Genomic DNA, 57,671 nt, shown 5'->3' on the forward strand with positions numbered 1-57,671 from the left:
CAGTGCCGCTTCGCTTTTTCTCAGCGGCGCGGGGTGTGCATATTACGCTATCCCGCTTCAGAGTCAAGCGTTTATTTACGCTTTTCTCCGCTGACCCGGCGGCGTGTAATCCGTTGTTCCGTGTCAGTGGAGGCGCATTATAGGGAGTTATTTCAGGCTGACAAGGGGAAATTCAAAATAATCCTCCGAGTGCGCATTTTTTCATCAAAACCAATTAAACCGCCAGTTTTTCGAGCGTTTTGAAGCCATAACGTTGCAGCACGGGCAATAATTGTTCGGCTTCTGTCGTCATCGCCATACAGAATGCGACATTCTCATCGGTTGATTTCGCGTCGGGCGCTTCATGTTCTAATAACCAGGCCGTGCGACGCGCAATCGCGGCCCCCGAATCCACCAGTCGCGTCCCCTCGGGCAGGACCTGTAAAAGTTCTTCCTGTAATAGAGGGAAATGGGTGCAGCCCAGCACCACCGTGTCGGGTGGTTCCGACATCCGCAGCCACGGACGTAGAATGCGGCGCAACTCCTCCAGAGAGACCGTTTCGCCGTGCAGCTTCGCTTCCGCCAGTTCTACCAGCTCGGCAGACCCCAACATCGCAATCTGACATTCGTTAGCAAACCGCGCAATCAACTCATGGGTATACGACCGCTTCACCGTCGCACGTGTAGCGAGCAGTCCCACAACGCCATTCGCCGTGAGTCGCGCCGCCGGTTTAATAGCAGGAACGACGCCTACAACCGGGAAGGCAAATTTCGCACGTAATGCAGGAAGCGACACAGTGCTTGCGGTATTACACGCGATGACCGCAAGAGAGAGTGGATAGCGCTGCTGGACCGCAGTCACAATCTCAACAACACGCTCGACGATAAATTCCTCGCTCTTCTCACCATAAGGAAAGGCGACATTATCAAAAGCGTATATATAGTGGAGATCCGGCAGCAGACTGCGGATCTCATTGTAGACCGACAACCCACCGACGCCGGAATCAAACACCAGCACGGTGGGACGTGGATCAGAAGGTGTAGCTGCCAGACAAGGTGTATTCCCGCCCTGCAGTTGCGTAGCCATAAACTGTCTCGTAATCTTTATCGAACAGGTTGGCGATTTTACCACGAACAGTCAGCTGTGAGGTGATTGGATATGCCACTGTCAGATCCCACAGGCTCACTCCCCCCATTTTTACCGGCTGATTGGTGACGAAGTCCGTGTCATAACGCGTTCCCAGATAATGATAGGTCAGGCCCCAGTCAAAATCGTAAACCTGCCAGTCAAGCTGGTACTTCACCTGCTGTTTAGAACGACGCGCCAGTGGTTTATCGGTAATCGCATTTCGTGCATCAACGTAATCGTAGCTCAGGGTGTGCGCCAGCGGCCCGGTATCAAAGTTTGCTGTCGCTTCGACACCTTTAATACGTACTTTGCCTTCGTTAAAGTATTTCTCGGTATGTGGGTCGTAATCGATCATGTTATCGATATCGTTGCGATATCCTGACAAACGCCAGTTCACATCCGCCGTCAGCCCTTCAAACGCCCCTTCCCACTGCTTACTCTCTTCAGGATCCAGATTCGAATTGCCGTAATAGCCATGCAACTGCCCGAGATTTGGTGCTTTGTAGGAAGTACCGTAGGAGGCAATAAAGCGATAACCTTCAATAAACTCCCATCCGGCGCTGGTTTGCCATGTACCATGGCGACCAAACTCGGAGTTATCATCACTGCGCGCCGCACCTTCAAAGGTAAAGTCACCCAGTTGCTGCAACCCGGTGAGATAGAGGCCAGTGTTACGCTGGTCGTAACCGTCCGTGACATACGCGGTGCCAGGCTCCGTAGTTTGCTTTTGCCAGTCGACGCCCGCGCCCACATTACCGTGGCCAACCACCATACTGTTCGACCACTGAACATTATATTGCTTCATCTCATCCAGTGTGGCCGAGGAGTCATAGCGGCCATAATCCGGATCATAGTTGTAGTCTTTACTGTGGCTATAGCTGGAAACCAGCTGTGACTGGATAATTTCACCATTGAAGCGCAGTCCGGCATCCCAGCTTTGGCTATAGAGTTTTCGGGTATCGACCAGTGGTGAGTTCGGAGAATAGTACGAATCGTAATTCGTGCGGTTATCATAACCGTAGCCACGAACAAACCCGCTCCAGGTGTCAGAGAAGTTGTGTTCCAGCGCGCCATATAGCGTCTTACTTAAGAAGCCGTCTTTGTCGGGTTGAGCCTGAGAGCCAGTACTACCGTAAGCCACGACATCAAAGCCTTTGGTATAGGCATAATCGCCCATCAACGTGACACGCGTATTTTCACCTAACTGTTGTTGGGTTGAGACATCGTAATTCTGGTAGCCATTGCTTCCCACGCCAGCGGTCAGTTCCGTCCCCGGCTTTTCGCGCGTCGTAATGATATTCACCACGCCGCCGATCGCATCAGAACCATAAATAGCCGAACGCGGCCCACGAATGTACTCAATACGTTGTACCAACGATACCGGGAACTGGCTAAGATCGGCTGCGCCGCTAACCCCTGCCAGGTTCAGACGCACACCGTCAATCAGCACCAGAACATGGCTGGCGTTGGTGCCGCGAATAGAAATAGACGAATTTTGTCCCATACCACCGTATTGGGCGATATCCACGCCTGGCAAGCGACGAAGCACATCATTCACGGAGGTAGATTGCCAGCGGTCGATATCCTGACGCGTAACAACGGTGATAGGAGCAAGTACTGCGCTACGAGGCTGCTGAAAACGGTTGGCAGTGACGACGAGAGTATCTGGGCTAGCATCCTGTGCCCAACCAGAAAATGCCGTGACGGAAAGCGCCGTCCACAGCAACGATTTTTTAATCATTGTAAAGCATCCACAATATAAGAAGGATGCCGCAGGTCCCACCGATAGTACGCGATGATGAAAACCAGATGCGACGTTAGCCGGCAGGTCTTCGGGCTTGGAGGCGACTTAAAGAGACGATGACTTCCCACGGCAAGCCGCAGTGTCTGCACCAGGTGCGCTCATCTCCTACCTTCCTTACCGCTGCGCGTCAGCTCCAGATTCACACTGGATTCCCTTTTAACTCACAGGACCGGAAAACGGATGCTACAGTTTGTTACAACCCACTGTCCAGACTGTGTATCACAATATCGGAAATCATCAATGACTGGACATCTGTTGAGCAATCCCTACAATCCCCGCGTACTTTTATTTTTCAGGACGCATCATGACCCCCGAACATCTTCCGACAGAACAGTACGACGCGCAGTTAGCTGAAAAAGTGGTGCGTCTGCAGAGCTTAATGACACCGTTTTATGCACAGGCTCCGGAAGTGTTTCGCTCACCGGTCAGTCACTACCGTATGCGTGCCGAATTCCGGCTGTGGCATGACGGTGATGACCTGTACCACATCATGTTCGATCAACAGACGAAAAGCCGTATTCGCGTCGACAGCTTCCCGGCGGCCAGCGAGCTTATCAATACGCTGATGACGGCAATGATTGAAAGGGTACGCAACAACCGTGTCCTGCGCCACAAACTGTTCCAGATTGATTACCTCACCACCCTGAGCGATCAAGCGGTCGTCTCGATGCTGTACCATAAAAAGCTGGATGACGAATGGCGTCATGAAGCCGAAGCGCTACGGGACGCGCTGCGTGCGCAAAACCTGAACGTGCATCTGATTGGCCGGGCCACCAAAACCAAAATCGAGCTGGACCAGGACTATATTGACGAACGCTTGCCAGTCGCGGGGAAAGAGATCATCTATCGCCAGGTTGAGAACAGCTTCACCCAACCCAATGCCGCGATGAATATTCAGATGCTGGAATGGGCGATTGATGTCACCAAAGATTCCCAAGGCGACCTGCTTGAGCTGTACTGCGGTAATGGCAACTTCTCATTAGCGCTGGCGCAAAATTTCAACCGCGTGCTGGCGACTGAAATCGCCAAACCATCCGTGGCGGCTGCCCAGTACAACATTGCGGCTAACCATATTGATAACGTACAAATTATCCGCATGGCGGCAGAAGAGTTTACTCAGGCGATGAATGGGGTTCGCGAGTTCAACCGTTTGCAGGGGATCGATCTGAAGAGCTACCAGTGTGAAACCATTTTCGTTGACCCGCCGCGTAGCGGTCTGGACAGCGAAACGGAGAAAATGGTACAGGCGTATCCGCGGATTCTGTACATCTCCTGCAACCCGGAAACGCTGTGTAAGAATCTGGAAACGTTAAACCAGACGCACAATGTTTCACGTCTGGCTCTGTTCGATCAGTTCCCGTATACGCACCATATGGAGTGTGGCGTGTTACTGACCGCGAAGTAAGTGATGTCCTGGCCGGGCTTGCCCGGCCTACAAATATTATTCCGCAATTTCCTGCTTACGATTACGCACTTTAACGCCGATCCAGAACACCAGAATCACCGACAGTACCGCCGGGAAGAAGTTAGAACCAATATCCGGATATTCAGCGCGTACCACGGTGCTGTACAACAGAACACCGAGAATAAAACAGGCGGCGGCCAGGCCTGGTAGCCCCACAGGCATGGTGCGGTTCTGATAGCGTTGATGCAGACAATAAACCGTCAGCACCAGCGAAATAATCGGGAATACTGAGAATGGCACAATGGAGCTAAACAGCGCCGCAAATGTGCCATTGATCGATAAGCCAGCAACCAGCGCCAGCAGCAGCGTACCTTTATCTTGACCTGACTGTTTCATTGCTCGTCCTTCTCGTTACTCGGAGTGGTGCGTCATCTTCTCTTGTTCACGGCGGTACCAATAAAATGCGCCTTTCGCGATCATGCGTAGTTGCAATACCAGCCGCTCTTCCAGCTGTCGACGCTGTTCAGCGCCAACATCCAGTGCTTCTGCCCCGGCGCTGAACACAATCGTTACCATGGCTTCGGCCTGCGCTTCAGTAAACGCACGGGGCATATGGTTTTCGAGTTCCAGATAGTCCGCAAGTTCCGCAATGAAGTGCTGAATTTCACGTGCGACCGCTGCACGAAACGCTGCGGAGGTTCCCGAACGCTCGCGCAATAATAAACGGAAGGCGTTGGGATTGTTGCCGATGAATTCCATAAATGTTGAGACCGAGGTACGGATCACACTCCCGCCTTTGGCGATACGCTGACGCGCCTGCCGCATCAACTGACGCAGCATCAGACCACTTTCGTCCACCATCGTCAGCCCGAGCTCATCCACATCGCGGAAATGGCGATAAAACGAGGTTGGCGCAATGCCCGCTTCACGAGCAACTTCTCGTAAACTGAGACTGGCAAAACTACGCTCAGCACTGAGTTGACTAAATGCAGCCTCTACCAGCGAACGCCGGGTTTTCTCTTTTTGTTGCGCTCTAACGCCCATCACGATGTCTGAATCCTTCCACATACCTTGCTGGCACTATACCAGAGATTAGGCGGTTGGCATGGCTTTGTTAATGATTGTTTACGCGCAGTTTGTGCTTCGACTTCGCAAAAAAGCACAACGATAATTGGGTTATCCCGACAACGATGTTACTATTCTGTTGCTTTTATGTATAAGAACAGGTAAGCCTGACCATGTCACATTCCTACGATTACGATGCAATAGTAATAGGTTCCGGTCCCGGCGGCGAAGGCGCTGCAATGGGTCTGGTTAAACAGGGAGCGCGCGTCGCGGTGATTGAGCGCTATCATAACGTCGGCGGAGGCTGTACCCACTGGGGCACCATCCCGTCGAAAGCACTCCGCCACGCCGTCAGCCGTATTATTGAATTCAATCAGAACCCACTTTACAGCGACCATTCCCGACTTCTCCGTTCTTCCTTCGCCGATATTCTCAACCATGCTGATAACGTGATTAATCAGCAAACGCGCATGCGGCAAGGTTTTTACGAGCGTAATCACTGCGAGATTTTGCAGGGAAATGCCCGTTTTGTTGACGAACACACTATCGCCCTGGAATGCCACGACGGCACGGTGGAAACGCTGACCGCGGATAAGTTCGTGATCGCCTGCGGTTCACGCCCTTATCGCCCTGTTGACGTCGACTTTTCGCATCCCCGCATTTATGACAGCGACTCCATCCTGAGTCTGCACCACGAACCTCGCCACGTTCTGATTTATGGCGCAGGGGTTATTGGCTGTGAATATGCGTCGATCTTCCGTGGAATGGACGTCAAAGTTGATTTAATCAACACCCGCGATCGTCTGCTGGCGTTCCTTGATCAAGAGATGTCCGACTCGCTCTCTTACCACTTCTGGAACAGCGGTGTGGTTATTCGCCACAACGAAGAGTACGAGAAGATTGAAGGTTGCGATGACGGCGTCATCATGCACCTGAAATCCGGTAAAAAACTGAAGGCTGACTGTCTGCTGTACGCCAATGGCCGCACCGGTAATACCGATTCGCTGGCGCTGGAAAATATTGGTCTGAAAACCGACAGCCGTGGGCAGCTCAAAGTGAATAGCATGTACCAGACGGCACTGCCGCACGTGTATGCCGTAGGGGATGTGATCGGCTATCCGAGTCTGGCATCGGCGGCCTACGATCAGGGACGCATTGCCGCCCAGGCACTGGTGAAAGGCGAAGCCACCGCGCATCTGATCGAAGATATCCCAACCGGGATTTATACCATTCCTGAAATCAGCTCCGTTGGTAAAACCGAACAGCAGCTTACGGCGATGAAAGTCCCATACGAAGTTGGCCGCGCCCAGTTTAAACATCTGGCACGTGCGCAAATCGTGGGCATGAGTGTCGGCACGTTGAAGATTCTGTTCCATCGCGAAACCAAAGAGATTCTGGGGATCCACTGCTTTGGGGAACGCGCGGCCGAAATTATTCACATCGGTCAGGCGATAATGGAGCAAAAAGGTGGTGGTAACACCATCGAGTACTTCGTTAACACCACCTTTAACTACCCAACCATGGCGGAAGCCTATCGGGTAGCGGCGCTAAATGGCTTAAACCGCCTGTTTTAACGCACTGTCGAAATGGCCATCCATTGATCCACGGATGGCCTCTGCCAGCTGTTCATAACGGCTGCGCAGCGGCGAACCTGGGCGATACACCAGGCCAATCGTGCGGCGCGGTTCTGGCTTAATGCATGGCAGATAGACAACACCATCACGCTTGCGCTCCGACGGAACAGCCAGCGCAGGCAGTAACGTAATACCGCTACCTGCCGCCACCATATTGCGCAGCGTTTCCAGACTGGTTGCCCGGAAATGGGTATCTTCATCAGCACCAGCTTCAAAGCAGAAGCCCATGGCCTGATCGCGCAGGCAGTGGCCGTCTTCCAGCATCAGCAGTTTTTCACCCGCCAGATCGGACATCGGTACACAGTCACGGTTTGCCCATGGATGATCTTCATAGATCGCCAGCATCATAGGCTCATCAAATAACGGTACTTCGATGAATGCCTCACTCTCTTTCACCAACGCCAGAATCACGCAGTCGAGCTTACCGCTATCCAGTTGCGCCAACAGCTGATGCGTCTGCGCCTCATGCAGATACATTTCCAGTTTTGGGAAGGTCTGGTGCAACATAGGAATAATATGCGGCAGCAGGTATGGCCCCACCGTTGGGATCAAACCAATATGCAGCGGGCCAGACATCGTCTCGCCTTGTTGGCTTGCCATCTCCTTGAGCACTTTGACCTCGCGCAGCACGGTGCGCGCCTGATCCACCAGCAGCAGACCTGCCTGAGTGAACAGCACCTTGCGACTCGTACGCTCCAGCAACATGACGCCCAGCTCATCTTCCAGCTTACGGATCTGCCCGCTCAGCGTTGGCTGGCTCACGTGGCAGGAGTCTGCCGCCCGTCGGAAGTGACGATGTTCGGCAAGCGCCACCAGGTATTCAAGATCACGAATATTCATTATTCATCCTCCATCGCCACGATAGTTCGTAGCGATAGGTAGCATAGCAACGAACGATTATCCCTATCAAGCTTTCTGTTTAATAATGCACCACAGAAACGGAACGGTACCCCTTTAACCCTTGAAGCTACTGTCCGTTTAGAGAGTTTCTCTCATACTCGAAATAACTAAAGCCAACGTGAACTTTTGCGGACCTTGCGTCCGCATTTTTTTTGCATAAAAAAGCCCGGCGAGATGCCAGGCTCTGATCACTGTTTGCCTGATGGCGCTATGCTTATCAGGCCTACAAAGACAAAAGTTACGCCAGACGCGCCTTCGCGTAATCAATCGCCTGTGCGACCTGCTGTGGCGACACGCCGCCTTTCGCCGCACGTTTGTCCAGACACGATTGGAGAGAAAGGATCGGGTAAACGTCATCGCCAATGACCGGACTGAACTTCTGTAAGTCGGTCAGCGACAACGATTCCAGCGGTTTGCCCTGACGAATCGCCTCAACCACCGTTTCGCCCACAATGTGGTGCGCTTCGCGGAACGGCACGCCTTTCGCTACCAGATAGTCCGCCAGTTCAGTAGCGTTGGCATAACCCTGCTGCGCCGCTTCCTGACAACGCGGACGTTTCACCTGAATGCCATCCAGCACCAGCGCGGCCATATGCAGACAATCCAGCCAGGTGTCGAGCGCATCGAACAGCCCTTCTTTGTCTTCCTGCATATCTTTGTTATACGCCAGCGGCAGGCCTTTTAAGGTCATCATCATCCCGGTCAACGCCCCCTGCACGCGACCGCATTTACCACGGATTAATTCCAGCGCATCCGGATTTTTCTTCTGCGGCATCAGGGATGAACCAGAGGTCACTCGATCGGACAGCTCGACAAAGCCTGCTTCACCGGTATTAAAGAAAATCAGGTCTTCAGCAAAACGCGACAGGTGCACCATGCCGATAGAAGCGTCGGAGAGTAACTCCAGCACGTGGTCACGATCGGAAACGCTGTCCAGACTGTTGCGCGTTGCCGAAGCAAAGCCCAGCCAGCCGGCCAGTTGTTCGCGATCGATTTCATATGCCGTACCCGCCAGCGCGCCGCAGCCCAGAGGACTGACGTCCAGACGCTTAAGCGCATCCTGCAGACGGCTCTCATCACGCGCCAGCATTTCGACATAGGCCAGGCACCAGTGAGCAAACGTCACCGGCTGCGCACGTTGCAGGTGGGTGTAACCCGGCATAACGGCGTCCTGGTTATTCTCCGCCGTCACCACCAGCGCACTTTGCAACTGACGGTTGGCAGAGAGTAATTCAATAACCATGTCTTTACACCACAGTTTAAGGTCGGTCGCGACCTGATCATTACGGCTACGCCCGGTATGCAGTTTTTTACCAAGCTGGCCGACTTTATCAATCAGCTTACCTTCCACCCAACTGTGAATATCTTCGGCATCGCTTTGCAGGATCTGTTGCGGGTTGGCACGCACCTCTTCCAGCAGCGTGTTCAGCGCCTCTTCCAGTTGCAGCTGTTCATCAGCAGTCAGTACGCCGACCGTTACCAACGCTTTGGACCAGGCCACAGAGCCGACAATATCCTGTTCTGCCAGGCGGTAGTCAAAACGCAACGAGTCGTTGAACTGTTTGAACCGCTGATCTGCTGCCTGTGTAAAACGCCCACCCCAAAGTGCCATAACATGCTTCCTTAAATTCTTTTAATTTCAATGCCGGATGGCGCTACGCTTATCCGGCCTACAGGTTCTGTTCACGTAGGCCCGATAAGGCGTAGCCGCCATCGGGCATACAAATACTTAAGCCAGAATACGGGTACCGATCGGCGTGCCGTTAAACAACGCCGGGAGTTGCTCTGCATGACGCCAGGAGGCGATATCCACCGGGCGGCCCAGCGTGCGCGCGGCATCCAGCGCCGCATTGACCTTCACGATCATGCCATCGGTAATAATCCCCTGGTCGATCAACTGCTCCGCTTTCGCGGCGGTCATTTCGGCAATACGCTGACCTTTACCATCCAGAATACCGCTCACGTCTGAGAGCAGGATCAGATCCGCACCCAACGTTGCCGCCAGCGCTGTTGCCGCCTGATCGGCGTTAACGTTCATCAGCAGTCCATCTTCAGTGACGCCAATGGAGCTGACTACCGGCAGAAAACCGCTTGCCAGCAGCGTGTTAATTAGCTTAGGCGAACCCGGTTGCGCGAGTCCAACATGACCCAGCTCTTTATCGAGCGGCGTCACTTTTACGCTGTCGCCATCGCCAAGATACAGGCCCACAGAGGCGATTTGATGTTTTTTCGCCCAGGCCAGTAAGGTTTTATTCGCCGTACCCGCCAGGGCGCCAGTGATAATATCTATCTGATCGGCAGGAGTGACGCGCAGGCCGTTTTTCTTTTTGACCGGCAGATTCAACTGCTTCATTAGCTCATCAACCACGCAGCCGCCACCGTGCACAATAATCAGCGGACGCTGATGCGACTCACGATAATTCACCAGTGCGGTAAACAGTCGCTCCAGCGCCTCTTCGCTATCCAGTAAAACGCCGCCCAGCTTGATAATTAATGGATTCATTGTTGCACCCTTAAATAAGAGACTGCGTTTCAGCAAAGCCGAAACGGATATTTGCGCACTGCATCGCCTGTGCCGCCGCGCCTTTTAATAAGTTATCTTCGGTCGCCACCACGATCAGATGCTCTCCCTGCACGGCAAACCCGATGTCACAAAACGGTAAGCCCACCACATTCTTCAGAGCCGGAACGCCTTTGTCGTACAGACGTACCAGTGGTTTATCGCCATAGGCTTGTTGCAGTGTCTGGGCCACCTGCGCATGGGTTACGCCCGCTTTCAGACGGCAGGTGATCGTTTCCAGAATTCCGCGCGGGAAGTTCCCCAGATGCGGAGTGAAAATCACTTCCGCGCCGAGGTGAGTTGCGATTTCCGGCTGATGACGATGGGTAAACACGCCATAGGGCTGCAGGCTCACTTCGCAAAAGCTGTTCGAGATAGCCGCTTTACGGCCTGCCCCGCTGACGCCGCTGGTCGCATTAATCACCGGCCACTGGCTGAGATCCAGCAGTCCGCCGTCAATCAGTGGTTTCAGCGACAACTGCGCCGCCGTCGGATAACAACCCGGTACGGCAACCAGATTCGCTTCTTTCAGTTGCTCTGCGCTCCACTCCGCCAGACCGTACACCGCCTGCTCCAGCAATTCGGGGTGCTGATGGGTAAAGCCATAATATTTTTCATAGAACGCGCTATCGTTAACACGAAACGCGCCTGAAAGATCAAACACCACACATCCGGCCTGCAGAAACTGCGGGGCCAGGTCATGACTGACCTCATGCGCTGTGGCGAGGAACACAATGTCCACCCCTGCGCTAAACTCGCTGATATCCGACATTGGCTGCAACGGTAAATCGACAATGCCTTTCAACTGCGGATGCAAATCGGAGATGAGTTTTCCTGCATCATTGCTTTGCGCTGAGACGGTCAAAGCGGTTATGTTCATATCAGGATGGCGATTTACATAGGTCACAAGCTCTGCGCCGGCATAGCCGCTGGCGCCCACAATCAGCGTATTCAACATCGGGGCAGCTCACCTTCTTAGATTCTGTTGCCAGGTATAAGCCTTTATCACCTCACCTTACACTTGGTGGGTTTTATTACGCTCAACGTTAATGTATTTTTATTCATAAATACTGCATGAATATTGATACTATCATGACCCAAGGTGTGTCAACAATGAAAAACAATTTACCGCCATTTATCGAGATTTACCGCGCTCTGATTGCCACGCCATCGATTAGCGCCACCGAAGAAGCACTGGATCAAAGCAATGCAGGTTTAATCACTCTGCTGGCGGGCTGGTTCAAAGATTTAGGCTTCAATGTAGAGGTTCAGCCGGTCCCCGATACGCGTAATAAATTCAATATGCTGGCGAGCATTGGACAAGGGGCTGGCGGTCTGTTGTTAGCGGGTCATACCGATACCGTGCCGTTTGACGACGGACGCTGGACGCGCGATCCGTTCACCCTGACAGAGCATGACAATAAGCTCTACGGCCTGGGTACGGCAGATATGAAAGGCTTCTTCGCGTTTATCCTCGACGCGCTGCGCGACGTCGACGTAGCGAAGCTGAAAAAGCCCCTCTACATTTTGGCCACTGCCGACGAAGAGACCAGCATGGCGGGGGCGCGCTACTTTTCTGAAACCACCGCTCTGCGCCCGGACTGTGCGATCATTGGCGAACCCACCTCCCTGCAGCCGGTGCGTGCGCACAAAGGGCATATCTCTAATGCAATTCGCATTTTGGGGCAGTCGGGTCACTCAAGCGATCCAGCGCGTGGCGTCAATGCGATTGAACTCATGCATGATGCTATCGGCCATATCATGACTCTGCGCGATGACCTGAAAGAACGCTATCACCATGACGCTTTTACCGTTCCGTACCCGACGTTAAATTTGGGTCATATCCACGGTGGCGACGCCGCCAACCGAATCTGCGCCTGCTGCGAGCTGCATATGGATATTCGCCCGCTGCCCGGCATGACGCTCAACGATCTTAATGGCTTACTTAACGATGCGCTGGCCCCTGTCAGCGAGCGTTGGCCGGGTCGCCTGACGGTGTCGGAACTGCATCCGCCTATTCCTGGCTATGAGTGTCCGCCAGACCATCAGTTGGTTGAAGTCGTCGAAAAACTGCTGGGAGCGCAAACGGAAGTGGTGAACTACTGCACTGAAGCGCCGTTTATCCAGACGCTTTGCCCGACGCTGGTGTTGGGCCCAGGCTCCATTAATCAGGCACATCAGCCAGATGAATACCTGGAAACACGTTTTATTAAGCCAACTCGCGAATTGATCACCCAGGTTGTGCATCATTTCTGCTGGCATTAATCGTTTATAACCTTGCTCATCCTTCGCGGTGAGCAAGGTCATTTATTAACATTTTCATAAGCACAGCTTATTTGATTCGATGTGAATTAAATAACGTAAATTCCCGCCATTTTTTCGTTTGCTGAACCGATTTCGCAGCAATTGACGTCACGAGTTTTACGTGGCTTTATAAAAGACGGCAAAAAAATTAAGTCCGAAAAATTTCACGTTGCAGCAGTGTTGACGGCGGCGCGAAAGATACAGGACATTTACAAAAGAGATGGGGTGTCTGGGTAAATATGAACGAACAATATTCCGCGTTGCGTAGTAATGTCAGTATGCTCGGCAAAGTGCTGGGAGAGACCATTAAGGATGCGCTGGGAGAGCACATTCTTGATCGCGTAGAAACAATCCGTAAGCTGTCCAAATCATCCCGCGCTGGCAATGAAGTCAATCGCCAGGAGCTACTTACGACGCTGCAAAACCTGTCTAACGACGAACTGCTGCCGGTTGCCCGTGCGTTTAGCCAGTTCCTGAACCTGGCCAACACCGCCGAGCAATACCACAGCATTTCGCCCAAAGGCGAAGCAGCCAGCAACCCGGAAGTGATTGCTCGCACTCTGCGTAAATTGAAAGACCAGCCCAATCTCGATGAAGCCACCATCAAAAAAGCCGTGGAGTCACTCTCCCTGGAGCTGGTTCTGACTGCCCACCCGACAGAAATCACCCGTCGTACGTTGATCCATAAAATGGGTGAAGTAAACGCCTGTCTCAAACAGCTTGATAACAAAGATCTCGTCGATTATGAACGCCATCAACTGATGCGCCGTCTGCGCCAGTTGATTGCCCAGTCCTGGCATACGGATGAGATCCGCAAGATACGCCCAAGCCCGGTTGATGAAGCCAAATGGGGCTTCGCCGTGGTCGAAAACAGCCTGTGGGAAGGCGTGCCGAACTATCTGCGCGAACTGAACGAACAGTTAGAAGAGAATCTGGGTTATAAGCTGCCCGTTGATTTTGTTCCGGTTCGCTTTACCTCCTGGATGGGCGGCGACCGTGACGGCAACCCGAACGTGACGGCGGATATCACCCGTCACGTGCTATTGCTCAGCCGTTGGAAAGCCACCGACCTGTTCCTGAAAGACATTCAGTTTCTGATCTCTGAACTGTCGATGGTTGATGCCACGCCGGAACTGCTGGCGCTGGTCGGCGAAGAAGGCGCAGCAGAACCATACCGTTATCTGATGAAAACCCTGCGTTCACGTCTGATGGCAACTCAAGCCTGGCTGGAAGCCCGCCTGAAAGGCGAGAAATTACCGAAACCTGCCGGCCTTCTCACCCAAAACGAACAGCTCTGGGATCCGCTGTACGCGTGTTACCAGTCTCTGCAAGCCTGTGGCATGGGCATCATCGCCAATGGCGAACTGCTCGACACCTTGCGCCGCGTGAAATGTTTCGGCGTGCCGCTGGTACGTATTGATATTCGTCAGGAAAGCACCCGCCACACTGAAGCGCTGGGCGAACTGACCCGGTATCTGGGCATTGGCGACTACGAAAATTGGTCAGAAGCGGATAAACAGGCTTTCTTGATCCGCGAACTGAACTCCAAGCGTCCGCTTCTGCCACGTAACTGGGAACCAAGCAATGACACCCGCGAAGTGCTCGACACCTGCCGCGTCATTGCCGAAGCTCCGTATGGCTCCATTGCCGCCTATGTTATCTCGATGGCGAAAACGCCGTCCGATGTATTGGCCGTACATCTGCTGCTGAAAGAAGCCGGGATCGGTTTTGCTATGCCGGTGGCGCCGCTGTTTGAAACACTGGACGACCTCAACAATGCTGATGACGTCATGTCCCAGCTCTTGAATATTGACTGGTACCGCGGCTTTATTCAGGGCAAACAGATGGTCATGATTGGCTACTCTGACTCCGCAAAAGACGCGGGGGTGATGGCGGCCTCCTGGGCGCAATATCAGGCTCAGGACGCGCTGATCAAAACGTGTGAAAAAGCCGGCATCGAGCTGACGCTGTTCCATGGCCGCGGTGGTTCCATTGGCCGCGGCGGCGCGCCTGCGCATGCCGCACTGCTTTCTCAACCGCCTGGCAGCCTGAAAGGTGGCCTGCGCGTGACGGAACAAGGTGAGATGATCCGCTTTAAGTATGGCCTGCCGGAAGTGACCATCAGCAGCCTGTCGCTATATACCGCAGCCATCCTTGAGGCCAACCTGTTACCGCCGCCAGAGCCGAAGGATAACTGGCGCCATATCATGGATGAGCTTTCTGATATCTCGTGTGAGCTCTACCGTGGATATGTACGTGAAAACAAAGACTTCGTCCCTTACTTCCGCTCCGCAACCCCAGAGCAGGAACTGGGTAAATTGCCGCTCGGCTCACGTCCGGCAAAACGCCGCCCGACTGGTGGGGTAGAGTCTCTGCGCGCCATTCCATGGATCTTTGCCTGGACGCAGAACCGCCTGATGCTCCCGGCATGGCTGGGGGCAGGCACCGCGCTGCAAAAAGTGGTGGAAGACGGTAAGCAAAGCGAACTCGAAGCAATGTGCCGCGACTGGCCATTCTTCTCCACACGCCTTGGCATGCTGGAAATGGTTTTCGCTAAAGCAGACCTGTGGCTGGCTGAATACTACGATCAACGTCTGGTCAAAAAAGAGTTGTGGCCGCTCGGCGAAGAACTGCGTCAGCGCCTGGAAGCAGATATCGACGTCGTGCTGGCGATTGCCAATGACTCACATTTGATGGCCGACCTGCCGTGGATTGCCGAGTCCATCCAGTTAAGGAATGTTTATACCGATCCGCTGAACGTTTTACAGGCAGAGCTGTTACACCGCTCGCGCCTGGCGGAAGAGCAAGGCAATGCGCCAGATCCACGCGTTGAACAAGCGCTGATGGTAACCATCGCAGGTGTTGCTGCCGGTATGCGCAATACAGGCTAACGTCCCCCTCCCGTCGCCTTCGTGCTATTGCGCGAAGGCGACATCAAAAATCGCTGTTATAACAGCTTCATTTTCAATATATTCCCGCCTGAATTTATTCATTTAATGAATGGATCATCAACAAAACGCGTTTTTTAACATCGCGACGCTTCAGTTCCTCTTAATATTTACCCGCTACTCTTGGCGACACGATTAAAGACAGGCTCACACTATGCAATCCTTACAACCCCAGTCTAAACCTGCATTTAGCTGGAAAGCCCTGGGTTGGGCGCTCCTCTATTTTTGGTTTTTTTCCTCATTACTGCAGGCCGTTATCTACTTTAGCGGCTACAGCGGATCTACCGGTTTACGCGACTCCTTGCTATTCAGTTCGCTGTGGTTGATTCCGGTATTTTTATTTCCAAACCGTATCCGTATTATTGCTGCCGTTATTGGTGTCATGCTATGGGCTGCCTCGTTGGCCGCTCTGAGCTATTACGTCATCTACGGGCAAGAGTTCTCGCAAAGCGTTCTGTACGTAATGTTCGAAACCAATGCGAACGAAGCCAGCGAATATCTGAGCCAATATTTCAGTCTGAAGATTGTGTTAATCGCGCTGGCGTATACGGCAATGGCGATTCTGCTGTGGACGCGTCTGCGCCCTGTTCATATTCCATCGCCCTGGCGCTATCTGGTGTCGTTTGCGCTGTTATATGGCTTGATTCTGCACCCAATGGCGGTTAACACGTTCATCAAACATAAACCGTTTGAAAAAACGTTGGATGGTCTCGCTTCGCGTATGGAGCCCGCCGCGCCATGGCAATTTATTTCCGGGTATTATCAGTATCGCCAGCAGTTAACCGCACTGAATAGCCTGCTGAATGAAAACAATGCCCTGCCTCCGCTGGCCAACTTTAAAGACCATTCCGGTGACGCGCCACGCACATTAGTGCTGGTGATTGGTGAGTCAACGCAGCGTGGTCGTATGAGCCTGTATGGTTACCCGCGTGAAACCACACCGGAACTGGATGCGCTGCATAAAACCGATCCTAACTTCACCGTTTTCAATAATGTCGTGACCTCACGTCCGTATACCATTGAAATCCTGCAGCAGGCGCTGACCTTTGCCAACGAGAAGAACCCGGATCTGTATCTGACCCAGCCATCCCTGATGAACATGATGAAACAGGCGGGTTATAAAACCTTCTGGATCACCAATCAGCAGACAATGACTGCCCGCAACACCATGCTGACGGTATTCTCTAAGCAGACAGATAAGCAGTTCTATATGAACCAGCAGCGTACGCAAAGCGCACGCGAGTATGACAGCAATGTGCTGGCGCCATTTAAAGAAGTCCTGGCCGACCCGGCGCCGAAAAAATTCATCATCGTTCACCTGCTGGGTACCCATATTAAGTATAAATTCCGTTATCCGGATGGTCAGGGCAAGTTCGACAACAATATCGACAATGTTCCCCCTGGCCTGGGTAATGATGAGCTGGAAGCCTACAACGATTACGACAGCGCGAATGTCTACAATGACCACATCATTGCCAGCCTGATCAAAGACTACAAAGCGACCGATCCGAACGGTTTCCTGTTGTACTTCTCCGATCACGGTGAAGAGGTGTACGACACGCCGCCGCATAAAACGCAGGGCCGTAATGAAGACAATCCGACACGCCATATGTATACGGTGCCGTTCTTATTGTGGACCTCGGAAAAATGGCAGGCCGCGCACCCTCGGGATTTCTCACAGGATGTGAATCGTAAATACAGCAGCTCAGAGCTAATCCATACCTGGTCTGATTTAGCGGGCTTCACTTACGATGGCTTCGATCCAACGCGTTCCATTACCAGCCCACAGTTTAAAGAGACGACTCGCTGGATTGGCAATCCATACAAGAAGAATGCCCTGATTGATTACGATACCTTGCCTTACGGCGATCAAATCGGTAATCAATAATCCTACACAGGCCACTCTTTAAGAGTGGCCTTTTTTTATGATGGCGGTTACTGTTCTCCCTGTCTGCTGCCTGCAAGGGATTAACATGTATCACGACATCAGCCATCTTCTCGCCCGCCTGATTAACGGCCCTACACCGCTGCGCCAGATTTACTTTGCCAGCACCTGTAGCTCAATGCCGGAACTGGCATATCAGGTTGATTTTCCCCGGCTGGAGATTGTGCTGGAAGGTGAGTTCACCGATCAGGGTATTGCCGGCACAGCAGCGACGTTACTACCTGGCGATGTCCTGTTCGTTCCGGCCGGCGGCTGGAACTTTCCGCAATGGCTCACACCGGTCACCACGCTCAGCATTCTGTTCAGCAAGCAGCAGTTGGGTTTCAACGTCGTTCAGTGGGACGGCAAGCAATATCAAAACCTCGCCAGGCAGCATGTCGCACGGCGTGGACCGCGTATTGGCTCTTTCCTGCTGCAAACGCTTAATGAAATACAGATGCAGCCGCAGGAGCAGCAAACGGCCAGGCTAATCGTCGCGAGCTTGCTGAGCCACTGTCGCGATCTGCTCGGCAGCCAAATACAGACCGCGTCGCGCAGTCAGGCGCTGTTCGAAGCCATTCGCGACTATATTGACGAACGCTACGCTTCACCGCTGACCCGGGAATCGGTGGCGCAAGCGTTCTACATCTCGCCCAATTACCTCTCCCACCTGTTTCAAAAAACGGGCGCAATCGGTTTTAACGAATACCTGAACCACACGCGACTTGAACACGCGAAGACGCTACTGAAGGGTTACGAGCTGAAGATCAAAGACGTGGCGCACACCTGTGGGTTTGTTGACAGCAACTACTTCTGCCGCCTGTTTCGCAAGAATACCGAGCGTTCCCCCTCAGAATATCGTCGGCAATATCACAGCCAGTTGACGGAGAAAGCGATCCATCAGCAATAAAGAAGACAAAAATAACATTAACTGGATTTTTGTAATATAAGAAATGAACTCATAACCCACATCACCTTAATAAACCCCACCTGCAACTGACATGTGAAGTAAGTCTCACTTTTGTCGATACATTACATTTATCCAGCTTTTGGCAGATTTGTCAGATAGCGCCATGCGGCGAAACACTCTTATCCTGTGCACAACAACGCATTCCGGCAACGGGCTGCTCACGCAAAATTAAGAGGATGTTTTGTATGGAACTTTACCTTGATACCGCCAACGTCGCGGAAGTCGAACGTCTGGCCCGTATCTTCCCTATCGCGGGGGTCACCACTAACCCAAGCATTGTGGCGGCAAGCAAAGAATCCATCTGGGATGTGCTGCCGCGCCTGCAAAACGCCATTGGCGAAGAGGGCATTCTTTTTGCCCAAACCATGAGCCGCGACGCGCAGGGGATGGTGGAAGAAGCCAAACGTCTGAGCAATGCCGTACCGGGTATCGTAGTGAAAATCCCCGTTACTGCTGAAGGTCTGGCCGCCATCAGGTTACTGAAAAAAGAGGGTATCACCACCCTGGGAACCGCCGTGTACAGTGCTTCGCAAGGTCTACTGGCCGCGCTGGCTGGCGCAAAATATATCGCGCCATATGTTAACCGCATTGACGCTCAGGGCGGCGACGGGATCCGCACAGTACAGGAACTGCAAACGCTACTGGAGCTACATGCGCCAAACAGCATGGTACTGGCGGCCAGCTTTAAAACCCCGCGTCAGGCGCTCGATTGCTTACTGGCAGGATGTGAAGCAATTACCCTGCCCTTAGACGTAGCGCAACAAATGCTCAATACCCCTGCGGTAGAGTCAGCAATAGAGAAGTTTGAGCAGGACTGGAACAACGCATTTGGTCACATCAACCTGTGAGGGAAATAAAGTATGGATCGCATTATTCAATCACCTGGTAAGTACATCCAGGGTGCCGATGTTATTACCCGTCTTGGCAGCTACCTCAAACCACTGGCAGCACGCTGGCTGGTTGTTGGGGACAAGTTTGTCTTAGGCTTCGCACAGTCCGCACTGGAAAAAAGCTTCCAGGATGCCGGACTGGCACTGGAGATCGCGCCTTTTGGCGGCGAATGTTCGCAAAACGAAATCGACCGTTTGCGCGGCGTGGCGGAAAAAGCGCAGTGTGGCGCAGTACTCGGTATTGGCGGCGGGAAAACGCTGGATACCGCCAAAGCGCTGGCGCACTTTATGGGCGTGCCTGTCGCCATTGCGCCAACCATCGCCTCTACCGATGCACCGTGCAGCGCCCTGTCCGTCATTTACACCGATGCGGGTGAATTCGATCGCTATCTGCTACTGCCGAACAACCCGGACAGGGTCATTGTTGATACTAAAATTGTTGCGGGAGCACCGGCACGTCTGTTAGCCGCAGGCATCGGCGATGCGTTGGCGACCTGGTTCGAAGCGCGTGCCTGTTCACGCAGCGGCGCAACCACCATGGCGGGCGGTCAGTGCACCCAGGCGGCGCTGGCACTGGCTGAGCTGTGCTTTAATACGTTGATAGAAGAAGGTGAAAAAGCGATGCTGGCAGCCGAGCAGCACGTGGTTACGCCTGCGCTGGAGCGCGTTATTGAAGCCAATACCTATCTTAGCGGCGTCGGTTTTGAAAGCGGTGGTCTGGCAGCGGCTCACGCCATTCATAACGGCCTGACGGCGATCCCGGATGCGCATCATTACTACCACGGCGAAAAAGTGGCGTTTGGTACGCTGACGCAATTGGTGCTGGAAAACGCGCCGGTCGATGAGATCGAAACCGTGGCGGCGCTGTGTCATTCCGTTGGACTACCGATTACTCTGGCGCAACTGGACATCAAACAGGATATCCCGGCGAAAATGCGCATTGTGGCAGAAGCTGCCTGTGCTGAAGGCGAAACCATCCACAACATGCCTAGCGGCGCAACCCCGGACCAGGTGTATGCCGCGCTGCTGGTCGCTGACCAGTATGGGCAACGTTATCTGCAAGAGTGGGAATAACCTGCCAATAAAAAATCCCCGCAATCGCGGGGATTTTTTATTCATACCATGCCGGATACGCGCAAGCGCCATCCGGCGTTTTTGATTACAGCAGATCGAAACGATCCAGGTTCATCACTTTCACCCATGCCGCCACAAAGTCCTTCACGAACTTCTCATGCGCATCGCTGCAGGCATAAACTTCAGCCACTGCACGCAGTACAGAGTTAGAACCAAACACCAGATCGGCACGAGTTGCGGTGTATTTTACTTCGCCGCTCAGACGGTCACGACCTTCAAACAGCTCTTGTGACTCATCAACCGCTTTCCATTCGTAACGCATATCCAGCAAATTGACGAAGAAGTCAGTGCTGAGTACGCCAGGACGATCGGTAAAGACGCCGTGCTGACTACCATCGAAGTTGGTGCCCAGTACGCGCATACCACCCACCAGCACGGTCATTTCCGGTGCGGTTAGCGTCAGCTGCTGCGCTTTATCAATCAACAAAGACTCAGTGGTTGATACGTCAGGGCGAGAACGATAGTTACGGAAGCCGTCCGCAATTGGCTTGAGCAGTTCAAACATCTCAATATCCGTTTGATCCTGACGCGCATCTACGCGGCCCGGCGCAAAAGGAACATTGATGCTGACACCCGCAGCGCTTGCAGCCTGCTCCACGCCTACGACGCCAGCCAGCACGATAATATCGGCCAACGACGCGGTATGGGCTGATTTATAGATGCCCTCTAACACGGGCAGTACGCGTGCTGCAGTAGCATTCACATCCCAACCACGCTGTGGGTCGAGCGCCAGACGAGCGCCATTCGCGCCGCCACGTTTATCCCCACCGCGGAAGGTTGATGCCGAAGCCCACGCTACCGATACCAGTTCGCCCACGGACAACCCGGAAGCCGCAATGGTCGCCTTCAGGTTAAGAATATCTTCTTCGCTTGGGTTGAAGAACGCATGCGGCAACGGATCCTGCCAAATCAGATCTTCTTTTGGCACTTCCGGTCCGATGTAACGCGCTTTCGGCCCCATATCGCGGTGCGTCAGTTTAAACCACGCACGGGCAAAGGCTTCGTTGAACGCCTGCGGATCGTTAAGGAAACGACGAGAGATCTTCTCGAACTCAGGATCGAAACGTAGCGTCAGGTCGGTGACCAGCATCGTCGGCTTGCGTTTTTTCTCAGGATCAAACGGATCGGGGATAATCTCCGGCGCATCCACCGCTTCGAACTGGATAGCACCAGCCGGACTGCGAGTCTGCACCCACTCATATTTGAACAGGTTCTCGAAGAAATAGTTGCTCCACTGGGTCGGCGTTTGCGTCCAGACCACTTCCAGGCCGGAAGTAATCGCGTCTGCACCCGCGCCACTACCATAGCTGCTGGCCCAGCCTAAGCCTTGCGCTTCAATCGGCGCGGATTCAGGATCGGCCCCAACGTGGGAAGCAGGTGCTGCGCCGTGGGTTTTACCTAACGTATGACCGCCGCCAATCAGCGCCACGGTTTCTTCGTCGTTCATTCCCATGTTACCGAAGGTCGCGCGAATCGCCGCGGCCGCAGAAAGCGGTTCGCCGCTATGATCCGGCCCTTCCGGGTTCACATAGATAAGACCCATTTCGGTTGCGCCCAGCGGCGCTTTTGCCAGTTCTTCCGGGTGACGGTGGGTCAGCCAGGCTTTTTCATCACCCCAGTTTACGTCGAGATCCGGTTCCCAGACATCTTCACGACCCGCGCCAAAACCGAAGGTACGGAAGCCGGAGTTTTCCAGCGCCACGTTGCCCGCGAGGATAAACAGGTCGGCCCAGGAGATTTTCTGGCCATATTTCTGCTTGATTGGCCACAGCAGACGACGCGCTTTATCCAGGCTGACGTTGTCCGGCCAGGAGTTCAGTGGTGCAAAACGCTGTTGTCCGCGACCCGCGCCACCGCGTCCATCGATGGAACGATAGGTCCCTGCCCCGTGCCATGCCATACGGATAAACAAACCGGCATAAGAGCCCCAGTCAGCAGGCCACCACGGTTGAGATTCGGACAGAAGGGCTCTGAGATCCCCTTTCAGGGCAGAATAGTCAAGTTTGCTAAATTCTTTGCGGTAGTCGAAGTCCTCACCCAGCGGGTTCGAACGATTGGAATGTTGGTTCAAAAGATCAACGCGGAGTTGATTAGGCCACCAGTCGCGGTTACTTCTTCCTGCTCCCGCGCTGTGATCCGGCCCGCCCTGATGGAAAGGACACTTACCGGCAGTTGATGCGTTCTGGCTATCGTCGGACATGCTCATCTATATGCTCCCTTTACAGTGTTATGACTACGATATACACCACCAAAGATTAGATATAGTCGAAATAACCCACAGATTCGATAGCCAGATCCTTTTATATTTTTAGTTACAGAGATGTAGATCAAAATGATCAATAAAAAACCCTCCGCAGAGGGCTGACGTACTGATTATGCCGGTCTTACTCCCAGCGTGTGACAAATTGCGTAGCTCATTTCGGCGCGATTGAGAGTATAGAAATGGAAATCTTTCACCCCTTCGCGGCTGAGAATTTTCACCATATCCATGGCAATGTTTGCGCCCACCAGCTTGCGGGTTTCCGCATCGTCATCCAGGCCAGCAAACATAGTCGACATCCATGCCGGAATGCGGACGTTGGTCATGTCGGCAAATTTTTTCGCCTGTTTAAAGTTAGATACCGGCAGGATGCCCGGAATAATTTCCACATCGATACCCGCAGAAACGCAGCGATCGCGGAAACGCAGATAGCTTTCTACATCGAAGAAAAATTGGGTGATCGCGCGGTTCGCACCGGCATCAACCTTACGCTTCAGGTTCAGCAGATCGGCCTGAGCGCTCTTCGCTTCCGGGTGCACTTCCGGGTAAGCCGCAACGGAGATATCAAAGTCCGCAACGTCTTTCAGCAGAGTCACCAGGTCAGAGGCATACATATCCGGTTTACCGCTTCCTGGCGGCAGGTCACCGCGCAGGGCAACAATATGACGAATACCGTTATTCCAGTAGTCCTGAGCAATAGTGCGCAGCTCATCGCGGGTCGCATCAATACAGGTCAGGTGCGGTGCCGCTTCAAGCCCGGTGCGCTCCTTAATCCCTTTAATAATGCTATGCGTGCGGTCGCGCTCACCAGAGTTTGCACCGTAAGTGACTGAAACAAACTTCGGCTTCAGGCTGCTCAGGCGATCGATAGAGTTCCACAGGGTTTGCTCCATTTCACTGGTGCGCGGCGGGAAAAATTCGAAAGAAACGTTAATCTGCCCCTGTACTTCGGCCAGACTCTGATTCAGCGCTTCCCGCTGGTTGGCGTGAAAAAAGCTCATACCTTACCTCATCAATCTTTTGTCGTTATATGTTGTGTTGTGAACTGCTATACGTTTAGACGTCTAGATGTAAAAATGACGGAAAAGCACGCTGGCGTCAACACAAAAATCATCGTTAAAGGTGAGGAATACTCAGTCAACGTGAAAATAATTCACATCAACCTGAAAGGCCGAGGGATTGGTTCACAACCGTCTGCAACCACTGCAACGTTGCTTCGCTCTCAGGCAGCATTACCAGTCCCACGTGGATACGCAATTCGGAATCGGTAAGCGGCAGAAATATCACGCCCTGACGCTGGATAGCGGAAAAGGAGGCCGGGAGTAAACTCAGACCGTCGCCATGCGCGATCCGCGCCAGCAGCACGTCATGTTCCAGCGGCTCTTCAATACAGGCTGGAGAGTAACCGGCGCGGCGAAAAATATGTCGGGTGTAATCAAAAAAGGCAGGATTCCGTTCGCGTTTAAACCAGAACAGTGGTCGGTGGTTCAGCGTCGTTAATGAGAGTGACGGCAGGCTCGCCTCTGGCCAGATCGCGGGTAATGCGGCAATCATCGGCTCTTGCCAGCCGAGTGGCATGACGGTAAGCCCGGGAGTCTCAAGCGGTAACGCCACCAGCGCTGCATCCAGTTTTCCCCGACGAACCTGACGCACCAGCTCAGGCGAACCATGACGAACAATATGTAGCCTCTCCGTACGCCCGTGTAGCTGCGATTCAAGCGAAGCAAAAACACCTTGTTCAAACGCTGTACTTAGCCCCAGGCGCAGAGAGTGCTCCCCAGCTTGCGCTAACTGGCTCAACGTCGCGCAGGTTTCTTCGTACATCGTCAGCACTGGGCGCACTATTTCAAGTACGCGCAGACCGTCTTCCGTCAGCGTCAGCCCACGGGTATGACGGACAAAAAGCGTCATCCCCAGACGTTCTTCAAGCTGGCGAATGTGGCGACTCAGCGGCGGCTGCGACATAAATAAACGTTGCGCCGCCCGGCTCATATTGTTCTCTTCCGCTACTACGGAAAAGTAACGCAGCAGACGAATATCCAGAGAGTGCAAAGGCGATGTTGTCATACCAAAAAGGTATCACGGAAACGGTATTATCCCAATCATTCTGCACGCTCTATCCTCAGGCTATATACCAGACAAATGAGGAAGAGATTATGCATTCAGAACGCTTTATTACCGGTCAGAAGATGCTGCAAAAAGTGGATGGTAAAGGGGGCGATGCGGTCATCGAAAGTCTGCAAGATATTGCGCCAGACTTCGCCCGCTACCTGCTTGAATTTCCTTTTGGCGACATCTATTCAAGACCGGGTCTGGATTTACGCAGTAGAGAGATTGCTACCGTCGCGGCGTTAACGGCGCTGGGTAATGCCGCCCCGCAGTTGAAAGTGCATATTGGCGCGGCATTACACGTTGGCTTAACACAGGATGAGATCGTAGAAGTAATTATGCAGATGGCCGTATACGCTGGCTTTCCGGCCGCGTTGAATGGTCTGTTCGCCGCGAAAGAGGTGTTTGCCTCCCACAGAGGCTAAACAACAGGCCAGCGGTGAGATTTGCCCGGTGGCGCTGCCGCTTCGCGGGCCTATGGTTCGTGTCATAGCCAGGCCGGATAAGCGTAAGTGCCATCCGGCAACGCAAACTACAGCAACTGCGCCAGGCGGTTGATATCCGACTGAATGGCTCCGGCGGTCACATCGCGGCCTGCGCCAGGTCCGCGGATCACCAGCGGGTTATCGCGATACCAGCGGCTTTCAATGGCGAACACATTATCGCACGGCAACAATGCCGCCAGCGGGTGCTCAGAACGTACCGCTTCAACACCCACACGTGCTTTACCGTTAGCGTCAAAACGCGCCACATAGCGCAGCACCAGCCCCATTTCACGCGCCGCTTCCAGACGCTGCACCATCTGCTCGTTCAGTTCATCGCCATTTTCAAAGAAATGGTCAATAGAGCCTTCTTCACAATGCGCAGGCACCAGCGACTCCACGCGAACCTGATCCGGCTCGATGTCGTAACCCGCTTCACGCGCCAGAATCACCAGCTTGCGCATCACATCCTTGCCGGAAAGATCCACCCGCGGGTCTGGTTCGGTCAGCCCCTGCTGCCACGCCTGATCCACCAGGTCGGTGAACGGCACCGTGCCATCAAATTGCAGGAACAGCCACGACAACGTGCCAGAGAAGATCCCGCTGATCGACAGAATGGTATCTCCGCTATCAATCAGATCGCGCACGGTATGGTTGATCGGCAAACCTGCGCCCACGGTGGCGTTATACAGCCAGTGACGACCGGTTTTTTCAAACGCATCATGGATTTGGCGATACTTATTACTGCTGCTCGCACCCGCCAGTTTGTTAGCGCTGATAACATGGAAACCGTGACTGGCGAAATCCAGATATTGATCCGCCAACTGCTCGCTGGCGGTTACGTCCAGCACCACTAAATCATCATACGGGTGGGCGCGCATCCACAGGAACAATGACTCTTCATCCTGTTCCACTGCCTCATCATCAAAGAAGGCCAACGCGCGACTGGCATCCAGCCCTTCATAATTCAGCAGACTACGGCGGCTATCGACCACGCCCGCCAGCACGAACTCTAATCCGGTACGCGCCGAGAGCGTACTTTGCTCACGGGCGAATAGCTCCAGCCAACGTGATCCAATATTCCCCTTCCCGAACAACACCAGGCCGATTCGTTTTTCCGCGCGGAAAATTGACTGATGCAGACCCTGAATCAGGCTCTCCGTCGGTCCGGTACGCAGTACGGCAACCAGGCTGATGCCCTCCTCCGACTGCCAGGTGAATTCGACCGGCTGACCTTTCAGTTGCTGCCAGAAGCGGTGGCAGTGCAGCGGGTTACGGGTGACGCCCGCCCCGACCATCGCCACCAGCGCCAACCCCTGTCGCAGACGCAGCTCGCCCGGCAATCCGGCCTCATCAAGAATTCTCAACGCGCCGTCAGCGACTTCGGAGGTATAGCAAAATTGCAGCAGTTGGCGATCGGGATGCACACCGACCGCCAGCGGACGCACCTGGGTGCGTTTTAAAATCTGATCGACCTCTTTATGGGCCAGCTTAAAGTCCTGACCGGTGGGAACCTGAAACTCAATCAGGCAGACGTCGTCATGACTGGTCACGATACGCGCCCCGGTCCCGGAAGCCAGCACGCGTTCAATACGCGTTGAGCCTTGCTCAGGCGTATAGCTACAACGCAGTTGGAGATCAATATCACTGCCGGAAACCGGCTGTAAGGTACGGGCATGGAGAACCGGAGCCGCCAGACGCGCCAGTTCGCTGGCTTCATCCAGACGCAGCAGCGGTAGCAGGCAGGCATCTTTTACTTTACGCGGATCCGCGCTGTAAACCCCGGCGACATCACTCCAGATGGTTACGCGGGAAACCCCGGCCAGCGCGCCAACCTGCGTTGCCGAGTAGTCAGAACCATTACGCCCCAGCAGTACCGTTTCACCGGCGTTGTTACGGCTAATAAAGCCGGTAACGACCAGGCGTTTACCCGGATGTTGCGCCAGAAGTTGCTGCAACAATGGGTAGGAGAGACCTTCATCCACCTGCGGCTGAGCGCTACGCTCCGCACGTAAAAAATCGCGCGCATCCAGCCAGGCCGATTCCAGACCTTGTTGGTTAAGGACAGCGGACATCAAACGCGCCGACCATACCTCACCGTGTCCGACGACTTCAGCATAAACGGCATCGTTCACGCCGCTGTCGAGTAATCCGGCCAGACGCTCCAGGTCGTGAATAAACGCACCGATCAGACCGTCGGCCACTTCTGGTGGTAACAAACCGCTAATCAGCTCGCTCTGATAGCGACGTAACGCCTGCTGAACCTGATGCGCAGAAAGACGATCGGTCTGGCTTAACTTCAGCCAGTTAATCAACTGGTTAGTGGTACTGCCTGCGGCTGAAACAACCATCATGTCATCAGGCTGCGAGTATTCCGCCATAATGCCTGCGACACGCAGATAACATTTCACATCAGCCAGACTACTACCACCAAATTTGTGCAGTTGACGACCCTTCGCCCCTGCCTGCGCAATCACACTCATGTTTACCCCTTGTTTGCAGCCCGGAAGCCATTTTCCAGGTCGGCAATTAAATCTTCGCCATCTTCAATACCGGTGGAGATACGCAGCAGCGTTTCCGAAATCCCTGCCGCCGCGCGCGCTTCTGGCGCCATTCCCGCGTGTGTCATGGTTGCGGCGTGGGAGATCAGACTTTCAACGCCTCCTAACGATTCCGCCAGCGTAAACAATGACAGCCCGCCAAGGAAGCGACGCAGCGTCTGCTCATCGCCATCCAGTTCAAAACTCAGCATCGCGCCAAAGCCTTTTTGCTGACGCGCGGCAATCTCATGCCCTTGATTATTCGGCAATGATGGGTGATACAATTTTTTCACCAGCGGCTGCGTTTGCAGATAATCAACAATCGCCTGAGCATTACGTTGCGCCACCTCCATACGCGGTGACAGAGTACGCAGGCCGCGCAACAGCAGATAACTATCAAACGCGCCGCCGGTCACGCCAATATTATTCGCCCACCACGCCAGTTCAGTGACCGTTTCCGGATCTTTCGCTATCACCACACCAGCCACCACGTCTGAGTGACCGTTTAAATATTTCGTGCATGAATGCAACACCAGATCGGCGCCCAATGCCAGTGGATTTTGCAGTGCCGGGCTTAAAAAAGTGTTGTCTACCACGCTGACTGCACCAGCTTCACGCGCCAATTGACAGATTTTCGCAATATCCACCACGCGTAGTAGCGGGTTGCTTGGGCTTTCTACCAGCACCAGCTTCGGTTTTTCCGCCAGCGCCGCCTGCAACGCCCGCTCATCACCTTGATCAACAAACAGTACGCGATAACAGCCTCGCTTTGCCAGACTGTCAAACAGGCGATAGCTGCCGCCGTAACAGTCGTGCGGCGCGACCAGCAGATCGCCAGGTTTCAGGAATACCGTCGTCACCAGATGAATCGCCGACATGCCGGTATTGGTTAGTACCGCACCCGCGCCACCTTCCAGTTCTGCCAACGCGCGCTGAACCACATCGCGCGTCGGGTTACCGCGGCGTGAATAGTCATGGGCGCGAGGCTCATTAAAGCCGGTAAAGTTATAGGTACTGGAGAGGTGAATCGGCGGGACAACGCAACCGTACTGTTCGTCGTCATTTAATCCGCTACGCACTGCGATGGTGGCCTGTTTACGCGTCATAGAGAGGAGATCCTGGCTGAGTCGGTGAAAAGTCAGGCACCAGATTAATCATAGTTACGATAGCCGTCAACACATCTGGACATCTAAACTTCTTTGCGTATAGATTGAGCAAACCGCAAATAGCCGTTAAAATTATATGCATTAGCGTACATCCGCGTCGGCTTACTTCGTGTCAGGGCCGCGCCACTACGATAAACTACGCGCAATTATGGTCCGGGCTCAGGTTCTGGCCTCAATATTAATGACGAAGAGGATTAGGTATCTCATGGCTGAATGGAGCGGCGAATATATCAGCCCATACGCTGAGCACGGTAAGAAGAGTGAGCAAGTAAAAAAAATTACGGTTTCCATTCCTCTGAAGGTGTTAAAAATCCTTACCGATGAACGCACGCGTCGTCAGGTGAACAACCTGCGCCACGCCACCAACAGCGAACTGCTGTGTGAAGCGTTTCTGCATGCTTTTACCGGGCAACCACTACCCAATGATGACGACCTGCGTAAAGAACGCAGTGATGAAATCCCGGAAGAAGCAAAGGTAATCATGCGTGAACTGGGTATCAACCCGGAAACGTGGGAATACTGATCGTTAGAGAAAGATGAAAGAAGGCGGGATTGCTCCCGCCATCTTTCACAACGTTACTTACTAATCCCATTGATTTTATTCAATGTTTCTTCCATTTTGAGCGTTTCTTTACGGTTCAATGGATAGCAATAAATCAGAATGACCGCCGCCAAAAACAGGCACAAAGCCGGCAAGAGATTCGCCATCGTATAAATATTTTCCTGCACGATGCTGGTTTGCACAGCCCCACCCGTTGAGGAAGATTGATAACCAATGATGGCCAGCATAAAGCCGCCAATCGCCCCGGCGCACGCCTGACCAACCTTGCGGGCGAAGAAGTTCACGCCATAAACGGTACCATCCTCACGATCGCCAGTGACATACTGGTGATAATCACAAACATCGGTCATAAACGCCCATATCATCAGGTTGAATAACCCCGCCCCCAGCGTCGCCAGAAACAGGAAAACCAAATAGACTTTCGCGTCGGTAATGTGGACGAAGTACATAATCAGATACATCGCTACCGCAAAGAGCAACGCGCCTACACTTGCTTCTTTTTTACCAAACCGCTTCGTGAGCCAGGATGCCGATGGCGCCAGCAAAACCAGAGAACCAAAGGTAAACAGCAATGCAACGGACATGGCCTCTTTGTTATGGAAATAGTCATTAAACAGGTAGGTCATATTGGTCCCGGACAACCCCTGATTAATCACAATCAGCAGATCCACCACAACCAAAACAATCAGCGCCTTATTACGTAATAGCCCCTTCAGCAGTACCGACACGGGCATGCTCTCTTTTCTCTCCACACGCACACGTTCTGTCGTTAACTGACAGGTTAGGGTTAAAAAGATAAAACCCAGTACTGCGCAACCCATGGCAATCCAGAAGAAATGCTGCCCGGAAATCACCTGGCTTCCGTCCGCCAGGGTGGTGTACATCAGAATGGGAATAAAAAAGCCGGTTGCCCCACCGCCGATGGCAGACCCAACGCTGCGCCAGGTGGAGAGCGAAACACGATCTTCCGGGTTCGAGCTAATCGCCGCAGACATGGCGCCATACGGGATACTGACCGTCGATAACAACGAACCGTAGATAAAATAGGAGCAGCAGATGTAGATAATTTTCGCCGTATAAGAGAAATCATTCACAAATGGCAGGAACAGGACGACCGCAATGATGCAAAACGGATATTTCATACGGCGCACCCACGGGTTAAACCGTCCATGTACCGTTAGTTTAGAGGTATCACATAAGCGCCCTACGCCAACATCGACAAACGCATCAAAGAGTTTGGTCACAAAATAGAGCGAGCCGACAATAACCCCGGAAATACCGAGTACGTTGGTGTAATAAATCATTAAAAAACTGTTCACCAGTCCAAGAATAAAACAGGTTCCGAGGTCGCCACACAAATAACCAAATTTATCTCTTAATCCGAAAGGCCTGACAGCAATACTTTGATTACTTCCGATTATAGTTCCATCATTAGACATGATATCAACTCCTTAGACTCATTATTCACGCAAACTATATGGATATACCGATGCTCGGCGTAATAAACCGCTATGAAGAGTATTAACGGTCAGAAGTTATAACCGAGACCGACACGATAACGAGTCTGGCGATCGTCTGTGGTGGTGGTGTTATAACCGGAGGAAACGTTACCCACCTCAACAAATGGAATCCAGGAACCTATTTTATAAGCTACACGGAAGTTATATTCATAATCGTCTTTTCGGTTGTTATATAAATCTTCGCTATCGGCAATTTTATAAATACCGTTAAGCTCAAACATCCAGTCATGAATGTTATAACCGAGCCATGCTTCCGGACGATAGACCATGCGATCATCCTTGCCGTCAGTGTTTCTGCGCATGTACTCCTGACGATAGCGGAACGCAGTCCACCAGTTGTCATTGATATTGTACTGTACGCGGATATAAGGTTTGTAAATCGTAATGTTATCGCCCGTTTCGATCGCAATACCCGGCTGCCAGATAAGATCCCGCCAGGTAAACTGGTAGCTTGCAGTATACTCGTTGCCATTACTTTCCATATTATTCCACGCATCATTAGATTGCGTATCTTCGGAACGTGAAATGGCTTCAACGGCTACACCAAAACCAGTCGCAAAACGATGAGACATATAAACACGATCGTAATTGCGCCCATCGTCATAATATTCATGACGATAATCAACATAACCCGCTTGCGCGGTCACAGAGAATAATGGAATCAGTAATAACGCAGATTTAAATTTCATGACCATCCCTCTTCATACTAAATCAAGGAAATTATCCATCTCGTTCCGTCCATTAATGGGAAACGATGAAGGATTAAGAATAATTTTATATTTCCACGAAAGTGTATTTTAGAAAGAAAGCAGAAACCTTTGGTATTTTGCCAACAATTGGCATGAATGGCAAAAATCAGAAGATAAAAAGGATGCAGATCACCAGTAGAAACATTTTACCTAAAAAATAAAAACGATGTTTTATTTATTAAATAAAAGACACTATTCAACACATCAATATAAATTTCATTCTTCAGGCGCAGAAACAAAAAAAGCGCCGAAAGGCGCTTTTTTCTGACAGCTGAAACTTATTTGCTGCCTGGGATGTTGAAACGCTTGTTGAAGCGATCAACGCGGCCACCGGTAGCAACATCACGCTGCTTGCCAGTATAGAACGGGTGGCACTTGCTGCACACGTCGAGGTTCAGATCGTGACCGACGGTGGAGCGGATTTTAATGACGTTACCGCAAGAGCAGTTTGCAGTAATTTCTTCGTATTTCGGGTGAATATCTTTTTTCATGGGAAAACCTCAGTTTAAGGCCGCGTCGCTCTTCCAGCCCTAACGCCAGACACCACGCGATGTTAATTATTCCCCGTCACCTTTCACACTGCATCAACAGCTTGAAATTCTCGGGTAATGGTCATTGTTTGACGCAATCAATTTGCATCAAAGGCGGCGAATCATACAGAAATTAACCTGCTCATGCAAACTGATCCGCATTCTACCCTTCACTAATGTGTATACTAACCCGCCAGATTTAAAGTCAGGATGATTCAATGCCCGTTGCGCACGTTGCCTTACCCGTTCCGCTACCTCGCACCTTTGACTACCTTCTGCCGGAAGGCATGAGCGCCAAAGCCGGGTGTCGTGTACGCGTGCCTTTTGGCAAGCAACAGGAGCGCGTGGGCATCGTCCTTTCCGTTAGCGAGCACAGCGAACTGCCGCTCAACGAATTGAAAGCCGTTCTCGAAGTGCTGGACAGCGAGCCGGTCTATTCGACCTCCGTCTGGCGTCTGCTGTTGTGGGCAGCTGACTATTATCATCATCCTATTGGCGACGTGCTGTTTCATGCCCTGCCGATTCTGTTACGCCAGGGACGCCCGGCTGCCAACGCGCCCATGTGGTACTGGTTTGCCACTGAAGAGGGCCAGGTTATTGATCTCAACGGCCTGAAACGCTCTCCCAAGCAGCAGCAGGCGCTGGCAGCATTACGCCAGGGAAAAATCTGGCGCGACCAGGTGGCAGAGCTGGAATTTAATGACGCCGCCTTGCAGGCGCTACGTAAAAAAGGCCTGTGCGATCTGGCAAGCGAAACACCAGACTTTAGCGACTGGCGTACACACTACGCGGTTTCCGGTGAGCGTCTGCGGCTGAATACCGAACAGGCTACCGCCGTCGGGGCGATCCACAGCGCCTCGGACAGTTTTAGCGCCTGGCTATTAGCGGGCGTGACGGGATCGGGTAAAACAGAGGTCTATTTAAGCGTACTGGAAAATGTGCTCGCCCAGGGCAAACAGGCGCTGGTGATGGTGCCGGAGATTGGCCTGACGCCGCAAACTATTGCCCGGTTTCGCGAGCGCTTCAATGCGCCGGTCGAAGTCCTGCACTCGGGTTTAAATGACAGCGAACGTCTTTCGGCATGGCTGAAGGCGAAAAATGGCGAAGCGGCGATTGTCATCGGCACGCGCTCGTCGCTGTTTACACCGTTTAAAAATCTGGGCGTGATTGTCATCGACGAAGAGCACGACAGCTCTTATAAACAGCAGGAAGGCTGGCGCTATCATGCGCGCGACCTCGCGGTTTATCGTGCCCATAGCGAACAAATTCCCATTATTCTCGGCTCAGCCACCCCAGCGCTGGAAACGCTGTGCAACGTGCGGCAGAAAAAATACCGCATGCTGCGCCTGACGCGCCGCGCCGGAAATGCGCGCCCAGCCACTCAGCACGTGCTGGATCTGAAAGGTCAGCAGGTACAGGCCGGACTCGCCCCTGCGCTTATCGCCCGTATGCGTCAGCACCTGCAGGCGGATAACCAGGTGATCCTGTTTTTAAACCGCCGGGGTTTTGCTCCTGCCCTGCTGTGCCACGACTGTGGCTGGATTGCTGAATGCCCGCGCTGCGATCACTACTACACGCTGCATCAGGCGCAGCACCATCTGCGCTGCCACCACTGCGACAGTCAGCGTCCGATACCGCGTCAGTGCCCTTCCTGCGGCTCAACGCATATGGTTCCGGTAGGACTCGGCACCGAACAGCTTGAGCAGGCTCTGGCGCCTTTTTTCCCCGGCGTGCCCATCTCACGCATCGATCGCGACACGACCAGCCGTAAAGGGTCGCTGGAGCAGCATCTGGCGGAAGTGCATCGCGGCGGCGCGCGAATCCTGATCGGCACACAAATGCTGGCGAAAGGCCACCATTTCCCGGACGTCACTCTGGTGGCGCTGCTGGACGTTGACGGCGCGCTGTTCTCCGCAGATTTCCGGTCGGCAGAACGCTTCGCCCAGCTCTACACGCAGGTTTCCGGGCGTGCCGGTCGCGCCGGGAAACAGGGTGAAGTGGTGCTGCAAACGCACCACCCTGAACATCCGCTACTGCAAACCTTACTGTATAAAGGTTATGACGCTTTTGCCGAGCAGGCGCTGGCCGAGCGACAAACGCTCCAGCTTCCCCCATGGACCAGCCATGTGATCGTGCGGGCAGAAGATCACAACAACCAGCATGCGCCGATGTTCTTGCAGCAGTTACGAAATCTGATTCAGGCCAGTCCGCTGGCCGATGAAAAACTGTGGGTGTTAGGCCCGGTTCCCGCCCTGGCACCCAAACGTGGCGGTCGCTATCGCTGGCAAATTTTGTTGCAGCACCCATCGCGAATTCGCCTGCAGCATATCGTCAGCGGCACACTGGCGCTGATCAATACGTTACCCGATGCGCGTAAAGTTAAATGGGTGCTGGATGTCGATCCCATCGAGGGATAATCCCTCACGATGCGAGGCGGATCGTAAAATTAAAGATCCATCACACTTTTTATGAAAATTCTGTAACCGCTTCCATTCACTATCTGATAAAAATGTTTCAGATGAAGGTTATCCAGGGACGAGTCTGTGCCAGCCGCCCTGGCGAGGAGAAAGAGTGAAACCGAATAAGCAGGTTGCCGCCGCTACGATGAAAGATGTTGCCCTGAAGGCGAAAGTCTCAACGGCAACCGTATCCCGCGCATTAATGAATCCAGACAAAGTTTCGCAGTCAACCCGTAACAAGGTTGAGCAGGCAGCTCTGGAAGTGGGATATCTACCTCAATCGATGGGACGCAACGTAAAGCGTAATGAGTCACGTACCATTCTGGTGATTGTGCCTGATATCTGCGATCCGTTTTTTAGCGAAGTCATTCGTGGCATAGAAGTCACCGCCGCAGAACAGGGATATCTGGTGCTTATCGGCGATTGCGCGCACCAGAATCAGCAGGAAAAGACCTTTCTTAACCTCATTATCACCAAGCAGATCGATGGCATGGTCCTGCTCAGCTCGCGCCTGCCGTTTGATGCCAGCGTTGAAGAGCAGCGTAATTTACCGCCGATGGTTATGTCCAACGAGTTCGCGCCAGAGCTGGAACTCCCCACCGTGCACATTGATAACCTCACCGCCGCCTTCAACGCGATGAATTATCTGCTGGAGTTGGGACATAAACGCATTGGCTGTATCGCCGGACCAGAGGATATGCCGCTGTGCCATTATCGTCTGCAAGGTTACGTTCAGGCACTGCGCCGCAGCGGAATTACGGTCGATCCGCATTTCATCGCGCGCGGAGACTTTACCTATGAAGCGGGAGCTAATGCGCTTAAACAGCTCCTGGCGCTACCACAGCCGCCTACCGCAGTCTTCTGCCACAGCGATGTCATGGCGCTTGGCGCCCTCTCTTACGCCAAACGTCAGGGCCTGAAAGTACCCGACGATTTATCGATCATTGGCTTCGATAACATTTCGCTCGCGGAATTTTGTGATCCACCCCTGACAACCGTCGCACAGCCGCGTTTCGATATCGGACGCGAAGCTATGCTGTTACTGCTCGATCAATTACAAGGGCAGAACGTCAGCAGTGGCTCACGTTTACTGGACTGCGAGCTTATTATTCGGGGTACAACCCGGGCACTGACGTAAAGTAAAGTGCTTTCGGACTCCCCTGTCTGGTCAAAGGCCCGCCGCTTAAGTAACATGGCGGGCTGACGAACGAATAAATACAGCGAAACGATAGTGGCACAACGAGATTATGTACGTCGCGGCCAACCGGCACCTTCGCGGCGCAAAAAGAGCACATCACGGAAAAAACAACGCAATACGCCTGCGGTATCGCCCGCTATGGTTGCTATTGCTGCAGCCGTACTCGTGACCTTTATCGGTGGTCTGTACTTCATTACGCATCACAAGAAAGAAGAGTCCGAAACGCTGCAAAACCAGAAAGTCACCGGGAATGGCATTCCACCAAAACCGGAAGAGCGCTGGCGATACATCAAAGAGCTGGAAAGCCGTCAGCCTGGCGTACGCGCGCCTACCGAACCGTCTGCCGGCGGCGAGGTGCTGAACGCCGACCAGTTAACCAATGAGCAGCGCCAGTTGTTGGCGCAGATGCAGGCTGATATGCGTCAACAGCCAACGCAGCTCAACGAAGTACCATGGAACGAACAAACGCCTGAGCAACGCCAGCAAACGCTGCAGCGTCAGCGTCAGGTGCAACAGCAGCAGTGGAACACTACGCAGCAGCAGGCTCAACAGCCACGCCAACGGGCAACGGAACAGCCGTACCAGCAGCCGCAAACGCGTACGGCGCAAACCGCACCGGTACAACAGCCGAAACCGCAGCCAAAACCGGCGGCGCAACAGCCGTATCAGGATCTGCTGCAAACGCCTGCGCATACCACCGCCGCTCAGCCGAAAACGCAACCGGCCGCGCCAATAACGAATGAAACGCAGCCGCCAAAACAGACGGCGGAGAAAAAAGATGAACGCCGCTGGATGGTTCAGTGCGGGTCATTTAAAGGCGCTGAGCAGGCAGAAACCGTGCGCGCACAGCTGGCCTTTGAAGGGTTCAACTCGCGAATTACCACTAATAACGGCTGGAATCGCGTGGTTATTGGTCCGCTCAAAGGCAAAGAGAATGCCGACAATACCATCAGCCGCCTGAAGGTTGCTGGTCACACAAACTGCATTCGACTCGCCACTGGGGGTTGAAACCCCCAAAATCCCCCCCATCTATACTTGCATTACGCCCCGCATCCTGTGCGGGGCCTGTATTCTGCATTTGTAACCAAGGGGTCTGCTCGTGACAACAATAGTAAGCGTACGCCGTAACGGCCATGTGGTAATCGCCGGTGATGGTCAGGCCACACTGGGTAACACCGTAATGAAAGGCAACGTGAAGAAAGTCCGCCGTCTGTATAACGACAAAGTCATTGCGGGCTTTGCGGGCGGTACTGCGGATGCATTCACGCTGTTTGAACTGTTCGAACGCAAGCTGGAAATGCACCAGGGTCACCTGGTGAAAGCGGCCGTTGAACTGGCAAAAGACTGGCGTACCGACCGTATGCTGCGCAAACTCGAAGCGCTGCTGGCCGTCGCAGATGAAACGGCATCACTCATCATCACCGGTAACGGCGACGTCATCCAGCCAGAAAACGATCTGATTGCCATCGGCTCCGGCGGTCCCTACGCCCAGGCTGCTGCACGCGCTCTGCTGGAAAACACCGAGCTTGGCGCGCGCGAGATTGCTGAGAAAGCGTTGGATATTGCAGGGGATATCTGCATTTATACCAACCACTTCCATACCATCGAAGAATTGAACTCCAAAGCGTAAGGATCCCCCATGTCTGAAATGACCCCACGCGAAATTGTCAGCGAACTGAACAAACACATCATCGGCCAGGATAACGCTAAGCGTTCCGTGGCGATTGCCCTGCGTAACCGCTGGCGCCGTATGCAGCTCAACGAAGAGCTGCGCCATGAAGTGACGCCGAAAAATATTCTGATGATTGGCCCGACCGGCGTCGGTAAAACCGAAATCGCCCGTCGCCTGGCAAAACTGGCCAACGCGCCGTTCATCAAGGTTGAAGCAACCAAATTTACCGAAGTTGGCTATGTTGGTAAGGAAGTTGACTCGATCATCCGCGATCTGACCGACGCAGCCATTAAGATGGTTCGCGTTCAGGCCATCGAGAAAAACCGCTTCCGCGCTGAAGAGATGGCGGAAGAGCGCATTCTCGACGTGCTGATCCCACCAGCTAAAAATAACTGGGGACAGTCTGAGCAGCCGCAGGAACCTTCTGCCGCGCGTCAGGCGTTCCGTAAAAAACTGCGCGAAGGCCAGCTCGACGATAAAGAGATCGAAATCGATCTCGCCGCCGCACCGATGGGCGTTGAAATCATGGCGCCTCCGGGCATGGAAGAGATGACCAGCCAGTTGCAGTCCATGTTCCAGAACCTGGGCGGTCAGAAGCAAAAACCGCGTAAGCTGAAAATCAAAGACGCGATGAAGCTGCTGATTGAAGAAGAAGCGGCTAAACTGGTGAACCCGGAAGAGCTGAAACAGGAAGCTATCGACGCCGTTGAGCAGCACGGGATCGTGTTTATCGACGAAATCGACAAAATCTGTAAGCGCGGCGAATCCTCTGGTCCGGATGTGTCCCGTGAAGGCGTACAGCGCGACCTGCTGCCGCTGGTTGAAGGCTGCACGGTCTCCACCAAGCACGGCATGGTGAAAACCGATCATATTCTGTTTATCGCTTCTGGCGCATTCCAGGTCGCGAAACCGTCGGACCTGATCCCGGAACTGCAGGGTCGTCTACCGATTCGCGTTGAACTACAGGCGCTGACCACCAGCGATTTTGAGCGTATCCTGACCGAACCGAATGCCTCCATCACCGTTCAGTACAAAGCGCTGATGGCGACCGAAGGTGTGGACATTAACTTCACCGAATCGGGCATTAAACGCATTGCCGAAGCGGCCTGGCAGGTTAACGAAACCACCGAAAACATCGGTGCGCGTCGTCTGCACACCGTTCTGGAACGTCTGATGGAAGATATTTCCTATGATGCGAGCGATTTGAACGGCCAAAGCATCACAATTGATGCCGATTATGTGAGCAAACATCTGGATGCGCTGGTCGCAGATGAAGATCTGAGCCGTTTTATCCTATAATCGCGTTCAATGCATTTTCATCACTGTTGATGGGGCTGATAAAGCCCCATTTTTATTGGCGCTAAATATGACTGAACAACAACAAATTAGCCGCTCACAAGCCTGGCTGGAAAGTTTACGACCTAAGACCTTACCGCTCGCCTTCGCGGCGATCATCGTCGGTACGGCATTAGCATGGTGGCAAGGATACTTCGATCCGCTGGTTGCTCTGCTGGCATTGATTACGGCGGGACTGCTGCAAATTCTGTCCAATCTCGCTAACGACTATGGCGATGCCGTCAAAGGCAGCGACACGCCCGATCGCATTGGACCGCTGCGCGGGATGCAAAAAGGGGTTATCACCCAAGAGCAGATGAAGCGCGCGCTGATCGTCACCGTAGTGTTGATCTGTCTGTCTGGTCTGGCCCTGGTTGCCGTGGCCTGTCACACGCTGGCGGATTTTGTCGGTTTCCTGGTGCTCGGGGGCCTGTCAATTATCGCCGCGATCACTTACACCGTGGGTAATCGCCCTTACGGATATATCGGTCTGGGCGATATTTCCGTGCTGGTATTCTTCGGCTGGCTCAGCGTGATGGGAAGCTGGTATTTACAGGCCCATACGCTGATTCCGGCGCTGATTCTGCCTGCCACCGCCTGCGGCCTGCTGGCAACCGCTGTGCTCAACGTCAACAATCTGCGCGATATCAACAGCGACAGAGAGAATGGCAAGAACACGCTGGTCGTGCGTTTAGGCGCCGTGAATGCCCGCCGCTACCATGCCTGCCTGCTGATGGGTACGCTGGTCTGTCTGGCGCTGTTTAACCTGTTCTCGCTGCAAAGCCTATGGGGATGGTTGTTTATTCTTGCCGCTCCGCTGCTTTTCAAACAGGCGCGTTACGTGATGCGTGAGATGAACCCTGAGGCAATGCGCCCGATGCTGGAACGCACCGTAAAAGCGGCACTATTAACTAACCTGCTGTTTGTCGTTGGAATTTTCTTAAGTCAGTGGTCTCTTTAACTGACAAATATCAATTAACAATTGATGATTTTGCCAACAGTACACATAGCGCGATATACTAAAAATTCTCGCAGCAACTAAACGTTAAGCCTATGAAATACGATACATCCGAGCTTTGTGACATCTATCAGGAAGATGTCAACGTCGTGGAACCGCTGTTCTCTAACTTTGGGGGACGGTCGTCGTTTGGCGGACAAATCATCACGGTAAAATGTTTCGAGGACAACGGGTTGCTGTACGATCTGCTCGAACAGAACGGCCGTGGTCGCATTCTGCTGGTCGATGGCGGCGGTTCTGTTCGCCGCGCGCTGGTCGATGCCGAACTGGCGCGGCTGGCCGTACAGAATGAATGGGAAGGTCTGGTCATCTACGGCTCAGTACGCCAGGTAGACGATCTGGAAGAACTGGATATCGGCATTCAGGCGATTGCCGCCATTCCGGTAGGCGCTTCAGGTGAAGGCATTGGGGAAAGCGATGTGCGCGTCAACTTTGGCGGCGTGACCTTCTTCTCCGGCGACCACCTGTACGCCGACAACACCGGGATAATCCTCTCCGAAGACCCGCTCGATATCGAGTGATCAAAAAGGCACCGCAAGGTGCCTTTTTTTATGCGTTTCCGTCGTACCCACCTTTTGCACGCCTTGCAACTGTAGCTATTTGCCGCAACTGATGAAGCTACTTACAGCGGCTCTATCTCCCCCTTCCCACCCTGCGTGTTATTTGTCTTAATAAACAACAAGTTAAAAACATGGCACGCCTTATGCTTTATACCACTATATCCAATCAAAGCGCATAAGGATTTTTTATGAAGAAAAATGCAGTGGTTATTAACCCGCAAGATAGCGTTGCTACTGCTATCCAGCCCCTCAAGGCCGGAGACGTCGCCAACATGTTTGTTGGCAATGAAAATCTGACCATCACCTTACGGGATGACATCCCTTACGGTCATAAATTTGCCATTAAAGCCGTTGCGCTTCATGGCGAAGTTTACAAATACGGTGAATCCATTGGTCGGGCAACAAAGCCTATCCAGACCGGAGATTATGTTCATGTTCATAATGTTGAAAGTGAACGTGGCCGTGGGGATTGGAAATAAAGGCTGAAGGAACAAGTGAAAATGAAAAAAACAATCAAAGGTTATCGTCGTCCGGATGGCAGCGTGGGTATTCGCAACTACGTCTTAATTTTACCTACCAGCGTTTGCGCCAATAAAGTGGCCCAGGACATCTCCGCTCAGGTTCATGGCTCAACCTGGCTTAATAATGATTTTGGTTGCTGCCAGATTGCTGGTGATGCTGCATTAACCGAAAAAACACTGATCAACGTTGCCAGGAACGGCAACGTTGGCGCCATACTCGTTGTCGGATTGGGTTGTGAAGGCGCTGAACCTACTCACATTGCGCAAGAAATCACGAAATTTGGTAAGCCGGTTTCCTGCATCACAATTCAGAATGAAGGGGGGACCTTGCAGTGTCAGGCGCGCGGAATTTCAATCGCACGTCAGTATGCGCAGGATTTGTCCCAGCAAGACTACGAAGAAATAAACGTCAGCGAGTTGATCCTCGGAATGGAATGCGGAGGTTCTGATACCACTTCTGGCCTCGCCTCCAACCCTGCCTGTGGTGTTGCATCTGATTTGTTAGTTAACGATGGTGGCACATCGATTCTTTCAGAAACCACCGAATTCATTGGCGCAGAACACGTTGTTGCTCGTCGGGCCATTAATTCACAAGTCGCAGACGATTTAATCAAGCTGGTAGTGGGGTGTGAAGAAAGAGCGAAAGCCCTGGGCGCAGATATCAGGGGCGGGCAACCGACGCCAGGTAATATCCAGGGCGGTATCACCACCATTGAGGAAAAATCTCTGGGCTGCATGCACAAAGCGGGTCATTCACCGCTACAGGGCGTCCTGCAATACGCAGATTTCCCTGGCGGTCGTGGACTATGGGTGATGGACTCCCCTGGACAAGATATCGAATCCATCTCCGGGATGGTGGCCGGCGGCGCACAAATTATTATCTTTACTACCGGGCGCGGAACCCCCACGGGAAACCCGATTGCGCCAGTGATCAAAATCACCGCCAACGAAGAAACATTTACCAAAATGCGCGACAACATTGATATTGATGTTTCATCGATTATGCGGGGAGAATCTTCTATTAATGAGATGGGCGAGGTGATTTATCAGGAAATCATTAAGGTTTCTAATGGTAAAACAACCAAAGCTGAAGATCTTGGGCATAAGGAATTCTCTATTTACAAGATCGCACCAACATTTTAAGACGATAGAAATATAACCCTATACGGTGGGAATAAATAACATATTCCCATCATTTATATCCGTTACGAAAACACGGAAGTCTCCTCATGAAAATAAAACAAACAATTGAGAAATTCCCAGGCGGGATGATGGTAATCCCGTTATTGATCGGAGCATTATTAAAGACATTTTGTCCTGGTGCTTTAGAAATAGGGAGCTTTTCGACGGCGGTAGCTCATGGCGCTCTCGCTATCCTGGGCGTATTTTTTGTCTGTATGGGCGCTGAAATCCGCCTACAGGCCGCGCCGGTCGCCCTGAAAAAAGGGTTCGCCATTATGCTGTCCAAGTTGGTTGTCGGGACAGCAATTGGCTTACTGGTCGCAAAGTTTTGCGGCGCCAACGGCTTCTTTGGTTTGTCTGCACTCGCCATTATCGCGGCGATGACCAATGCGAATATGGGCCTCTATGCTGCACTGACCAAACAGTTTGGCAATGAAACCGATGCGGGCGCTATCGCTGTGCTTTCCGTACTTGAAGGCCCCTTTCTGACGATGGTGGCGATGGGTGCCGCTGGGCTGGTGTCGATCCCAATAATGGAGCTGTTCGCCGTTGTTTTACCAATACTGATTGGTATGCTGCTCGGAAATCTGGATGAGGATATGCGTTCGTTCCTGAAAAGCGGCGGCGCGATGCTGATCCCCTTCTTCTCTTTTGGTCTGGGTACCGGAATTGATTTCAGCACCCTGCTGATGGCCGGATTCGCAGGGGTTATTCTGGGTCTCATGACCGCATTCATTGGCGCGCTGATTAATGTTGCCGTCTCCCGTTTTGTCGGAGGTTCAGGCATCGCCGGAGCGGCAGTCTCCACGACGGCCGGTAACGCCGTTGCGACCCCCGCAGCCATCGCCGCGGTTGACCCCAGCGTGTCAGCATTAATCGCCGTAGCGACGCCGCAGATTGCCGCCTCTACGATCGTCACCTCCTTAGTCGTACCGTTTATAACCGCCTGGGTTGCTCGCCGCGAACAAAGGAGAATCGCCCAACGCCAGCAGTTATCAAAAACATAAATTCCACAGAGTTGATCGAAAACAATTCCGCTGTTCACCATTTATGTGACAAAAAGATTGCAGAAACAGTAAGTCGTGAATGGATTACTGTTTCTGCAATAATGCCGACAACTGTTTCCACCGTTATCGACTTCACATCATGATCATGCTGGATTCAACATGTTAAAATTACCTAATATTTACATCGTTTCTCCTTTACAAGCGCTCTCTCTCGAAGCTGAACGCCTGTCTATCCGATATAAGCACATCGCAAATCTAACGATATTAAATGCTACCCTCGACGATGTTGATTCCGTGATCCCGATATTGCGCACGAATTCCCCTGATCTTGTGATTAGTCGCGGTGGCATGGCATGGATGCTTAAACAAAAAATACCGCAGCCTGTCATTGAAATAAAAACATCCGCCTATGATATTATCGATGCCCTCAGGCCATATCTTGGGCTCAATAAAAATATTGGGGTTATTGGGTTTCGCAGCGTTATCGACGGCTGTATGAAAATAGCCAGGATGCTTAATCTGCAACTCACTGAGTTTATCATTGACGAAATGGCCAACCCTTGCATTGAGAATGTCAGAAATGACTTTGTCAATTACACACAAAATAACCAGATAGATCTTATTATTGGCGATGCCATTTGCCCGCTTTATTTTGGCACACACAGCATGGAACATTTCATCCCTTTCCATTCAGGTGTCGAGTCCATAGAACTGGCATTACATGAGGCAATTCAGCTGTATCAGGCGCTCGCTAATGAGCGCATTGAGCAAAACCAGCTAAACCTGTTACTTGACCACACCAATAAATTCATTCTTCTCATTGATAATTGCGGTAAGGTCATTCACTGTAACCATAAAGCCGTCGAGCTTTTACAACTCAGTAAACATGATTTAATCAGTAAAAAAATACCTTCCTTAACGCTAAACTGGGAAGACCTGCAAAATAATATCCCGATAGAAAATGAGTTAATCAACACACCCTATGGCGAATTTGTGGTTAACCAGTTCCCCATTGTAGAAAACGAAAATCTCAACCGCGTGGTGATCACCCTCCAGACATCATCTAACTTACAGAATGCTGAGCAGAAGATAAGAATCAAAGAAGCGAAAAAGTTAGGATTTCACGCCAGGTATCACTTCGAAGATTTTATTACCTGCAACCGTGAAATGCAGGATCGCTTAAGGTTAGCCAGAATATATGCGGAAACCGAAGCAACAATACTGCTACTCGGTGAAAATGGTACCGGCAAAGAGGTTCTGGCGCAGAGCATTCATAACGCCAGTTCACATCGCAATGGGCCATTTGTTGCGGTTAACTGCGGCGCAATCCCCGCTTCAATTATGGAAAGCGAACTCTTTGGATATGTCGATGGCGCGTTTTCCGGTGCCTCTAAAAAAGGCCGCGCAGGGATGTTTGAACTGGCGCATAACGGCACCATCTTTCTTGATGAAATCAGCGAACTGGATAAGTTCTTACAAGCAAAACTCTTACGCATTCTGCAAGAGCGCCAACTGATGCGCCTGGGCGCAGATCACATGATTCCGGTTAACGTCCGCGTTATTGCGGCCACAAACCGAAACTTACCGGCAATGATTGCAGCCGGTGATTTTAGAGAAGACCTTTTTTATCGCTTGAATGTGCTCAAGGTCACCACATTACCGTTACGTGAACGCCCGGACGATATCCAACTTATTGGGCAAACAACTTTAGATGCGCTGAGAAAGTCCTATCAGCTGCCTCCCATTGCATTGAGCGAAAGTTTATGGAGTGAGCTGAAAAAATATTTATGGCCGGGTAACGTACGTCAGTTGAATAATATTATGGAGCGCCTGGCGTTATCGTTTTCATCCGGTGTGGTGTCTCTTTCTGCCGCCACGTTACTGATTGAGGATTTACAAGCCGATAAAGCGTCTTCCCCCCAACAACCTCGCCATCACTGCCCGGACTGCCAGTTGCTCGAAGGGCCGTATAAACGGATCCGTAGCCGTATTCTCAAAGGGGTGCTACTACGACAGCAAAACAACAAAAGCCGTGCAGCGAAGCAACTGGATATTGACCGTAGCTCGTTCACCCGTTGGCTTGGTGATTGATGGGAAAGCCCGCAAGCAAGGCCGTTATCAAAGATAAGTATTGCCGGATGTCGGCTTACACCTTATCCGGCCTACAAACTAAATCCTCTATAGATTTCGCGTCAGGGCAAGGCGGCAAGTAAGTGAATCCCCAGGAGCATAGGCCACTATGTGACTGGGGTGAACGCACGCAGCCAACGCCGCCATAACGTGAAATATGACGAGGATTAGACTTCTTCCATACGACCCAGCAGGGCATGCAGACGATCCTGCCAGCCGTTCTGCTGTTCTTTCAGATTGTTGTTCTCACGCTCCAGTTCTTCACGCTGCTGCTGTGCAGACTGAACTTCCTGCGACAGCGAGTTGTTCTTTTCTTTCAGCTCTTCGATTTCCATCTGCAACAGCGTGATGGTATCAATCGCCTGCTGTACTTTTGCTTCCAGTTTCTCAAACACTTCTAATGACATCGTCATACCTCTCCTGAATTGCAAGGCGTTGATGGATAAAAATCCTCGTCCCGATAACCGGCGACGCCTTAATAAAAACGAGCGCACTCTACTTAACACCGATTGTATGAAGCCGCGTCATCCCTGTCCAGCGGCATCCCGCGCAGATTGCGGTTTGCAACACTTTTAGTCTTTCTCCTGGTGACATGACTGTCATAACGCTTAAGTGTTAAGAGATTGATCGGTGAAATGATTCAGCTCACACTATTTTTGTATAACAAATACCGCGCAATGGCGCGAAAACGCTCATTTTGTTGATGCAGTACACACATTTTAATTTCGATATTTCTCGTTTTTGAGCGTTAACGATAAATTAACAGTGTGCCTACCGGCTCCGGGGATGTCAGTGACCTTCTCGCACACAATAAACATTAAACTCTCTTCAGGATCCGATTATGAGTCAAACATCAACCTTAAAAGGCCAGTGCATTGCTGAATTCCTCGGTACCGGGTTGTTGATTTTCTTCGGTGTGGGCTGTGTCGCTGCACTCAAAGTGGCCGGGGCTACTTTTGGTCAGTGGGAAATCAGCATCATCTGGGGTCTGGGGGTAGCGATGGCTATCTATCTGACCGCAGGCGTTTCTGGCGCACACCTGAATCCAGCGGTCACCATCGCACTCTGGCTGTTTGCCTGTTTTGATAAACGCAAAGTCGTCCCTTTTATTATTTCGCAAATTGCCGGCGCCTTTTGCGCAGCGGCATTGGTTTACGGGCTTTATTACAATCTTTTCCTCGATTTCGAACAAACCAATCATATCGTGCGCGGCAGTACCGAGAGCCTGGGTCTGGCAGGTACTTTCTCCACCTATCCGAACCCGCATATCAATTTTGTGCAGGCCTTCGCGGTTGAAATGGTCATTACCGCTATTCTAATGGGGCTGATTCTGGCCCTGACCGACGATGGTAACGGTGTACCTCGTGGTCCGCTGGCGCCACTGCTGATCGGCTTACTGATTGCCGTTATTGGTGCTTCCATGGGTCCGCTAACAGGTTTTGCGATGAACCCGGCACGTGACTTCGGACCGAAACTGTTCGCCGGATTGGCCGGATGGGGTGAGATTGCCTTCACGGGTGGTCGTGATATCCCTTACTTCCTGGTGCCGGTGTTTGGCCCGATTACCGGCGCAATTTTGGGCGCATGGGCCTATCGCAAACTGATTGGTCGTCATTTACCGTGCGATGTCTGCGCGATTGAAGAGAAAGACGTTGCGGCCAACACTCAACAAAAAGCTTCGCAGTAATGTGACTACGGGACAAAAAATTATGACTGAAAAAAAATATATCGTTGCGCTCGACCAGGGCACCACCAGCTCCCGCGCGGTCGTAATGGACCACGATGCGAATATCGTTGCCGTTTCACAGCGCGAATTCGAGCAAATCTACCCGAAAGCAGGTTGGGTAGAACACGACCCAATGGAAATTTGGGCAACCCAAAGCTCCACGCTGGTTGAAGTGCTGGCGAAAGCCGATATCAGTTCCGATGAAATTGCCGCGATCGGTATTACCAACCAGCGTGAAACCACCATCGTCTGGGAACGTGAGACCGGTAAACCAATCTATAACGCCATTGTATGGCAGTGTCGTCGTACCGCAGATATCTGCGAGAAGCTCAAGCGCGACGGTATGGAAGAGTACATCCGCAATAACACCGGCCTGGTGATTGACCCGTACTTCTCCGGTACCAAAGTGAAGTGGATCCTCGACCACGTAGAAGGTTCGCGTGAGCGCGCCCGTCGCGGTGAACTGCTGTTTGGTACCGTAGACACCTGGCTTATCTGGAAAATGACGCAGGGGCGTGTACACGTCACCGATTACACCAACGCCTCACGTACCATGCTGTTCAACATTCACTCCCTGGACTGGGACGACAAGATGCTGGATGCGCTGGATATTCCGCGCGCCATGCTGCCGGAAGTACGTCGTTCTTCTGAAGTGTACGGTCAGACCAACATCGGTGGTAAGGGCGGCATTCGTATTCCTATCTCCGGTATCGCCGGTGACCAGCAGGCGGCGCTGTTCGGCCAGCTGTGCGTGAAAGAAGGGATGGCGAAAAACACTTACGGTACCGGCTGCTTCATGCTGATGAACACCGGCGAGAAAGCCGTTAAGTCCGAAAACGGGCTGCTGACCACCATCGCCTGCGGACCGACCGGAGAAGTGAACTACGCCCTGGAAGGCGCGGTGTTTATGGCGGGTGCCTCTATCCAGTGGCTGCGTGATGAAATGAAACTCATCAGCGATGCATTCGACTCTGAGTATTTCGCGACTAAAGTGAAAGACACCAACGGCGTGTACGTCGTTCCGGCATTCACCGGTCTGGGCGCACCGTACTGGGACCCGTATGCGCGTGGCGCCATCTTCGGTCTGACCCGTGGCGTAAACTCCAACCACATCATTCGCGCAACGCTTGAGTCTATCGCTTACCAGACCCGTGACGTACTGGAAGCGATGCAGGCTGACTCCGGCATTCGCTTGCACGCCCTGCGCGTCGATGGCGGTGCGGTCGCCAACAACTTCCTGATGCAGTTCCAGTCGGACATTCTCGGCACGCGCGTTGAGCGCCCGGAAGTCCGCGAAGTCACTGCGCTGGGTGCGGCTTATCTGGCCGGTCTGGCGGTCGGCTTCTGGCAAAACCTGGATGAGCTGCAGGAAAAAGCGGTCATCGAGCGTGAATTCCGTCCTGGCATCGAAACCACCGAACGTAACTTCCGTTACAGCGGCTGGAAAAAAGCAGTCAAACGCGCCATGGCGTGGGAAGATCACGACGAGTAATACGTCATTGCCGGATGGCGACGCTAAGGTGTCTTATCCGGCAATATCTTCGTGCGGGGACAACCCCGCACACACATCAATAATCTCGCCCCCTCCCCTGTGCTACACTTCGCGCCATTCCTTTCAGCTACGAGTTTGCAATGAGACGAGAACTTGCCATTGAATTTTCACGCGTGACCGAAGCGGCCGCGCTGGCTGGCTATAAATGGCTGGGCCGCGGCGATAAAAATACCGCTGACGGCGCGGCGGTGAACGCCATGCGTATTATGCTCAACCAGGTCAACATCGACGGCACCATCGTGATTGGCGAAGGTGAAATCGATGAAGCGCCGATGCTGTTTATCGGTGAGAAAGTCGGTACGGGTCTTGGCGATGCGGTAGACATCGCAGTCGATCCTATCGAAGGCACGCGTATGACGGCAATGGGCCAGGCAAATGCGCTGGCGGTACTGGCCGTGGGCGATAAAGGCTGCTTCCTGAACGCGCCGGACATGTACATGGAAAAGCTGATTGTCGGCCCAGGCGCAAAAGGGTCCATTGACCTGAACCTGTCGCTGGAAGCCAACCTGCATAACATTGCCGCCGCGCTGAACAAACCCCTGAGTGACCTGACCGTCACTATCCTGGCAAAACCTCGCCATGATGACGTTATTGCAGAGATGACGAAACTGGGCGTGCGCGTATTCGCTATTCCCGACGGCGACGTTGCGGCTTCAATTCTGACCTGCATGCCTGACAGCGAAGTTGACGTGCTGTACGGCATTGGCGGCGCACCGGAAGGTGTGGTCTCCGCCGCCGTTATCCGCGCGCTGGATGGCGATATGCAGGGCCGTCTCCTGGCGCGTCATGACGTCAAAGGCGACAGCGAAGAAAACCGCCGCATTGGCGAACAGGAACTGGCCCGCTGCACCGCGATGGGCATTGAAGCGGGCAAAGCGCTGCGTCTGGACGAAATGGCGCGCAGCGACAACGTCATTTTTTCTGCCACCGGCATCACCAAAGGCGATCTGCTGGAAGGCATTAGCCGCAAAGGCAATATCGCGACCACCGAAACGCTGCTGATCCGCGGCAAATCGCGCACAATCCGCCGCATTCAGTCGATTCACTATCTCGATCGCAAAGATCCCGATGTGCAGGCGCACATCCTGTAATTGATTTGATCAATAGAGCCTTCCAGCCCATCCGGGCTGGAAATCTTTCGTCCAACGAACGAAGATAAGGCAATCAAAGCAGACAGGAGAAAACCATGGCAGATTGGGTAACAGGCAAAGTCACAAAGGTGCAGAACTGGACCGATGCCTTATTTAGTTTGACCGTGCGAGCTCCGGTTCTTCCTTTTACTGCTGGCCAGTTTACCAAGCTTGGCCTGGAAATCGACGGCGAGCGTGTCCAGCGCGCCTATTCCTACGTGAATGCGCCCGACAATCCCGATTTAGAGTTTTATCTGGTGACGGTTCCCGACGGCAAACTCAGCCCTCGTTTGGCCGCGCTGAAGCCTGGCGATGACGTTCAGGTGGTCAGTGAAGCCGCTGGCTTCTTCGTGCTGGATGAGGTCCCCGATTGCGACACGCTATGGATGCTGGCGACCGGCACGGCTATCGGCCCGTATTTGTCGATTCTGCAGTTAGGCAAAGATCTGGATCGCTTTAAAAATCTGGTGCTGGTCCACGCCGCGCGCTATGCCGCCGATTTGAGCTATCTGCCGTTGATGCAGGCGCTGGAAAAACGCTACGAAGGTAAATTACGTATCCAGACCGTTGTTAGCCGTGAAACTGCGGCAAATTCGTTGACCGGACGAGTGCCAGCGCTGATTGAAAGCGGTGAGCTGGAAAAAGCGGTAGGTCTGCCAATGGATAAAGAAACCAGCCACGTAATGCTGTGTGGAAATCCACAAATGGTGCGCGACACGCAGCAACTGTTGAAAGAGACCCGGCAGATGACCAAACACCTGCGCCGTCGACCAGGCCATATGACCGCTGAACACTACTGGTAAGAACGTTTTACTGCCCGGTAAGCGTCCCGGGCATTTTGCCGGATGGCGACGCTAACGCGTCTTGTCCGGCCTACGAGTCAGCTCTGTACTTTACGTCCTGCGTATCTTTACCGTATTTATTTTCGTCCTGGGTGCCGACAAACGCGCCCAGATCGATAAGCATGCCGACCAGAATCAGCGTCGGAAGAAAACGGCCTACCGCCCATTGCCAGACGCCAGGTAACATCGCCCAGTTTCCGGCCAGCAGCATCCACGCCAGAATCATCAGCAACGCCCACGCTCCTGAACGACCTCGGTCATGCAGACGCTTTACCGTCACCGCCGCCGTCGGCCATAGCAGACACACCAGACAAAATGCTGCGGTTTGAATATCAAGTAATTGCTTACTTGCCAGGGAGAACAACGCCAGCATACTGACGATCCACAGACCTATCCAAATCCAGAAATCACGGCGTCCAATACGCCCTTTAAATGAGAATAACCACTGCTGTATGGTCATGTAGGTTCCTTTATTATTACCTTCCAGGACAGTTTACCCTTTTGACAAGCCGGACGGTTACCGTTTTAATCGTGAGCAGTGAGAATGAAAGGTACAATTGATGAAGCAAGGATTTACACTGTTTTTATTACTGTTTTCAGCCTTAACCGTAAGCACTACAGCGCAGGCGGAAGAGCTATCGACGGCAATCACGGCCCCCTATTTGCTGGCGGGCGCGCCGACTTTTGATCTATCGATTAGCCAGTTTCGTGAAAACTTTAATACACAGAATCCAAAGCTTATCCTCAATGAATTCCGTGCCATCGACAGCAGCCGCGACCGGGCGAATCTCACCCGCGCCGCCAGCAAAATTAACGAAAATCTGTATGCGTCATCCGCGCTTGAACGCGGTACATTGAAAATCAAAAGTATGCAGATCACCTGGCTACCGATTCAGGGGCCTGAACAAAAGGCGGCGAAAGCGAAAGCGCTGGAATACATGACCGCCGTCATTCACACCGTCGCGCCGCTGCTGACAAAAGAACAAAGTCAGAAAAAGCTGCAAAAATTGCTCGCCGCTGGCAAAGGTAAGCACTATTACGCCGAAACAGAAGGCGCTATTCGCTATGTCATAGCAGATAACGGTGAAAAGGGGCTGACCTTCGCTGTTGAACCGATTAAGCTGGCACTATCAGAAAGTCTTGAGAAGGCGAATTGATGACAAAAAGCAAAGCCTTTCCGCAGACGAATCTCTATACTGTTTCACAGACCATGCTGCCCTGACGGGCGGCCATATTCCTTAATTCGCTGACAAGCGTGGAGAAATGAAATGCGACATCCTTTAGTGATGGGTAACTGGAAACTGAACGGCAGCCGCCATATGGTAAACGAACTGGTTGCTAATCTGCGTAAAGAACTGGCTGGCGTTGCTGGCTGTGCAGTAGCGATTGCTCCGCCGGAAATGTATATCGACCTGGCGAAACATGCCGCTGCCGGTAGCCACATCATCCTGGGCGCGCAGAACGTTGACCTGAACCTGTCTGGCGCATTCACCGGTGAAACAAGCGCTGAAATGCTGAAAGATATCGGCGCGCAGTACATCATTATCGGTCACTCTGAGCGCCGTACTTACCACAAAGAGTCTGACGAACTGATCGCGAAGAAATTTGCTGTGCTGAAAGAGCAGGGTCTGACTCCCGTTCTGTGCATTGGTGAAACCGAAGCAGAAAATGAAGCGGGCAAAACTGAAGAAGTCTGCGCACGTCAGATCGACGCCGTTCTGAAAACTCAGGGCGCTGCGGCATTCGAAGGCGTAGTTATCGCTTACGAACCAGTATGGGCTATCGGTACCGGTAAATCTGCAACTCCGGCTCAGGCTCAGGCTGTTCACAAATTCATCCGTGACCACATTGCTAAAGCTGACGCGAAAATCGCTGAACAGGTTATCATCCAGTACGGCGGTTCCGTGAACGCGGGCAACGCTGCTGAACTGTTCGCTCAGCCGGACATCGACGGCGCGCTGGTTGGCGGTGCTTCTCTGAAAGCAGACGCCTTCGCAGTTATCGTTAAAGCAGCAGAAGCCGCTAAACAGGCTTAAGTTGTATGGCGGGAGGAGCACTCCTCCCGTCGCATCAGGTTTACCAGTATCCCAGCCAGTGCCACCAGAAGGCGCCGGTTATCCCCCAAATGGTCAGGTTGACCACACTCATTACCAGTCCCGTTTTCCACCACTCCGCCAGCGTGACATAGCCTGAACCAAAAATGATAGGCGCAGTACCCGTGCCATAGTGCGTGAGCGACATCATCAGCGAGGAGGAGAAGCCGAGCATCAACCCAAGCAGCGCCGGCGGCGCGCCGAGGCCTAATCCTGCGGCGAAGAATGCAGCGAACATCGCCGTGATATGCGCGGTTGTACTGGCGAAAAAGTAGTGCGAGTAGACGTAAAGCAGGATCAGCAATAGCGTCGCGATGCTCCAGTGCACACCAAGATGGTCGATTGCGCTACCCACGCTGGTTGCCAGCCACCCCACCAGCCCCAACTTGCTGAGAAAATCCGCCATCATTACCAGCGCCGCGAACCAGACTATGGTATCCCACGCGCCACGGCACTTAAGAATGTCATCCCAACTTAATACGCCCGACATCAACAGAATCGACAAACCAATTAACGCGGCGCTGGTAGGGTTTACACTCCAGCCACTGCCCATCAACATCGCGGGCACTCCCGCCCACAGGCAGAGCAGCAAAATGAAGACTGCCAGAGTAATTTTCTCTGCCAGTGAAAGCGGACCTAGCGCATCCAGTTTTTGTCGTGCGAACTGAGGCGCATTTGGCGTGCGTGTGATGGCTGGCGGGTAGAGCCACCAGATAACAATCGGCATAACGACCAGTGAGACCACCGCGGGAAGCAGCGCGGCGATAGCCCACATTCCCCAGGTCATATTCAGCACACCATCGGTTCCCTTCGTTAAAAAGCTAACGATTAAGGGGTTAGGCGCGGTCGCGGTGATGAACATTGCCGAGCTGATGGGGTTAATGTTGTAATTCACCAGCGCCAGATAGCGGCCCGTTGAGCCATTCTCGTTGTTGCCCGGCTGCGATCCGAGGCTTTCCGCAATCGCCCGCATTACCGGGTGAATAATACCGCCGCCACGCGCCGTGTTGCTTGGCGTAACCGGCGCAATCAGGGTTTCCGCAAGGGTTAATGCCCACGCAATACCCAGCGTTCTTTTACCAAACAGCGCAATAAACCCGTAGCCAATACGCGCGCCCAACCCGGTCTTTAACAGGCTTTGCGACAGCATGATGGATAAACCAATCAGCCAAATCAGTTGATTAGAGAAGCCGCTCAAGGCATCGTTCAGCGCGGCCGAGGGTTTACCGGGGTTAGTGACGCCGGTCATCGCCACCAGCATAATCGCCACAACCGCAATGGCGCCAATGGGCATGGCTTTACCGATAATCGCTGCGATCGTACCAATGAACAACGCCAGCAGATGCCACGCTTGCGGAGTGACGTCAGGCGGACACGGGATAACAAACCAGATGGCCAGCGTGATCGCGAGCGAAATGATGGCAGGCCAACAGCGGATAGGGGTCAAACTGTCCATGAATCAATCCTTGAGTTTCCAGTGCGCAAATCTGCGCCCCGGTATTAACCGCCATCAGCCCAAATAAAACAATTCATCATCTCACAAAACAAAAAATTAACATTTAGATACAGTTATAATTTACCCAGTATACTGAACCAGAGGTAATCCAACGGCAGAAGCAACAGATACGTTGCCGCCGCCAGCGCCATACACAGCAGCATCCCCGCCCTTGCAGGCACTTTCCCAAGCGCCATCGCCACAACAATGGGTGAAGCCTGATACGGCAGCAGCGGTGTGGAATACCCCAGAACCTGAATCATAATCACCGACAGCAGCGGGAATCCCGTGGCATCGGCAAAGCTTTGCGCCAGCGTGGTATACAGCGCCGGAACACCGTTTGCCGTCATAATAAAATTGAGTGCGGTGGTAATGCCGGTCAGCGCGAGGAAGCTGGTGAACGGTTTTTCCGCGTCCAGCGGCATCACCTGTAACAGCGCCTCGCCCACCGCACTGCCAATACCGGTCTGCGTGACGGTGATCGCCAGCCCCAGAATACCCGCCACGTAGATACAGGTACGGATATTGACCCCACTGGAAAACTCCTCGCCATTAATAAAGCCAACCCGAGGTAGCAGCGTGATAACCGCCGCCGCCAGTCCGGTCCACGCTGGACCAATGCCGTGCCAGCTTTCGCTTACCCACAAAAACAACACCACCGCTAACATCCATGCCAGACGTTTTTCATCCCGGCTCATCGGCTCAGGCGGCGTCAAATCTCGCGGCGCATGGGGCTTACCAGGAAACAGCCAGCAGATAAGTACGATGAGTATCGCGCCTTTGAGCCAGCCCAGAACCGGCGTATGCAGCAGTAAATAAGGCAGATAATTCAGGTGGATACCGTAAGAACCTTCCGCTGCGCCGCTCATCACCAGATTCGGCACGTTAGCGGGTAAAATCGTCGCGGAAAGCTGGAACGTCCCAAACCCGACGGCCAGCGCCAGACCATACCAGGCTCGCGTGCCGTCGTTAATTCCCGCCCGTTTCGCCATCGCGGCAACAATCGGCATCAGTAGCGCAATGCGCCCCATGTTGGACGGCATTACAAACGCCAGCGCATAACTTAGCAGTACCACACTCGCTACCATTAACGGCCAGGAGTCGGTCAATCGCGATGACAGCGCCCTCGCCGCCCTGTCCGCCAATCCCGTTTTACGAATCGCGATACCCAGCACGAATCCACTGAAGACCAGCCAGAACGCCGACGACGCAAAGCCGCCAAAAATCACATCCGGTGGCGCGATTTTGGCCACCATCGCCACGGCAAAGAACAGCAGCGCCGTTATAAATTCCGGCAGCAGCGACGTCGCCCAGAGAAGAATGGTGATGCCAACCACCAGAGAAGGGATAAACAGAGGGTGCGAAAGCCAGAGCGACATGCCTGTCTCCTGTTGTTTTTTTCAACAAGAATACGGGGACAGGCATGCGGAGTAAACGCCAGATTAGGTAGGGTTAGCGCAGAATATCACATTGATGATCCTGAATTTCCTCAGCAGAGGCGAGATTCAGCGACAGCAAGTTACGCTGAGTCGCCAGCAGGACAAAGGACTCATCGCTCTGGCGCACCATCGCCAGCGCATAGCTGCCCATATGTTCTCGCGCATCCGGTACTTCTTCCGCCAGCATAATAAACGGGCTGCGTTGCGCCAGTTCATTCTCCGTGACGCGACGCGCCAGATATTCATGCCCACGTAATCCACCCGGCAAAGGCAACCAGCGGGTGCTGATTTTCGCCATGTTGTCATCCAGTTGTTTTCTGACATCGGTCCGCAGGCAGGAGATATGAATGTGTAGGTGATTTTGCGTACGACCGCTACGCGAGTTAATGGTCAGCGATACCGCTTTGTCAGGGATCTCCTGACCGTATTTTTGGCTCATAAAGCTACGCGCCTGCCAGGCCAGCCAGAAAAAGTTCGGCGTGCCTGATTCCAACAGCAACGGGCTTTCCGTACCATTGATACGGTAACCAGGCATCAACAGATATTGCAGCGGACCGTTACGATCTTTGAACACCACATATCCGGCGTCTGGTTTCACTTCCACGCACGGTGCGGGATCCTGCTGCTGCAACTGGTGCGGCAAGCATTGCTGAAGAACAATCTGGCGTAACGCGTCCGGGTTGCCGGTGAATTTCCAGTAACCAATGCCAGCAGCGGCAGCCACCACAATCACCGCCAGTAAAAGATAGCCTGCTTTTTTCATTACGCGTTCCCTGTATCCTATTGAGGGGCAAGAGTAACGCAAAACCATGACAAATAAAAAACCCGGTCGCGTTATGCCACCGGGTTGGTAACTCACAGATTTATTTAACGCTTGCTGATCTGGTCGAACGTACCGCCGTTAGAAAAGTGCTCTTTCTGTGCTTTCGTCCAGCCGCCAAACTCTTCGTCAATGGTGAACAGCTTCAGCTTCGGAAAGACATTTTCGTATTTCTTCGCCACTTCAGCATCACGCGGACGGTAGAAGTTTTTCGCTGCTATCTCCTGACCTTCCGGCGAGTAGAGATACTTCAGGTAGGCTTCCGCTACCGCTTTGGTGTCTTTCTTTTCCACCACTTTGTCGACCACGGAAACGGTCGGCTCCGCGAGAATCGATTCACTCGGGGTCACTATCTCGAATTTATCTTTACCCAGTTCGTTCGTCGCCAGTAGCGCTTCGTTTTCCCAGGCAATCAGCACATCACCGATACCGCGTTCAACGAAGGTATTGGTTGAGCCACGCGCACCAGAGTCCAGCACTTCAACGTTTTTAAACAGGGCTTTGACAAAGTCTTGCGCTTTGGCCTGATCGTTATTGTTGTGGTGCAGGGCGTAGCCCCATGCCGCCAGATAGTTCCAGCGTGCGCCGCCTGAGCTTTTCGGGTTTGGCGTAATGACCGATACGCCCGGTTTGATCAGATCGTTCCAGTCATGAATTTGTTTTGGATTGCCTTTGCGGACCAGGAAAACGATGGTGGAGGTGTAAGGTGCTGAGTTATCCGGCAGACGCTTGATCCAGTTTTTATCGATACGACCACGTTCAGCAATAGCGTCCACATCGTAAGCCAGCGCCAGCGTCACGACATCGGCTTCAATGCCATTAATGACGGAAGTCGCCTGTTTACCCGAACCGCCGTGCGATTGGCGGATCACGACGTTGTCGCCAGTTTCCTGCTTCCAGTGCGCGCTAAAAGCTTTGTTGTACTGCT

At 52.8% G+C, this 57,671-nt stretch carries 49 protein-coding genes and 1 riboswitch (1 of these 50 running past the window's edge); of the genes, 27 read left to right on the forward strand and 22 right to left on the reverse strand.

All coding sequences use genetic code 11. From position 1 onward, the window contains the following. Nucleotides 1-214: 214 nt before the first annotated feature. Together murI and btuB are read right to left on the reverse strand one after the other, a co-directional pair. Nucleotides 215-1,066 carry a glutamate racemase gene (murI, locus tag OOJ59_RS20485; protein ID WP_038636091.1) on the reverse strand — a complete coding sequence of 284 codons (852 nt, stop codon included), beginning with the start codon at nucleotides 1,064-1,066 and terminating at the stop codon, nucleotides 215-217. After that, nucleotides 1,011-2,849 (reverse strand): TonB-dependent vitamin B12 receptor BtuB, encoded by a 1,839-nt coding sequence (btuB, locus tag OOJ59_RS20490; protein ID WP_038636088.1) that lies wholly within the window; start codon nucleotides 2,847-2,849, stop codon nucleotides 1,011-1,013. The genes murI and btuB overlap by 56 nt, the downstream gene beginning before the upstream one ends. Before the next feature lie 65 nt (nucleotides 2,850-2,914). Continuing rightward, a riboswitch (cobalamin riboswitch) is annotated at nucleotides 2,915-3,101 on the reverse strand. A gap of 115 nt (nucleotides 3,102-3,216) precedes the next feature. On the opposite strand from btuB, the gene trmA reads away from it, so the two are divergent. After that, nucleotides 3,217-4,317 (forward strand): tRNA (uridine(54)-C5)-methyltransferase TrmA, encoded by a 1,101-nt coding sequence (gene trmA, locus OOJ59_RS20495; RefSeq protein ID WP_160955462.1) that lies wholly within the window; start codon nucleotides 3,217-3,219, stop codon nucleotides 4,315-4,317. Nucleotides 4,318-4,353: 36 nt separating this feature from the next. Here trmA and OOJ59_RS20500 read toward each other — a convergent pair whose 3' ends face one another. Both OOJ59_RS20500 and fabR read right to left on the reverse strand, forming a co-directional pair. Next, nucleotides 4,354-4,713, reverse strand: coding sequence for a YijD family membrane protein (locus OOJ59_RS20500; protein WP_038636082.1), 360 nt, complete (start codon nucleotides 4,711-4,713; stop codon nucleotides 4,354-4,356). Between the two features lie 15 nt (nucleotides 4,714-4,728). Then, the gene (fabR, locus tag OOJ59_RS20505) at nucleotides 4,729-5,364 is read right to left on the reverse strand and encodes an HTH-type transcriptional repressor FabR (RefSeq protein WP_003028862.1); all 636 of its coding nucleotides are present in this window, start codon (nucleotides 5,362-5,364) and stop codon (nucleotides 4,729-4,731) included. A gap of 191 nt (nucleotides 5,365-5,555) precedes the next feature. On the opposite strand from fabR, the gene sthA reads away from it, so the two are divergent. Further along, nucleotides 5,556-6,956, forward strand: coding sequence for a Si-specific NAD(P)(+) transhydrogenase (gene sthA, locus OOJ59_RS20510; protein ID WP_032940238.1), 1,401 nt, complete (start codon nucleotides 5,556-5,558; stop codon nucleotides 6,954-6,956). Here the strand turns inward: sthA and oxyR are convergent. The 4 genes from oxyR to argC all read right to left on the reverse strand — a co-directional run bounded on the left by oxyR (nucleotide 6,939) and on the right by argC (nucleotide 11,434). Next, nucleotides 6,939-7,856 carry a DNA-binding transcriptional regulator OxyR gene (oxyR, locus tag OOJ59_RS20515; RefSeq protein WP_038636079.1) on the reverse strand — a complete coding sequence of 306 codons (918 nt, stop codon included), beginning with the start codon at nucleotides 7,854-7,856 and terminating at the stop codon, nucleotides 6,939-6,941. The two genes, sthA and oxyR, sit on opposite strands and share 18 nt — an antisense overlap. Nucleotides 7,857-8,154: 298 nt before the next feature. After that, nucleotides 8,155-9,528 carry an argininosuccinate lyase gene (gene argH / locus OOJ59_RS20520; protein WP_085049754.1) on the reverse strand — a complete coding sequence of 458 codons (1,374 nt, stop codon included), beginning with the start codon at nucleotides 9,526-9,528 and terminating at the stop codon, nucleotides 8,155-8,157. 117 nt (nucleotides 9,529-9,645) lie between these two features. Further along, on the reverse strand, nucleotides 9,646-10,419 hold the full coding sequence (gene argB, locus OOJ59_RS20525) for an acetylglutamate kinase (protein WP_038636072.1): 774 nt from the start codon (nucleotides 10,417-10,419) through the stop codon (nucleotides 9,646-9,648). Between the two features lie 10 nt (nucleotides 10,420-10,429). Further along, complete coding sequence (gene argC, locus OOJ59_RS20530) at nucleotides 10,430-11,434, reverse strand: N-acetyl-gamma-glutamyl-phosphate reductase (protein WP_085049753.1); 1,005 nt, start codon at nucleotides 11,432-11,434, stop codon at nucleotides 10,430-10,432. A 155-nt stretch (nucleotides 11,435-11,589) separates the two neighbouring features. Here argC and argE point away from each other — a divergent pair, with 155 nt between their 5' ends. From argE to gldA, 6 genes are all read left to right on the forward strand, one after another. After that, complete coding sequence (gene argE, locus OOJ59_RS20535) at nucleotides 11,590-12,741, forward strand: acetylornithine deacetylase (protein WP_038636066.1); 1,152 nt, start codon at nucleotides 11,590-11,592, stop codon at nucleotides 12,739-12,741. Nucleotides 12,742-13,019: 278 nt separating this feature from the next. Further along, complete coding sequence (gene ppc / locus OOJ59_RS20540; RefSeq protein WP_042313352.1) at nucleotides 13,020-15,671, forward strand: phosphoenolpyruvate carboxylase; 2,652 nt, start codon at nucleotides 13,020-13,022, stop codon at nucleotides 15,669-15,671. A 211-nt stretch (nucleotides 15,672-15,882) separates the two neighbouring features. Continuing rightward, on the forward strand, nucleotides 15,883-17,616 hold the full coding sequence (locus OOJ59_RS20545; RefSeq protein WP_087856669.1) for a phosphoethanolamine transferase CptA: 1,734 nt from the start codon (nucleotides 15,883-15,885) through the stop codon (nucleotides 17,614-17,616). A gap of 85 nt (nucleotides 17,617-17,701) precedes the next feature. Further along, nucleotides 17,702-18,562, forward strand: coding sequence for an AraC family transcriptional regulator (locus OOJ59_RS20550; RefSeq protein WP_087856668.1), 861 nt, complete (start codon nucleotides 17,702-17,704; stop codon nucleotides 18,560-18,562). A 245-nt stretch (nucleotides 18,563-18,807) separates the two neighbouring features. Then, nucleotides 18,808-19,470, forward strand: a complete 663-nt coding sequence (gene fsa / locus OOJ59_RS20555; protein WP_038636057.1) for a fructose-6-phosphate aldolase — start codon at nucleotides 18,808-18,810, stop codon at nucleotides 19,468-19,470. Between the two features lie 12 nt (nucleotides 19,471-19,482). Continuing rightward, the gene (gene gldA / locus OOJ59_RS20560; protein WP_160955461.1) at nucleotides 19,483-20,586 is read left to right on the forward strand and encodes a bifunctional L-1,2-propanediol dehydrogenase/glycerol dehydrogenase; all 1,104 of its coding nucleotides are present in this window, start codon (nucleotides 19,483-19,485) and stop codon (nucleotides 20,584-20,586) included. Nucleotides 20,587-20,671: 85 nt separating this feature from the next. Here gldA and katG read toward each other — a convergent pair whose 3' ends face one another. From katG to OOJ59_RS20575, 3 genes are all read right to left on the reverse strand, one after another. Continuing rightward, nucleotides 20,672-22,852 carry a catalase/peroxidase HPI gene (gene katG, locus OOJ59_RS20565; RefSeq protein ID WP_087856667.1) on the reverse strand — a complete coding sequence of 727 codons (2,181 nt, stop codon included), beginning with the start codon at nucleotides 22,850-22,852 and terminating at the stop codon, nucleotides 20,672-20,674. A 167-nt stretch (nucleotides 22,853-23,019) separates the two neighbouring features. Further along, a complete protein-coding gene (metF, locus tag OOJ59_RS20570) occupies nucleotides 23,020-23,907 on the reverse strand; it encodes a methylenetetrahydrofolate reductase (protein WP_079225702.1) in 888 nt (295 codons plus the stop codon). Between the two features lie 157 nt (nucleotides 23,908-24,064). Further along, entirely contained in the window at nucleotides 24,065-24,973 is a 909-nt protein-coding gene (locus OOJ59_RS20575) for a LysR family transcriptional regulator (protein WP_087856666.1), read from the reverse strand. 89 nt (nucleotides 24,974-25,062) lie between these two features. Here OOJ59_RS20575 and OOJ59_RS20580 point away from each other — a divergent pair, with 89 nt between their 5' ends. Next, entirely contained in the window at nucleotides 25,063-25,440 is a 378-nt protein-coding gene (locus OOJ59_RS20580) for a carboxymuconolactone decarboxylase family protein (protein ID WP_061382562.1), read from the forward strand. A 107-nt stretch (nucleotides 25,441-25,547) separates the two neighbouring features. On the opposite strand, the gene metL is transcribed toward OOJ59_RS20580, so the two are convergent. Both metL and metB read right to left on the reverse strand, forming a co-directional pair. Further along, the gene (gene metL / locus OOJ59_RS20585) at nucleotides 25,548-27,980 is read right to left on the reverse strand and encodes a bifunctional aspartate kinase/homoserine dehydrogenase II (RefSeq protein ID WP_159121978.1); all 2,433 of its coding nucleotides are present in this window, start codon (nucleotides 27,978-27,980) and stop codon (nucleotides 25,548-25,550) included. 2 nt (nucleotides 27,981-27,982) lie between these two features. After that, nucleotides 27,983-29,143 (reverse strand): cystathionine gamma-synthase, encoded by a 1,161-nt coding sequence (gene metB / locus OOJ59_RS20590; RefSeq protein WP_038636034.1) that lies wholly within the window; start codon nucleotides 29,141-29,143, stop codon nucleotides 27,983-27,985. 265 nt (nucleotides 29,144-29,408) lie between these two features. Here metB and metJ point away from each other — a divergent pair, with 265 nt between their 5' ends. Next, nucleotides 29,409-29,726, forward strand: coding sequence for a met regulon transcriptional regulator MetJ (metJ, locus tag OOJ59_RS20595; protein ID WP_003825168.1), 318 nt, complete (start codon nucleotides 29,409-29,411; stop codon nucleotides 29,724-29,726). Nucleotides 29,727-29,779: 53 nt separating this feature from the next. Here the strand turns inward: metJ and OOJ59_RS20600 are convergent, their stop codons facing one another. The 3 genes from OOJ59_RS20600 to rpmE form a co-directional block, all read right to left on the reverse strand. Continuing rightward, entirely contained in the window at nucleotides 29,780-31,204 is a 1,425-nt protein-coding gene (locus OOJ59_RS20600; protein WP_160955460.1) for an MFS transporter, read from the reverse strand. A gap of 89 nt (nucleotides 31,205-31,293) precedes the next feature. After that, nucleotides 31,294-31,974, reverse strand: coding sequence for an oligogalacturonate-specific porin KdgM family protein (locus tag OOJ59_RS20605; protein ID WP_087856663.1), 681 nt, complete (start codon nucleotides 31,972-31,974; stop codon nucleotides 31,294-31,296). A gap of 338 nt (nucleotides 31,975-32,312) precedes the next feature. Further along, nucleotides 32,313-32,525 carry a 50S ribosomal protein L31 gene (gene rpmE / locus OOJ59_RS20610; RefSeq protein ID WP_038636025.1) on the reverse strand — a complete coding sequence of 71 codons (213 nt, stop codon included), beginning with the start codon at nucleotides 32,523-32,525 and terminating at the stop codon, nucleotides 32,313-32,315. A 257-nt stretch (nucleotides 32,526-32,782) separates the two neighbouring features. On the opposite strand from rpmE, the gene priA reads away from it, so the two are divergent. The 11 genes from priA (at nucleotide 32,783) to OOJ59_RS20665 (ending at nucleotide 45,607) form a co-directional block, all read left to right on the forward strand. After that, nucleotides 32,783-34,981, forward strand: coding sequence for a primosomal protein N' (gene priA, locus OOJ59_RS20615; RefSeq protein ID WP_087856662.1), 2,199 nt, complete (start codon nucleotides 32,783-32,785; stop codon nucleotides 34,979-34,981). A 154-nt stretch (nucleotides 34,982-35,135) separates the two neighbouring features. Further along, nucleotides 35,136-36,161 carry a DNA-binding transcriptional regulator CytR gene (gene cytR, locus OOJ59_RS20620; protein WP_003028807.1) on the forward strand — a complete coding sequence of 342 codons (1,026 nt, stop codon included), beginning with the start codon at nucleotides 35,136-35,138 and terminating at the stop codon, nucleotides 36,159-36,161. Nucleotides 36,162-36,254: 93 nt separating this feature from the next. After that, entirely contained in the window at nucleotides 36,255-37,229 is a 975-nt protein-coding gene (gene ftsN / locus OOJ59_RS20625; RefSeq protein ID WP_074458535.1) for a cell division protein FtsN, read from the forward strand. A 91-nt stretch (nucleotides 37,230-37,320) separates the two neighbouring features. Beyond that, on the forward strand, nucleotides 37,321-37,851 hold the full coding sequence (gene hslV, locus OOJ59_RS20630; protein ID WP_003028805.1) for an ATP-dependent protease subunit HslV: 531 nt from the start codon (nucleotides 37,321-37,323) through the stop codon (nucleotides 37,849-37,851). 9 nt (nucleotides 37,852-37,860) lie between these two features. Further along, on the forward strand, nucleotides 37,861-39,192 hold the full coding sequence (gene hslU / locus OOJ59_RS20635; RefSeq protein WP_038636017.1) for an HslU--HslV peptidase ATPase subunit: 1,332 nt from the start codon (nucleotides 37,861-37,863) through the stop codon (nucleotides 39,190-39,192). Between the two features lie 67 nt (nucleotides 39,193-39,259). Then, on the forward strand, nucleotides 39,260-40,189 hold the full coding sequence (gene menA / locus OOJ59_RS20640) for a 1,4-dihydroxy-2-naphthoate polyprenyltransferase (protein ID WP_160955458.1): 930 nt from the start codon (nucleotides 39,260-39,262) through the stop codon (nucleotides 40,187-40,189). Between the two features lie 92 nt (nucleotides 40,190-40,281). Continuing rightward, entirely contained in the window at nucleotides 40,282-40,767 is a 486-nt protein-coding gene (gene rraA / locus OOJ59_RS20645; protein ID WP_008787034.1) for a ribonuclease E activity regulator RraA, read from the forward strand. 227 nt (nucleotides 40,768-40,994) lie between these two features. Further along, nucleotides 40,995-41,285, forward strand: a complete 291-nt coding sequence (locus OOJ59_RS20650; RefSeq protein WP_038636007.1) for a UxaA family hydrolase — start codon at nucleotides 40,995-40,997, stop codon at nucleotides 41,283-41,285. Nucleotides 41,286-41,306: 21 nt separating this feature from the next. Next, nucleotides 41,307-42,470, forward strand: coding sequence for a UxaA family hydrolase (locus OOJ59_RS20655; RefSeq protein WP_085049743.1), 1,164 nt, complete (start codon nucleotides 41,307-41,309; stop codon nucleotides 42,468-42,470). Nucleotides 42,471-42,556: 86 nt separating this feature from the next. Continuing rightward, nucleotides 42,557-43,516, forward strand: a complete 960-nt coding sequence (locus OOJ59_RS20660) for a 2-keto-3-deoxygluconate permease (RefSeq protein WP_038636001.1) — start codon at nucleotides 42,557-42,559, stop codon at nucleotides 43,514-43,516. Between the two features lie 159 nt (nucleotides 43,517-43,675). Next, nucleotides 43,676-45,607 carry a sigma 54-interacting transcriptional regulator gene (locus tag OOJ59_RS20665; protein WP_087856660.1) on the forward strand — a complete coding sequence of 644 codons (1,932 nt, stop codon included), beginning with the start codon at nucleotides 43,676-43,678 and terminating at the stop codon, nucleotides 45,605-45,607. A 206-nt stretch (nucleotides 45,608-45,813) separates the two neighbouring features. Here OOJ59_RS20665 and zapB read toward each other — a convergent pair whose 3' ends face one another. After that, nucleotides 45,814-46,059, reverse strand: a complete 246-nt coding sequence (gene zapB / locus OOJ59_RS20670; RefSeq protein ID WP_019077914.1) for a septal ring assembly protein ZapB — start codon at nucleotides 46,057-46,059, stop codon at nucleotides 45,814-45,816. 428 nt (nucleotides 46,060-46,487) lie between these two features. Here zapB and OOJ59_RS20675 point away from each other — a divergent pair, with 428 nt between their 5' ends. The 4 genes from OOJ59_RS20675 (at nucleotide 46,488) to fpr (ending at nucleotide 50,857) form a co-directional block, all read left to right on the forward strand. After that, a complete protein-coding gene (locus OOJ59_RS20675; RefSeq protein WP_038635996.1) occupies nucleotides 46,488-47,333 on the forward strand; it encodes an MIP/aquaporin family protein in 846 nt (281 codons plus the stop codon). A 22-nt stretch (nucleotides 47,334-47,355) separates the two neighbouring features. Beyond that, on the forward strand, nucleotides 47,356-48,864 hold the full coding sequence (glpK, locus tag OOJ59_RS20680; RefSeq protein WP_085049741.1) for a glycerol kinase GlpK: 1,509 nt from the start codon (nucleotides 47,356-47,358) through the stop codon (nucleotides 48,862-48,864). Nucleotides 48,865-49,004: 140 nt separating this feature from the next. Beyond that, nucleotides 49,005-50,015, forward strand: a complete 1,011-nt coding sequence (glpX, locus tag OOJ59_RS20685) for a class II fructose-bisphosphatase (protein WP_199952901.1) — start codon at nucleotides 49,005-49,007, stop codon at nucleotides 50,013-50,015. A gap of 95 nt (nucleotides 50,016-50,110) precedes the next feature. Beyond that, nucleotides 50,111-50,857 (forward strand): ferredoxin--NADP(+) reductase, encoded by a 747-nt coding sequence (gene fpr / locus OOJ59_RS20690; protein ID WP_038635988.1) that lies wholly within the window; start codon nucleotides 50,111-50,113, stop codon nucleotides 50,855-50,857. 70 nt (nucleotides 50,858-50,927) lie between these two features. Here the strand turns inward: fpr and OOJ59_RS20695 are convergent, their stop codons facing one another. Then, nucleotides 50,928-51,356: a DUF805 domain-containing protein gene (locus OOJ59_RS20695; protein WP_038635986.1), complete on the reverse strand. Its 429-nt coding sequence runs from the start codon at nucleotides 51,354-51,356 to the stop codon at nucleotides 50,928-50,930. A 100-nt stretch (nucleotides 51,357-51,456) separates the two neighbouring features. On the opposite strand from OOJ59_RS20695, the gene OOJ59_RS20700 reads away from it, so the two are divergent. Further along, nucleotides 51,457-52,053 carry a YiiQ family protein gene (locus OOJ59_RS20700; RefSeq protein WP_160955456.1) on the forward strand — a complete coding sequence of 199 codons (597 nt, stop codon included), beginning with the start codon at nucleotides 51,457-51,459 and terminating at the stop codon, nucleotides 52,051-52,053. 111 nt (nucleotides 52,054-52,164) lie between these two features. Then, entirely contained in the window at nucleotides 52,165-52,932 is a 768-nt protein-coding gene (tpiA, locus tag OOJ59_RS20705; RefSeq protein ID WP_038635981.1) for a triose-phosphate isomerase, read from the forward strand. A gap of 40 nt (nucleotides 52,933-52,972) precedes the next feature. Here tpiA and OOJ59_RS20710 read toward each other — a convergent pair whose 3' ends face one another. The 4 genes from OOJ59_RS20710 to sbp form a co-directional block, all read right to left on the reverse strand. Beyond that, nucleotides 52,973-54,445 (reverse strand): DASS family sodium-coupled anion symporter, encoded by a 1,473-nt coding sequence (locus OOJ59_RS20710; protein ID WP_160955455.1) that lies wholly within the window; start codon nucleotides 54,443-54,445, stop codon nucleotides 52,973-52,975. Between the two features lie 113 nt (nucleotides 54,446-54,558). Beyond that, nucleotides 54,559-55,863: an SLC13 family permease gene (locus tag OOJ59_RS20715; protein ID WP_085049740.1), complete on the reverse strand. Its 1,305-nt coding sequence runs from the start codon at nucleotides 55,861-55,863 to the stop codon at nucleotides 54,559-54,561. Between the two features lie 73 nt (nucleotides 55,864-55,936). Continuing rightward, nucleotides 55,937-56,686 (reverse strand): CDP-diacylglycerol diphosphatase, encoded by a 750-nt coding sequence (locus OOJ59_RS20720; RefSeq protein WP_038635973.1) that lies wholly within the window; start codon nucleotides 56,684-56,686, stop codon nucleotides 55,937-55,939. A 104-nt stretch (nucleotides 56,687-56,790) separates the two neighbouring features. Then, nucleotides 56,791-57,671 carry the 3' portion of a sulfate/thiosulfate ABC transporter substrate-binding protein Sbp gene (gene sbp / locus OOJ59_RS20725; RefSeq protein ID WP_038635971.1) on the reverse strand. 109 nt of this gene lie beyond the right edge of the window, so 881 of the gene's 990 nt are visible here — the last part of the coding sequence; its start codon lies off the right edge, out of view — the gene reads right to left on this strand; its stop codon occupies nucleotides 56,791-56,793.

This window comes from Citrobacter sp. W9, assembly GCF_026719375.1.
Lineage (GTDB): Bacteria > Pseudomonadota > Gammaproteobacteria > Enterobacterales > Enterobacteriaceae > Citrobacter > Citrobacter werkmanii.

Coding starts and splice junctions, on each gene's coding strand:
- glpX (WP_199952901.1), top strand. CDS start 49,005: ATGAGACGAGAACTTGCCATTGAATTTTCACGCGTGACCGAAGCGGCC.
- OOJ59_RS20500 (WP_038636082.1), bottom strand. CDS start 4,713: ATGAAACAGTCAGGTCAAGATAAAGGTACGCTGCTGCTGGCGCTGGTT.
- rpmE (WP_038636025.1), bottom strand. CDS start 32,525: ATGAAAAAAGATATTCACCCGAAATACGAAGAAATTACTGCAAACTGC.
- OOJ59_RS20545 (WP_087856669.1), top strand. CDS start 15,883: ATGCAATCCTTACAACCCCAGTCTAAACCTGCATTTAGCTGGAAAGCC.
- fsa (WP_038636057.1), top strand. CDS start 18,808: ATGGAACTTTACCTTGATACCGCCAACGTCGCGGAAGTCGAACGTCTG.
- metB (WP_038636034.1), bottom strand. CDS start 29,143: ATGACGCGTAAACAGGCCACCATCGCAGTGCGTAGCGGATTAAATGAC.
- btuB (WP_038636088.1), bottom strand. CDS start 2,849: ATGATTAAAAAATCGTTGCTGTGGACGGCGCTTTCCGTCACGGCATTT.
- priA (WP_087856662.1), top strand. CDS start 32,783: ATGCCCGTTGCGCACGTTGCCTTACCCGTTCCGCTACCTCGCACCTTT.
- OOJ59_RS20695 (WP_038635986.1), bottom strand. CDS start 51,356: ATGACCATACAGCAGTGGTTATTCTCATTTAAAGGGCGTATTGGACGC.
- OOJ59_RS20605 (WP_087856663.1), bottom strand. CDS start 31,974: ATGAAATTTAAATCTGCGTTATTACTGATTCCATTATTCTCTGTGACC.
- hslU (WP_038636017.1), top strand. CDS start 37,861: ATGTCTGAAATGACCCCACGCGAAATTGTCAGCGAACTGAACAAACAC.
- argC (WP_085049753.1), bottom strand. CDS start 11,434: ATGTTGAATACGCTGATTGTGGGCGCCAGCGGCTATGCCGGCGCAGAG.
- OOJ59_RS20715 (WP_085049740.1), bottom strand. CDS start 55,863: ATGTCGCTCTGGCTTTCGCACCCTCTGTTTATCCCTTCTCTGGTGGTT.
- sthA (WP_032940238.1), top strand. CDS start 5,556: ATGTCACATTCCTACGATTACGATGCAATAGTAATAGGTTCCGGTCCC.
- murI (WP_038636091.1), bottom strand. CDS start 1,066: ATGGCTACGCAACTGCAGGGCGGGAATACACCTTGTCTGGCAGCTACA.
- OOJ59_RS20710 (WP_160955455.1), bottom strand. CDS start 54,445: ATGGACAGTTTGACCCCTATCCGCTGTTGGCCTGCCATCATTTCGCTC.
- metF (WP_079225702.1), bottom strand. CDS start 23,907: ATGAGCTTTTTTCACGCCAACCAGCGGGAAGCGCTGAATCAGAGTCTG.
- menA (WP_160955458.1), top strand. CDS start 39,260: ATGACTGAACAACAACAAATTAGCCGCTCACAAGCCTGGCTGGAAAGT.
- gldA (WP_160955461.1), top strand. CDS start 19,483: ATGGATCGCATTATTCAATCACCTGGTAAGTACATCCAGGGTGCCGAT.
- metJ (WP_003825168.1), top strand. CDS start 29,409: ATGGCTGAATGGAGCGGCGAATATATCAGCCCATACGCTGAGCACGGT.
- OOJ59_RS20600 (WP_160955460.1), bottom strand. CDS start 31,204: ATGTCTAATGATGGAACTATAATCGGAAGTAATCAAAGTATTGCTGTC.
- OOJ59_RS20720 (WP_038635973.1), bottom strand. CDS start 56,686: ATGAAAAAAGCAGGCTATCTTTTACTGGCGGTGATTGTGGTGGCTGCC.
- OOJ59_RS20550 (WP_087856668.1), top strand. CDS start 17,702: ATGTATCACGACATCAGCCATCTTCTCGCCCGCCTGATTAACGGCCCT.
- OOJ59_RS20575 (WP_087856666.1), bottom strand. CDS start 24,973: ATGACAACATCGCCTTTGCACTCTCTGGATATTCGTCTGCTGCGTTAC.
- OOJ59_RS20660 (WP_038636001.1), top strand. CDS start 42,557: ATGAAAATAAAACAAACAATTGAGAAATTCCCAGGCGGGATGATGGTA.
- trmA (WP_160955462.1), top strand. CDS start 3,217: ATGACCCCCGAACATCTTCCGACAGAACAGTACGACGCGCAGTTAGCT.
- OOJ59_RS20650 (WP_038636007.1), top strand. CDS start 40,995: ATGAAGAAAAATGCAGTGGTTATTAACCCGCAAGATAGCGTTGCTACT.
- argE (WP_038636066.1), top strand. CDS start 11,590: ATGAAAAACAATTTACCGCCATTTATCGAGATTTACCGCGCTCTGATT.
- OOJ59_RS20700 (WP_160955456.1), top strand. CDS start 51,457: ATGAAGCAAGGATTTACACTGTTTTTATTACTGTTTTCAGCCTTAACC.
- oxyR (WP_038636079.1), bottom strand. CDS start 7,856: ATGAATATTCGTGATCTTGAATACCTGGTGGCGCTTGCCGAACATCGT.
- glpK (WP_085049741.1), top strand. CDS start 47,356: ATGACTGAAAAAAAATATATCGTTGCGCTCGACCAGGGCACCACCAGC.
- argH (WP_085049754.1), bottom strand. CDS start 9,528: ATGGCACTTTGGGGTGGGCGTTTTACACAGGCAGCAGATCAGCGGTTC.
- argB (WP_038636072.1), bottom strand. CDS start 10,419: ATGAATCCATTAATTATCAAGCTGGGCGGCGTTTTACTGGATAGCGAA.
- metL (WP_159121978.1), bottom strand. CDS start 27,980: ATGAGTGTGATTGCGCAGGCAGGGGCGAAGGGTCGTCAACTGCACAAA.
- rraA (WP_008787034.1), top strand. CDS start 40,282: ATGAAATACGATACATCCGAGCTTTGTGACATCTATCAGGAAGATGTC.
- OOJ59_RS20580 (WP_061382562.1), top strand. CDS start 25,063: ATGCATTCAGAACGCTTTATTACCGGTCAGAAGATGCTGCAAAAAGTG.
- tpiA (WP_038635981.1), top strand. CDS start 52,165: ATGCGACATCCTTTAGTGATGGGTAACTGGAAACTGAACGGCAGCCGC.
- fpr (WP_038635988.1), top strand. CDS start 50,111: ATGGCAGATTGGGTAACAGGCAAAGTCACAAAGGTGCAGAACTGGACC.
- OOJ59_RS20675 (WP_038635996.1), top strand. CDS start 46,488: ATGAGTCAAACATCAACCTTAAAAGGCCAGTGCATTGCTGAATTCCTC.
- zapB (WP_019077914.1), bottom strand. CDS start 46,059: ATGACGATGTCATTAGAAGTGTTTGAGAAACTGGAAGCAAAAGTACAG.
- OOJ59_RS20655 (WP_085049743.1), top strand. CDS start 41,307: ATGAAAAAAACAATCAAAGGTTATCGTCGTCCGGATGGCAGCGTGGGT.
- ppc (WP_042313352.1), top strand. CDS start 13,020: ATGAACGAACAATATTCCGCGTTGCGTAGTAATGTCAGTATGCTCGGC.
- katG (WP_087856667.1), bottom strand. CDS start 22,852: ATGAGCATGTCCGACGATAGCCAGAACGCATCAACTGCCGGTAAGTGT.
- OOJ59_RS20665 (WP_087856660.1), top strand. CDS start 43,676: ATGTTAAAATTACCTAATATTTACATCGTTTCTCCTTTACAAGCGCTC.